50 protein-coding genes, 2 tRNA genes, 1 pseudogene, 1 riboswitch and 1 other annotated feature (1 of these 55 running past the window's edge) are annotated in these 57,671 nt (G+C 36.3%); of the genes and pseudogenes, 45 read left to right on the forward strand and 8 right to left on the reverse strand.

Translation table 11 applies throughout. The features are described from left to right. Positions 1-135 precede the first annotated feature (135 nt). From polA to I2490_RS01570, 6 genes are all read left to right on the forward strand, one after another. Positions 136-2,841 carry a DNA polymerase I gene (gene polA, locus I2490_RS01545; protein ID WP_206458033.1) on the forward strand — a complete coding sequence of 902 codons (2,706 nt, stop codon included), beginning with the start codon at positions 136-138 and terminating at the stop codon, positions 2,839-2,841. 19 nt (positions 2,842-2,860) lie between these two features. Beyond that, positions 2,861-3,448 carry a dephospho-CoA kinase gene (gene coaE, locus I2490_RS01550; RefSeq protein WP_206458034.1) on the forward strand — a complete coding sequence of 196 codons (588 nt, stop codon included), beginning with the start codon at positions 2,861-2,863 and terminating at the stop codon, positions 3,446-3,448. Between the two features lie 33 nt (positions 3,449-3,481). Further along, positions 3,482-5,083: an ABC transporter substrate-binding protein gene (locus tag I2490_RS01555; protein ID WP_206458035.1), complete on the forward strand. Its 1,602-nt coding sequence runs from the start codon at positions 3,482-3,484 to the stop codon at positions 5,081-5,083. 60 nt (positions 5,084-5,143) lie between these two features. Then, positions 5,144-5,228: transfer RNA gene (locus tag I2490_RS01560), tRNA-Leu, on the forward strand. A 61-nt stretch (positions 5,229-5,289) separates the two neighbouring features. Continuing rightward, positions 5,290-5,496, forward strand: a riboswitch (cobalamin riboswitch). Between the two features lie 196 nt (positions 5,497-5,692). Beyond that, positions 5,693-5,989, forward strand: coding sequence for a hypothetical protein (locus I2490_RS01565; RefSeq protein ID WP_206458036.1), 297 nt, complete (start codon positions 5,693-5,695; stop codon positions 5,987-5,989). A 280-nt stretch (positions 5,990-6,269) separates the two neighbouring features. After that, positions 6,270-7,136 (forward strand): uroporphyrinogen decarboxylase family protein, encoded by an 867-nt coding sequence (locus I2490_RS01570; RefSeq protein ID WP_206458037.1) that lies wholly within the window; start codon positions 6,270-6,272, stop codon positions 7,134-7,136. A 147-nt stretch (positions 7,137-7,283) separates the two neighbouring features. Here the strand turns inward: I2490_RS01570 and I2490_RS01575 are convergent, their stop codons facing one another. After that, entirely contained in the window at positions 7,284-7,682 is a 399-nt protein-coding gene (locus I2490_RS01575; RefSeq protein ID WP_206458038.1) for a pyridoxamine 5'-phosphate oxidase family protein, read from the reverse strand. A 116-nt stretch (positions 7,683-7,798) separates the two neighbouring features. On the opposite strand from I2490_RS01575, the gene I2490_RS01580 reads away from it, so the two are divergent. The 3 genes from I2490_RS01580 to I2490_RS01590 all read left to right on the forward strand — a co-directional run bounded on the left by I2490_RS01580 (position 7,799) and on the right by I2490_RS01590 (position 10,463). Next, entirely contained in the window at positions 7,799-8,131 is a 333-nt protein-coding gene (locus I2490_RS01580) for a winged helix-turn-helix transcriptional regulator (protein WP_206458039.1), read from the forward strand. A gap of 145 nt (positions 8,132-8,276) precedes the next feature. Beyond that, a complete protein-coding gene (locus I2490_RS01585) occupies positions 8,277-9,245 on the forward strand; it encodes a DMT family transporter (RefSeq protein ID WP_245157046.1) in 969 nt (322 codons plus the stop codon). Between the two features lie 75 nt (positions 9,246-9,320). Continuing rightward, a complete protein-coding gene (locus I2490_RS01590) occupies positions 9,321-10,463 on the forward strand; it encodes an MFS transporter (protein WP_206458040.1) in 1,143 nt (380 codons plus the stop codon). On the opposite strand, the gene I2490_RS01595 is transcribed toward I2490_RS01590, so the two are convergent. After that, a complete protein-coding gene (locus I2490_RS01595) occupies positions 10,454-10,900 on the reverse strand; it encodes a staygreen family protein (protein WP_206458041.1) in 447 nt (148 codons plus the stop codon). The genes I2490_RS01590 and I2490_RS01595 overlap by 10 nt on opposite strands. Positions 10,901-11,073: 173 nt before the next feature. Between I2490_RS01595 and I2490_RS01600 the strand changes: the two genes are divergently transcribed. The 10 genes from I2490_RS01600 (at position 11,074) to I2490_RS01650 (ending at position 19,606) form a co-directional block, all read left to right on the forward strand. Then, complete coding sequence (locus I2490_RS01600) at positions 11,074-11,373, forward strand: ArsR/SmtB family transcription factor (RefSeq protein WP_206458042.1); 300 nt, start codon at positions 11,074-11,076, stop codon at positions 11,371-11,373. A gap of 139 nt (positions 11,374-11,512) precedes the next feature. Beyond that, on the forward strand, positions 11,513-12,526 hold the full coding sequence (locus I2490_RS01605) for a permease (RefSeq protein WP_206458043.1): 1,014 nt from the start codon (positions 11,513-11,515) through the stop codon (positions 12,524-12,526). A 68-nt stretch (positions 12,527-12,594) separates the two neighbouring features. After that, on the forward strand, positions 12,595-12,939 hold the full coding sequence (locus I2490_RS01610) for a thioredoxin family protein (protein ID WP_206458044.1): 345 nt from the start codon (positions 12,595-12,597) through the stop codon (positions 12,937-12,939). After that, the gene (locus I2490_RS01615; RefSeq protein WP_206458045.1) at positions 12,940-13,344 is read left to right on the forward strand and encodes an arsenate reductase ArsC; all 405 of its coding nucleotides are present in this window, start codon (positions 12,940-12,942) and stop codon (positions 13,342-13,344) included. 193 nt (positions 13,345-13,537) lie between these two features. Beyond that, positions 13,538-15,160 carry a bifunctional diguanylate cyclase/phosphodiesterase gene (locus I2490_RS01620; RefSeq protein WP_206458046.1) on the forward strand — a complete coding sequence of 541 codons (1,623 nt, stop codon included), beginning with the start codon at positions 13,538-13,540 and terminating at the stop codon, positions 15,158-15,160. Between the two features lie 129 nt (positions 15,161-15,289). Then, positions 15,290-17,269: a methyl-accepting chemotaxis protein gene (locus I2490_RS01625; protein WP_206458047.1), complete on the forward strand. Its 1,980-nt coding sequence runs from the start codon at positions 15,290-15,292 to the stop codon at positions 17,267-17,269. A 219-nt stretch (positions 17,270-17,488) separates the two neighbouring features. Beyond that, complete coding sequence (locus I2490_RS01630; protein ID WP_206458048.1) at positions 17,489-17,701, forward strand: cold-shock protein; 213 nt, start codon at positions 17,489-17,491, stop codon at positions 17,699-17,701. Positions 17,702-17,897: 196 nt separating this feature from the next. Next, positions 17,898-18,803 carry a rhodanese-like domain-containing protein gene (locus tag I2490_RS16515; RefSeq protein WP_245157047.1) on the forward strand — a complete coding sequence of 302 codons (906 nt, stop codon included), beginning with the start codon at positions 17,898-17,900 and terminating at the stop codon, positions 18,801-18,803. A 24-nt stretch (positions 18,804-18,827) separates the two neighbouring features. After that, on the forward strand, positions 18,828-19,148 hold the full coding sequence (locus tag I2490_RS01645) for a hypothetical protein (RefSeq protein WP_206458049.1): 321 nt from the start codon (positions 18,828-18,830) through the stop codon (positions 19,146-19,148). A gap of 17 nt (positions 19,149-19,165) precedes the next feature. Next, complete coding sequence (locus I2490_RS01650) at positions 19,166-19,606, forward strand: acyl-CoA thioesterase (protein WP_245157048.1); 441 nt, start codon at positions 19,166-19,168, stop codon at positions 19,604-19,606. A gap of 124 nt (positions 19,607-19,730) precedes the next feature. Here the strand turns inward: I2490_RS01650 and leuB are convergent, their stop codons facing one another. The 4 genes from leuB to I2490_RS01670 are packed head-to-tail and all read right to left on the reverse strand — an operon-like array spanning position 19,731 to position 24,287. After that, entirely contained in the window at positions 19,731-20,801 is a 1,071-nt protein-coding gene (leuB, locus tag I2490_RS01655) for a 3-isopropylmalate dehydrogenase (protein ID WP_206458050.1), read from the reverse strand. A gap of 45 nt (positions 20,802-20,846) precedes the next feature. Continuing rightward, the gene (gene leuD, locus I2490_RS01660) at positions 20,847-21,335 is read right to left on the reverse strand and encodes a 3-isopropylmalate dehydratase small subunit (RefSeq protein ID WP_206458051.1); all 489 of its coding nucleotides are present in this window, start codon (positions 21,333-21,335) and stop codon (positions 20,847-20,849) included. Next, on the reverse strand, positions 21,335-22,597 hold the full coding sequence (gene leuC / locus I2490_RS01665; RefSeq protein WP_206458052.1) for a 3-isopropylmalate dehydratase large subunit: 1,263 nt from the start codon (positions 22,595-22,597) through the stop codon (positions 21,335-21,337). Before leuC ends, leuD begins: the two co-directional genes overlap by 1 nt. A 25-nt stretch (positions 22,598-22,622) precedes the next feature. Continuing rightward, entirely contained in the window at positions 22,623-24,287 is a 1,665-nt protein-coding gene (locus I2490_RS01670; protein ID WP_206458053.1) for a 2-isopropylmalate synthase, read from the reverse strand. An 80-nt stretch (positions 24,288-24,367) separates the two neighbouring features. Further along, positions 24,368-24,619, reverse strand: a binding site (T-box leader). 317 nt (positions 24,620-24,936) lie between these two features. Here I2490_RS01670 and ilvB point away from each other — a divergent pair. The 7 genes from ilvB to I2490_RS01705 all read left to right on the forward strand — a co-directional run bounded on the left by ilvB (position 24,937) and on the right by I2490_RS01705 (position 35,865). After that, entirely contained in the window at positions 24,937-26,601 is a 1,665-nt protein-coding gene (ilvB, locus tag I2490_RS01675; RefSeq protein ID WP_206458054.1) for a biosynthetic-type acetolactate synthase large subunit, read from the forward strand. A gap of 21 nt (positions 26,602-26,622) precedes the next feature. Beyond that, entirely contained in the window at positions 26,623-27,123 is a 501-nt protein-coding gene (gene ilvN, locus I2490_RS01680; protein ID WP_245157049.1) for an acetolactate synthase small subunit, read from the forward strand. Positions 27,124-27,198: 75 nt separating this feature from the next. Beyond that, a complete protein-coding gene (gene ilvC, locus I2490_RS01685; protein ID WP_206458055.1) occupies positions 27,199-28,194 on the forward strand; it encodes a ketol-acid reductoisomerase in 996 nt (331 codons plus the stop codon). 12 nt (positions 28,195-28,206) lie between these two features. Next, positions 28,207-29,871 (forward strand): dihydroxy-acid dehydratase, encoded by a 1,665-nt coding sequence (gene ilvD, locus I2490_RS01690; protein ID WP_206458056.1) that lies wholly within the window; start codon positions 28,207-28,209, stop codon positions 29,869-29,871. Between the two features lie 19 nt (positions 29,872-29,890). Beyond that, positions 29,891-31,099 (forward strand): threonine ammonia-lyase, encoded by a 1,209-nt coding sequence (gene ilvA / locus I2490_RS01695; RefSeq protein ID WP_206458057.1) that lies wholly within the window; start codon positions 29,891-29,893, stop codon positions 31,097-31,099. 56 nt (positions 31,100-31,155) lie between these two features. Next, entirely contained in the window at positions 31,156-32,235 is a 1,080-nt protein-coding gene (locus tag I2490_RS01700) for a branched-chain amino acid aminotransferase (protein WP_334300392.1), read from the forward strand. A 180-nt stretch (positions 32,236-32,415) separates the two neighbouring features. Continuing rightward, positions 32,416-35,865, forward strand: coding sequence for a pyruvate carboxylase (locus tag I2490_RS01705; RefSeq protein WP_206458059.1), 3,450 nt, complete (start codon positions 32,416-32,418; stop codon positions 35,863-35,865). 161 nt (positions 35,866-36,026) lie between these two features. Here I2490_RS01705 and I2490_RS01710 read toward each other — a convergent pair. Further along, positions 36,027-37,390 (reverse strand): annotated as a pseudogene (locus I2490_RS01710) (IS1182 family transposase). Positions 37,391-37,580: 190 nt separating this feature from the next. Between I2490_RS01710 and I2490_RS01715 the strand changes: the two are divergent. Then, a complete protein-coding gene (locus I2490_RS01715; RefSeq protein ID WP_206458060.1) occupies positions 37,581-38,207 on the forward strand; it encodes a thiamine diphosphokinase in 627 nt (208 codons plus the stop codon). A 93-nt stretch (positions 38,208-38,300) separates the two neighbouring features. Here I2490_RS01715 and I2490_RS01720 read toward each other — a convergent pair. Beyond that, positions 38,301-38,387 (reverse strand) — tRNA-Leu (locus I2490_RS01720). A 122-nt stretch (positions 38,388-38,509) separates the two neighbouring features. Here I2490_RS01720 and yajC point away from each other — a divergent pair. The 18 genes from yajC to mltG all read left to right on the forward strand — a co-directional run. After that, positions 38,510-38,935 (forward strand): preprotein translocase subunit YajC, encoded by a 426-nt coding sequence (yajC, locus tag I2490_RS16805; protein ID WP_206458061.1) that lies wholly within the window; start codon positions 38,510-38,512, stop codon positions 38,933-38,935. A gap of 142 nt (positions 38,936-39,077) precedes the next feature. Then, complete coding sequence (locus I2490_RS01730; RefSeq protein ID WP_206458062.1) at positions 39,078-39,461, forward strand: TIGR04086 family membrane protein; 384 nt, start codon at positions 39,078-39,080, stop codon at positions 39,459-39,461. A 140-nt stretch (positions 39,462-39,601) separates the two neighbouring features. After that, positions 39,602-40,882, forward strand: a complete 1,281-nt coding sequence (gene secD / locus I2490_RS01735; protein ID WP_206458063.1) for a protein translocase subunit SecD — start codon at positions 39,602-39,604, stop codon at positions 40,880-40,882. Then, positions 40,883-41,785 carry a protein translocase subunit SecF gene (gene secF, locus I2490_RS01740; protein WP_206458064.1) on the forward strand — a complete coding sequence of 301 codons (903 nt, stop codon included), beginning with the start codon at positions 40,883-40,885 and terminating at the stop codon, positions 41,783-41,785. Positions 41,786-41,796: 11 nt separating this feature from the next. Then, positions 41,797-43,965: a RelA/SpoT family protein gene (locus tag I2490_RS01745; RefSeq protein ID WP_206458065.1), complete on the forward strand. Its 2,169-nt coding sequence runs from the start codon at positions 41,797-41,799 to the stop codon at positions 43,963-43,965. A gap of 96 nt (positions 43,966-44,061) precedes the next feature. After that, entirely contained in the window at positions 44,062-44,511 is a 450-nt protein-coding gene (gene dtd, locus I2490_RS01750) for a D-aminoacyl-tRNA deacylase (RefSeq protein WP_206458066.1), read from the forward strand. An 11-nt stretch (positions 44,512-44,522) separates the two neighbouring features. Beyond that, complete coding sequence (locus tag I2490_RS01755) at positions 44,523-45,143, forward strand: MBL fold metallo-hydrolase (protein WP_206458067.1); 621 nt, start codon at positions 44,523-44,525, stop codon at positions 45,141-45,143. Continuing rightward, positions 45,136-46,557, forward strand: coding sequence for a coproporphyrinogen dehydrogenase HemZ (gene hemZ / locus I2490_RS01760; protein ID WP_206458068.1), 1,422 nt, complete (start codon positions 45,136-45,138; stop codon positions 46,555-46,557). Before I2490_RS01755 ends, hemZ begins: the two co-directional genes overlap by 8 nt. Next, positions 46,557-47,810, forward strand: coding sequence for a histidine--tRNA ligase (hisS, locus tag I2490_RS01765; protein ID WP_206458069.1), 1,254 nt, complete (start codon positions 46,557-46,559; stop codon positions 47,808-47,810). Before hemZ ends, hisS begins: the two co-directional genes overlap by 1 nt. A 37-nt stretch (positions 47,811-47,847) precedes the next feature. Beyond that, positions 47,848-49,623, forward strand: a complete 1,776-nt coding sequence (aspS, locus tag I2490_RS01770) for an aspartate--tRNA ligase (protein ID WP_206458070.1) — start codon at positions 47,848-47,850, stop codon at positions 49,621-49,623. A gap of 25 nt (positions 49,624-49,648) precedes the next feature. Beyond that, positions 49,649-50,311, forward strand: coding sequence for a nicotinate-nucleotide adenylyltransferase (gene nadD / locus I2490_RS01775; protein ID WP_206458071.1), 663 nt, complete (start codon positions 49,649-49,651; stop codon positions 50,309-50,311). Positions 50,312-50,323: 12 nt separating this feature from the next. Then, positions 50,324-51,187 carry a bis(5'-nucleosyl)-tetraphosphatase (symmetrical) YqeK gene (yqeK, locus tag I2490_RS16525; RefSeq protein WP_245157050.1) on the forward strand — a complete coding sequence of 288 codons (864 nt, stop codon included), beginning with the start codon at positions 50,324-50,326 and terminating at the stop codon, positions 51,185-51,187. Between the two features lie 13 nt (positions 51,188-51,200). Further along, positions 51,201-53,672 (forward strand): leucine--tRNA ligase, encoded by a 2,472-nt coding sequence (gene leuS / locus I2490_RS01790; protein ID WP_206458072.1) that lies wholly within the window; start codon positions 51,201-51,203, stop codon positions 53,670-53,672. Positions 53,673-53,708: 36 nt separating this feature from the next. Continuing rightward, the gene (locus I2490_RS01795; RefSeq protein WP_245157051.1) at positions 53,709-55,388 is read left to right on the forward strand and encodes a ribonuclease J; all 1,680 of its coding nucleotides are present in this window, start codon (positions 53,709-53,711) and stop codon (positions 55,386-55,388) included. Between the two features lie 9 nt (positions 55,389-55,397). Continuing rightward, positions 55,398-55,730 carry a YlbF family regulator gene (locus I2490_RS01800; protein WP_206458074.1) on the forward strand — a complete coding sequence of 111 codons (333 nt, stop codon included), beginning with the start codon at positions 55,398-55,400 and terminating at the stop codon, positions 55,728-55,730. Beyond that, entirely contained in the window at positions 55,720-56,811 is a 1,092-nt protein-coding gene (locus I2490_RS01805; protein ID WP_206458075.1) for an aminopeptidase P family protein, read from the forward strand. Before I2490_RS01800 ends, I2490_RS01805 begins: the two co-directional genes overlap by 11 nt. 40 nt (positions 56,812-56,851) lie before the next feature. Then, on the forward strand, positions 56,852-57,412 hold the full coding sequence (efp, locus tag I2490_RS01810; protein ID WP_206458076.1) for an elongation factor P: 561 nt from the start codon (positions 56,852-56,854) through the stop codon (positions 57,410-57,412). Positions 57,413-57,491: 79 nt separating this feature from the next. Continuing rightward, positions 57,492-57,671: the beginning of an endolytic transglycosylase MltG gene (mltG, locus tag I2490_RS01815; RefSeq protein ID WP_206458077.1), read on the forward strand. It continues 876 nt past the right edge of the window; 180 of the gene's 1,056 nt are visible here — the first part of the coding sequence; its start codon is at positions 57,492-57,494; the stop codon falls past the right edge of the window.

A 57,671-nucleotide genomic window follows, 5' to 3' on the forward strand; every position in this document is an offset into this window, starting at 1 on the left:
GTTGGAAGAGCAACTCTCTAATACAACGTATGTTTTGCAAAATTATGAAACAATCGAAGAGGATTCCATTGTCTTTCATGTAAATGTTTTGGTGAATGAAAATGGAGAAAATGTGAATGAAGTAAGGAGTATTGTATGGAAACCAACAAAATTATAATTATTGATGGAAACAGTTTGATTAATCGAGCTTATTATGCCATACAAAAACCTATGATGACGAAAGATGGACTGTATACCCATGCGGTGTACGGTTTTCTTAATATGTTAAGTAAAGTGGTAAAAGAGCAAACTCCAGAGTACATGCTGGTAACTTTTGACCGAAAGGCACCAACCTTTCGTCATCTAGAATATGAAGCATATAAGGCAGGAAGAAAAAAGATGCCAATGGAGCTGGCAATGCAATTGCCGCTTTTGAAAGAAGTATTGGAAGCAATGAACATAAAAATGCTTGAAATTGATGGATTTGAAGCAGATGATATCATTGGAACGGCCGCCAAAAAGGCTGAAAAAGAGGGGATGTTTCCTCTGATTGTCTCCGGAGATCGCGATGAACTTCAATTGGCTTCCGAGATGACAAAGGTTATGATTACGAAAAAAGGGATTTCTGAATTTGAGTTATACGATAAGCAAGCGATGATCGATAAATATGGATTTACACCAGAGCAATTTATTGATTATAAAGGGCTTATGGGGGACCAATCAGATAACATACCAGGTCTTCCGGGAGTCGGGGAAAAGACTGCACAAAAACTAGTTTTACAGTTTGGCAGTGTAGAAAATCTTTTAATGCATACTGAAGAAATCAGTAATGCGAAGCTGCGGACAAAGGTAGAAGAAAATGCACAGCTTGCAATGATGAGTAAGCGACTGGCTACCATCTGTACTGAAGTACCCATTGAAATTAATTTTTCTGAGTGCTTTCTACAGGAACCAGATTATACAAAGTTACTGGAACTTTATCAGAAGCTTGAATTTAAAAGTTTAATAAAAAAGCTTTCACAGGAAGGAATTATGATTAATACTTCGAAGGAGGATTCTTTTGCTTGTGATGCGGCTCCGATTTTAATAGAGGTAAAATCATTACAAACAATTACAAAGCCTGAGGAAATGGAAGTACTTAATAAAGCAATTTCCGAGGAAACAACCGTGTATTTAAAGGCTTTTACGGATAACAATCATAAAGGAAAACCAATCATTTATGGAATTTCTCTTTTAGTTGGGGATACTTCTTATTATCTTTGTACAGAGAAAAATGGTGTCTGGGAAGCATTTGTTCAATTATTGAATGCTAATGTTGTTAAATTTTCCGGTCATCAGCTGCAAACAGAGTATTTTGCTTTTTTGTCGAATGGACTTTCGCCAAATTGTTTACACACTGCTTTTGATAGTGCAATTGGACAGTATTTACTTGATCCAACCAGGAGTAAATATGAATTAAAAACACTATTGTTTGATTATACACAGCATGAAATTCCTGATGAGAAAGAGTTTTTAGCAGGAAGTCGTCAGATAGATCTTTTTTCGAATGAATCAAAACAGTATGAGGAATACGGTGCAAAATGGTGTACGGCGGTTGCTTGTTTGGAACCTTTACTAAAAGAAAGACTTTCCACTGATGGGCTAGAAGATGTATTTTATGAAATTGAGTTGCCTTTGATTACTGTTTTAGCTTCGATGGAAAGTCAAGGTGTAGCGGTTCATAAGGATACTTTGATGGAAACCGGTACGAATATTACAAGACAAATTCAGGAACTCACAGATAAAATTCATGAATTAGCAGGTGAATCATTTAACATCAATTCCCCAAAGCAATTGGGAATTATATTGTTTGAAAAGCTTAATTTAAGTGGCGCAAAGAAGACAAAGACAGGTTATGCTACTGGCGCGGGTATTTTGGAACGTTTATTGGATGAGCATCCTATTATTCCTCTGATTTTAGAATATCGTATGCTCACCAAACTAAACAGTACTTATATCGAAGGACTTTTACCTTTGGTGGATTCCGAAGGGAAGATTCATGCGCATTTTCAGCAGACAGTAACAGCTACTGGAAGAATTAGTTGTACAGAGCCAAATTTACAAAACATTCCGATTCGACAGGAATTGGGAAGAAAACTAAGAAAAGCATTCGTACCTGAAAGTGATGAATTTACTTTAGTTGGTGCTGATTACTCACAAATTGAGCTGCGTGTTTTGGCTCATATGTCAGAAGATCCATCTTTGATTGAAGCTTTTAATAACGGAGATGATATTCATAAAATTACCGCAGCAAAGGTTTTTGGAGTGGCTGAAGAAGATGTGACCAGCTTACAAAGAAGCGATGCAAAGGCGGTTAATTTTGGTGTTATCTATGGAATGAGCGGGTTTGGTCTTTCTTCTAACTTAAACATTAGCAGAAAGGAAGCGGAAAAATACATCCAAGAATATTTTAAAAAGTACACCAGAGTAAAAATGTATATGGATGAACAAGTAGCATCTTGTAAAGAAAACGGTTACGTAACAACCATTAAAAATCGACGAAGAAGCATTCCGGAAATCAATGCCAGCAATTATATGGTACGTCAAGCCGGAGAACGTTTAGCAATGAATTCGCCAATTCAGGGAAGTGCTGCCGATATTATTAAAATTGCAATGATTAAGGTGCACAAAGAGCTGATAAAAAACCAAATGAAATCCAGCTTAATCCTTCAAGTGCATGACGAATTAATACTACAGGCGCATAAAGATGAGCTTGATCAGGTTAAGAAATTATTAGTAGAAAATATGGAACAAGCAGTAGAATTACATGTAGTATTATCTGTAGATTTAAATACAGGAGATAACTGGTATGATTTAAAATAGAGATTGGGGTAGATTTAAAATGAAAGTGATTGGTCTAACAGGAGGAATTGGTTCCGGAAAATCAACCGTTTCAAGATACTTAAGAGAAAAAGGAATTGTTGTGTTGGATGCAGATGAAATTGCAAGAGAAATTGTACTTCCTGGAAGTGATACGTTAAACGAGCTTACGGATTTCTTCGGAAAAGAAATCTTACTGGAGGATGGATCTTTAAATCGTAAGAAGCTGGGTTCCATTGTTTTTTCTGACTCCGTAAAAAAATTAAAATTAGATCGAATCATGCATGGTAAAATCATTGAACAAATTCAGAAAAGCTTACAAAAAGAAAGAGAGCAGGGAGTACCTTATGTTATGATTGATGCTCCTTTGTTATTGGAAACCGGTATGGATAAAATTGTGGATCAGGTATGGCTTGTAGAAATGAAGGATGAACTTCGAATTGATCGTGTTATGAAACGTGATAAGTTATCGGAAGAAGAAGTAAAAGCACGTATTTTACAACAAATGAATGCGGAAGAAAAAAGGAAAAAATCACATGTCATAATTGATAATTCTTCAAATTTAGCAAACTTATACGCCAAAGTGGATCAATTACTTTTAAATTTATAAATCATTAAGTATGAATAATTATTGGAGAGCGAAATGTTTAAAAAACGACTTTTACTTATTTTAGCCATTCTGCTGGGATGCACTGGTATTTCCGGTTGCAGTAAAGCAGTTCCTTTTTTATCTGGTTCTGATGAAGAACAACCTCAAGTAATCACATCCAATGAAATTAAAATTCCCATTCAAAAAATACGATCATTAAACCCACTCAATACAGTGGATGAAGATGCTTATTACATGCATAAATTGATTTATGAAGGCTTATTCACTTTGGATGAAACGCTGCAGGCTGTACCGCTTTTAGCTTCCTCTTATGAATATAATCAAGAAAAGGCATCTGTAACGATTAATCTTAAGAATGGGGTAAAGTGGCATGATGGTACTAGTTTAACTGCTGACGATGTAAAATATAGCATTGATACGTATTTATCCGTATTATATTCAAATTCATTTTTGTATAAAGACTATATTAATAAAATAAAGTCAGTATCGGCTAAGGGAAATAAAACTGTTGTAATTACATTTAAATCAGCAAAGGATATGGCAATTGAAAATTTAACGTTTCCAATCATGCCAAAAACTTCTTCTAAAAAGGATAAAAATATACGAACTGCAACAAACGACTTTAAACCAATTGGAACTGGTCGCTATAAAATTAAAAATATCAATGGCGTTCAAGAAATTGCTTTAGAAGGCTTTTATGATTATCATGATGGGAAGGTTCCAAGCAATCAACTGATTTTTAAAACCATTCCAAATCAAATGGATGCTATTAATTTGTTTGAAATACAGGACTTGTCCATTGCATTCTCCAAAGAAATTAATCGAGATACTTTGTTGAATAACAGTGATGTCAATTTGATTTCTTTTCCTTCCAACGAGTTAGAATTGGTTGGTTTTAATATGAATAAAAAAGCATTGAAAGACCGAAGAGTACGAAAAGCAATTGCGTACACCATTGACTCGGAAGAAATTATGGAAACTGGGTACTTTCGCAGCGGTGTATTAAATGATTCACTTTATTATCCAGGTTATTTGGGAAGCAATGGAAAAGAAAGTTTGCTTAAAGTCAATTATGATAAAGCAAAACAACTTCTGGGAAAAGCAGGTTATATTGATCGAGATGGAGACGGGATTTTCGAGAATTCAGAAAATGAAGAGCTTACCATTCAAATTCTGGTAAATGGGAACAACGATTCAAGGAAGGTTGCAGCGCAAATCATAAAGTCTGGATTGGAAAAATTACCAATTCATGTGCAAATTGAAGAGAAAAATTGGGAAGCGTATCAATCTGCCTTAGCAAATAAGGACTATGATATCTATATTGGAGGTTATCGGATTTCAGATAATTATGATATGCGTTTTCTGCTGCATTCTCAGTATTCCAATCCAATCGGATATTCAAATAATAAATTAGATACTTTGCTCGATAAGATGCAATCCGGTATTACAGAGGAGCAGCGTAAAGCTACTTTTTCTGAGATTAAAGAAATTTTGAATGAAGAAATACCGTATTATTGTCTTTTTTATAAAACCTATGGGGCGAATGCATCTCTTAGTTTAAAAGGGAAGATTTCACCTACGTTTTTTGATTTGTATCGTGGCTGTTCTGATTGGAGATGTGAGTTTACTCGTTAAAAAAAACTTTACATCAATGATTTGATATGTTAGAATTAATATCGTGATGAAACACGATATGCGGTCGTGGCGGAATCGGCAGACGCGCACGGTTGAGGGCCGTGTGGGTAACACCGTAAGGGTTCAAGTCCCTTCGACCGCACCAAAATATGCCACTGATTGAAAATCGGTGGCTATCAATTTATAGTAATATAATTTTATAAATAAAGTAATTATGTATTTTATGTTCCATTAGCAGAAATACTGCTGATGGCTAAGATGGAACTCCGGTTAAAATCCGGGACGGTACCGCCGCTGTAAGCGAGGAGTCTGAGCCGTAGCCATAAAAATGGCAGCCACTGAGGAAACTTGGGAAGGTCGGCAAAAGATAATGATACGCAAGTCAGAAGACATACATAAATTTTACACGTATCTCGTTAAAGAGGTTATGGCAATTTTTTGTGCGTGTTGCATATATTTATTAATCCAGTTAAATACGGAACTGTGACTATAAAGTCACAGTTTTTTTATTATGTTAGGAAATATCGTTTGGGATATTGACGAAATAATATATTACCTAGGATGGCATTAGCTACTTTTTATTTATCAAACAGAATGGGGGATAAAAGGATGAACATTAATTGGTTTAAAAATCAGGATAACATTGTATATGCGGAGCTAGACAAGGTTGTTCCCTTACTCTCAAAGGAAACAGGAATATTCGATTTAGAGAAGAAAATTAAGAGTTTTCAAGACAATCCTACCACTGAGGATACAACACTCCGAGGAACGAAGCGAGTTTCCTTGAAGCTTTTCATTCCTAATTTGATATTTGATGAAAAGTTGGAAATGGGGGATAATGTATGGGTATTTATGGGTGAAACTAGGGAATGCTATTGCCTTTATACGCCATGGGAAACTGTATAAACTTAAATAATTAGTTAAATTCCTGCTCAATTTAAAATAGTAAAAAAGATGGATGCCATGTAATTTTATTGCTTGGCATCCATCTTTTTTAAAGAGTTTTTTATAAAAATACCCGAATATTGTGGTAATTTTTTTTTAAGGGTATATAATTAACTTAAAATAGCTATTGAGTAATAGATCATCACTAAGCGTATATGATCTTTGATTGCTCTGTAATTTAGTTGTTAAATGAATTTAGCAAATACAGCATATGTAAAATGATTAGAAAGAGGAGGATTTGATGATGGCTAAATTAATTGATTTTAAATGTCAGTATGCAGATTTTAGGGGGGTTACGCCTGAGTATGCAGCGTCTTTAGGGCTAAAACTGCCGGATTTGTATTTGAATGCGGAAGATATGGTTAAGCTGGCACTGAAAATCAAAGAGGATAATAACAGCAGTTTTTGTAAACTACCGCTGGATACGTGCGTCCAAGCTGAAAACCTTGGTGGAAAGATAAAGTATGATGATTCACCGCTTGGTCCGAGAAAAGATATTGATATTTTAAATGATACGGAAGAAGTCTTAAACCTTCCTGCAATCGATCCATCAAAAGGTAGAATGGCAGAGCTTTTAAAAGCTTGTCAAATGCTGATAGAACAAGGTGAGACCGTTGCCTTAGAAATCAGAGGTATCTTTGATATGCTTAACTCTCTCATGGACATTCAGAAAGTATTTATGACATGTGCAATGAAACAGGATGTAATGAAAAAAGTATGCGATAGAATCAGAAGTGATGTGGTTACTTACTTTCTTGCAGCCGAAAAAATTGGATGCAATTTGTTTTTCTACTCCGATTCTTCGGGCGGAGTTAATATAATAGGACCTAGATTTGGGAAGAAGATGGTAGAATGGTTTACTTATCCACTCATGAAAGAACTATCTGAGGTGCTTTCAGAAAAAACAATCGTACATATGTGTCCAAAAGTTTCATTTATGCTTGTAGGCAGTGGAAAAGCAAAATGGAAAGCGGAAGAAATTCCAGAAGAAACAGATTATTTATCTGCTTATAAAAACAATCCAAATGTAAGATTCACAGGACAAAGATGTAATAAAGAATTAAACCAAACAACAAAAAATAAAATTTACCATTTAATTATAGAATAAACAGATTACTTCTAAATGTTTGTTTTCTATATAGATGATGGGATATTTATATATTACTTAAAAACTGATCGATAAAAAAGCATATAAAAACCGCCATGAATATGAGAAATCAAATCGCATATATTCATATGGCGGTTTTTTATGTATTTACAACTTTATTTCTTCAAAGTTCCCTTTCATATCAGCAATCTCTGCGACTGCATTTTTTAGATAGACCATACCTAATTTTTGACCGGTCGTATCATTATAAATTTGTTTTAATAGAGGCATGGTCTCAAAAGCTTTCATTTGAGCTTCCGAAGAATCATCAATGCAAGCTTCTCCATGAATACGAATCCATTCTTGATCTTTAGAGCAAGTGCAAATTTCAACATTTGGAGTTTTTAATATTTGCTGAAATGTTTTCTTGTGCGTTCCGATTCCAAAGTAAAGCTTTCCATTGTATAGCATGCTAAATCCGAAAGGTCGAACTTTTGGACGTCCTTCATCCACCGTAGCAAAATAAAAAACTGGATTTTCTTTTAGAAATTGAATTACTTTTTCCATTTTGGTCTTCTTTTTGTCTTTACTCATTTAATTTTATTTAGTAAAATTATTTTACCGTACTAAGTTATAACCTACAAGTACGCAAAAAAATATCACTAAGTAAGGAGAATAAGAGTATGACAGAAAAGAAAGAGTGTTGTCCCTGCTCTGATATTTGTCCATTGGAAGATGCAATGAGAATCATCGGAGGTAAATGGAAAGTGCAAATTCTATGTTCATTATATCGGGATGGTTCTACAAGATTTAATGAATTAAAACGAAAAATGAAAGGTATTTCCAATACGATGCTCGCAAATGCTTTAAAAGAATTGGAGCAAGATGGATTAGTAAAGAGAGAGCAGTTTATGGAAATACCTCCGCATGTCGAATATACTGCCACCCCAAAATGTGATGGACTGATTCCTATTTTAATCCAGTTGGCTCAATGGAGCATGAATATAAAATCATAATTTTACTAGTGATTATGAATATTGTATTACACACTAAATTTTCCATTATATGGTTGTGTTTTATATTCTTTATGATACACTGTCTATAGAAAGAAAATAGTGTATATTTTGATAATTTATGCAGTGATAGGAAAGAGTATAAGATATGGAAAAAATGGAAAAGAAGAAAGTTATTATAGGAATCATATGTGTCTTAATCTGTGAATTATTATTTGGTTTCAGCAATATTTTTACTAAAAGAATTACTAACTTAATATCTCCTGTTACTTTATTAAGCTGGCGTTTTATTCTTGCATTTATAGTACTTAATCTTTGCGTCTGCTTACGTATCATTAAACTTAATATAAAAGGGAAATCAATAAAACCGCTATTAATGATTGCAATTTTTCAGCCAATCTTATATTTTATTGGAGAAACATTTGGCATTCAATTTACAACGGCTTCAGAAAGCGGAACCTTTATTGCGTGTATACCGATTGTAACATTAATATGCTCTGCTTTAATTCTAAAAGAGAAGCCGAATAAATGGCAAATAATAGGGATTAGTATTACTGCCATAGGAATTATGTGTATTGTACTTATAAAAGGTATGGAAGCTTCGTTTCATCCGATTGGTTATTTTATGTTATTTCTTGGTGTACTTTCCTATAGCCTATATGCTGTCTTTTCCCAAAAAGCGGCTGATTTTACTGATATAGATAAAACGTATGTTATGATTGCTTTAGGAGCGGTTTTTTTCACTTTAATAGCTTTAATTGAAAATGGAAGAGCTGGAACTATAAACGATTTTATACTGCTTCCAATTACGAACATCGATTTTTTAGTAGCAATTCTTTATTTGGGAATCGGTTCTTCTGTTCTTGCTTTTTTATTGTACAATATTGCTATATCTCATATGGGAACAAATAAAACAGCATCCTTTGCAGGAATCTCTACTATTGTAGCGATTCTAGCCGGAGTTATCATTTTAAATGAACCATTTTCCTTTGGACAACTAATTGGAACTGTTTTAGTTATCGGTGGTGTATATATCGCAAATATTAATGTTGATAAATGTATAAATAGTATAGATTCTACAAATGAGGATATTTTAGAGAATGAAGAAATTATTTGATATTTGAAGTGAATATATGATAATAGATAGCCATGCTAAAATATCATAGGTTCATTTTTATGAAAGGATTGATACATGCAAAATATTATGTATTTAGGGCTTGTTAGTTTCTTTTCTGACATCAGTGCGGAGATGGTTTATCCTTTAATACCCCTTTATCTTGTATCCTCTTTTGGTGCCACTCCTGTTATAGTAGGTATCATTGAAGGAATTGCGGAAAGCATGGCGAGTCTTTTAAAAGTTTTTAGCGGATATTTTACAGACAAATATCAAAAGAAAAAACCGATTGCCTTTTGTGGTTATGCTATGGGGCTTTTTTATAAATTGGCTCTTTTGTTTGCTGCTTCATGGGTTGGAATCTTGCTTGCACGTATCATTGATCGAATCGGGAAGGGGATTCGTACTGCACCACGGGATGTCCTTCTTAGTGAAAGCGCTGATAAAAACAGTATGGGACAAGCCTTTGGCATTCATAAAGCACTTGATATGGCAGGTTCCGCATTGGGTATTTTGATTGCTTACTTGCTGCTTGTAAATGCACAAGGAAATTTTAATTATAAAAAGTTATTTCTTATTTCCATTGTTCCAATGATAATAGGGTTAATTGCATTGCTTCTTGTTAAGGAAAAAACCGAGTCAACGCAGACAAAATTGAGAGAACCGTTTTGGAATGGAATGAAAAAACTTGATGGAAAATTAAAGCTATATTTATTGATTGTATTTATTTTTACTCTAGGAAATTCTTCGAATACATTTCTTTTATTGCGAGCAAAGAGTATTGGATTTAGTGATACAAATGTTGTATTGCTTTATCTGGTCTATAATTTTTCAGCGGCAATTCTATCCTTTCCATTTGGAAAATTATCCGATAAAGTTGGAAGAAAAAATGTATTGGTCGCTGGATATATTGTTTTCGCCAGTGTATATTTTGGATTTGCTTTTGCAACGAATGCCACTACACTAGTCATTTCTTTTATTTTTTATGGATTTTATACCGCATTAATTTCTGGTACGGAACGGGCAATGATTGCAGAGATTTCACCGCCTGCTTTAAAAGGGACAATGCTGGGTTTGCATGCAACTCTTGTAGGAGTTGCGCTCTTGCCTGCAAGTATAATTGCGGGGGCGTTATGGAATGTTTTTGGTGCAGTGGCACCGTTTTCTTTTGGAGCAAGCCTTTCTCTTTTTGCTGCTCTTTTATTAATCCGTTACCTATAGTTTCCAATCGCTCCAAAGTCATAGGTTTTATCATATGCGGGATTGCTTGAAATAAAGTGAATAAGTACTGGAGCATTATCAAGATATGGATATTGATCAAATAAAAAACGATCTGCTTGACGCAATGCTTGCAAAGCAATTGGCATCTGATTGTAGAAAGTAGTATATCTAATTTTTGGATTACCGATTACTCCTTTTCCATCAACTATGACATATCCCATTAGAGCAATATCGTTTTTATCCTGTTCCCACGAAACCCTTACTTCATCTCGCATTCTCGTTATTTGGTCTTCTGCATATTCTTCTGAGATGAATACAAATAATTCCGCAGTGATATCGGAATGGGTAATTGTATATCTTCGCTGCATAACCGGTTCATAAGGAGTCATGGTATCCCGATATTGGACGAATACTTTTTGAGGGTTCAGTTTTTTCATTTTTACACCTTCTTTCTAAGTTTAATTATCATTTTATTGTATGCGAAATAAATTAGAGTGTTCATTCTGAGCGTTTGTTCAAATATATCGTATTTTCATATTGACAAATTTCGATTTATTTGGTAACTTATTTATGAAAGAGTAATACAATGTAATGGAGGTGAGGAGACACTATGTATCAAGAAAATGCAAAGGTATTTAAAGCATTTTGTGATGAAAATCGTTTAATGATTTTGGAGTTGTTGCAAAGTGGTGAAAAATGTGCCTGTAAATTATTGGAGGATCTTCATATTAGTCAGTCCACACTTTCACATCATATGAGGATTCTATGTGATTCTGGGGTTGTAACCGGACGAAAAGAAGGTAAGTGGATTCATTATTCTATCAATCAGGAAGGTAGAGAATATGCAAAAGAATTGTTAGAAAAGCTTACTGAATTAGATTCTTCAGCTAAAAAGGTTTGTTGCAAATAATTACAAAGATTAAATGTAATTAATATAACTGAATTTTGATTAAAAAGCTATCCATAATGATAGCTTTAAAAAAGCAGTATATATCGATAATTTTAGTTATATCAATCTATAAAATTTATTAATAGTAAGGAGATTTATTATGCAAATAATAAAGATGATTTGGCTTTTTTTTCAGAACCAAATATTAGCAATGAAATGGTTAAATACATTAATTGGAAATGTACTTACATCACTGGGATTTGATCTATCAGAACGGATAGGAGGTAGTGTACAGTTTTTTATTTATGACACCATTAAAATTTTTATTTTACTATCCGTATTGATTTTTATTATTTCCTATATCCAAAGTTATTTTCCTCCTGAAAGAACAAAAAAGATATTAGGACAATTTTATGGCATTCGCGCAAATATATTAGCCGCCTTGCTTGGAACGGTAACACCATTTTGTTCCTGCTCGTCCATTCCACTGTTCATTGGATTTTCTAGCGCAGGATTGCCTGTTGGTGTAACGTTTTCCTTTTTAATTTCATCCCCTTTGGTTGATTTAGGATCCTTGATTTTACTTATGAGTATTTTTGGAGCAAAAATTGCAGTTGCCTATGTTATTGTAGGATTAATCTTAGCTGTTATTGGTGGTACCTTGATTGAAAAGATGGGAATGGAAAAACATGTAGAAAGCTTTATTAAATCTGCGTCCTGCGTCGATTTAGAATCTCCCGAGCTTACAAAAAAAGAACGTGTTATTTATGCGAAAGAACAAGTGCAAGCAACCGTAAAAAAGGTATTTTGGTACGTAATTATTGGTGTAGGAATTGGTGCTATTATTCATAATTGGATTCCAGCCGAAATAATACAGTCCATTTTAGGCGAAAAGAATCCATTTTCTGTTCTTCTTGCTACCGTTGTTGGAATTCCGATGTATGCAGATATTTTTGGTACCATCCCGATTGCGGAAGCTCTGTTTGCAAAAGGAGTTGGAATTGGAACCATTCTATCCTTTATGATGGGGGTAACCGCGTTATCTTTACCATCTATGATTATGCTTCGAAAAGCAGTTAAGCCAAAGCTTCTTTTCGTGTTCTTTTCAATTGTATCAATAGGAATCGTAGTAATTGGTTATCTGTTCAATGCGTTTTCATTCTTATTTGTTTAACAAAGTAAAAGGAATAAATGGATAAATAAGAATGCTTAACTATATAATAATATAAGGAGGTCAAAAGTATGGCATTGTTTGGTTTTAGTAAAAAGAAAGAGGAAAAAGGATGTTGCTGTAATCATTGTGGAGAGGAGCAAAAAACAACGGTTGAGATTAAAAAAGAAGAAGATCTTTCCATAAAAGTGCTTGGATCTGGCTGCGCAAAGTGCAATCAGCTGGAAGAAAATACTAAGGAAGCATTAAAGCAGCTTGAAATGGATGTTGAAATAGAACATGTTACAGACTTTTCAAAAATTGCAGCTTATGGAGTTATGAGTACTCCTGCACTTGTAGTGAATGGTCAGGTAGTATCTTATGGTAAAATATTAAAACAAGATGAAGTAATTGAAATATTAAAAAAGGTGAAATAAATGAAAGTCGCATTTATTTGTGTGCATAATTCTTGCAGAAGTCAAATTGCAGAAGCACTTGGAAAGCACTTGGCTTCGGATGTTTTTGAAAGTTTTTCGGCAGGAACAGAAACAAAAGATAGTATCAATCTGGATGCGGTTCGAATGATGAAACAAATTTATGGAATAGATATGACAAAAACACAACATCCTAAACTGTTATCTGAAATTCCATCCATTGATATTGTAGTAACAATGGGCTGTAATGTTAAATGTCCATTTTTACCGTGTAAGCATCGCGAAGATTGGGGTCTTAATGATCCTACCGGTAAAAGTGATGAGATTTTTGAAGATGTGATTCGAAATATTGAAGAAAAAGTACTCGATTTAAAGAATAGAGTTTCAAAAATGCTTATAGAAAAATAGAATTTCAAACAGTATAAAGAATTATCATAAAAATAGCTTGAAAATAACCTGCAAACAAATTTCAATAAAAGCAGGTTATTTTTTAATATTTAAAATTAAATAATTATTAATATTAAATATAAGAATAGATTATAATGATAGAAGCTGTTATAATAAAAACGTCATATAAAATATTTTTAATAAGGTTGAAAAAATGTCAAAAATTTTTATTTATAATTATATAAATTTTAGAAAAAGAATGGTTAAGATTCTTTTCATTGTGTTGTTGATTTTTTTTACGGATGAAACTGTATATTTAACTGGAGGAACACAATCAGCATTTACTCATTTTATGTATATTCCAATATTGATGGCAGCTTTCTGGGGAGACATTAAATTTGCTTCAATTACGGCTCTTATTTGCGGAATTAGCTTAGGTCCGTTTATGTATCGAAATGTTATCGATGAGGTTATGCAAGAACCAAAGGAATGGATTTTTCGTTTAATAATTTTTACACTGATTGGAATCATTATGAGTTTTTTATTTGAGCGTATAAAACAATATAAAATAAAAGAAATTGATAAAGCTTTTTTTAATGAAAAAATCGGATTAGCAAATGCAAATAAATTAAAAATTGATTTAGCAAAACGTATAAAAAGGAAAGAATGTTTTTCTTTGGTTGCCTTTCAAATTGCGAATATGGATCACATCAATCGTTCCATTGATTATAGAATAGGAGAAGCATCATTGGAAAAAGCAATTCATATGTTTTCTGATTCTTCCAGTTCTCATGAGATCTATTATATATATAATAATGAATTTGCAGTTGTTCTGCCGAAATACAATGTAGAAGATACATATATTAAAGCTCTTAAATTTTTAGAAGAATTTAGAGAGCCAGTTTCCATCAAAGGATTTAAGATTGAAATAGTAATGAAAGCTGGGATTGTTCACTGTCCTTCACATAGCTCAAATTCCGATGAATTGTTTAAAAAAATGGAACTAGCTTTGGATCAAGCTTCCAATTCACTCGATCTTTGTGTTTATGATGCAAAACTTGAAAAAAGAAACAAAGAAAAGTATGAAATACAAATGTCTCTTCATGATGCAATTAATAACAAACAGTTTTATCTTGTGTATCAGCCTAAAATTAGTTTAAATGAAAATAAGGTAATTGGTGTAGAGGCACTATTAAGATGGAAGCACCCGCAGAAAGGCTTTATTGATCCTGAGCAGTTTATTTCCATTGCAGAAAATATAGGAATCATAAACGATATTACAAAATGGGTCATTGAAAACACGGTACAACAATTAAGTCAATGGCAACAGAAAGGTTTTTACATAAATGCTGCTATTAATTTTTCTACAAAAGATGTAAAGACTGATGAATTGGTAGAATTTATGAAGAAGTGCATAAAAGAAAATAGGGTAAATCCTGAAAAGATTGAACTTGAAATAACGGAACGAGGTGCTATAAAAAATCTGGACTTTGTGAAATCCTTGTTAAATAATGCAAGGAAGTTTGGTTTTAAAATTTCTATCGATGATTTTGGGACAGGCTATAACTCATTATTTAATTTAATAAAGTTACCAGTGGATCATTTGAAAATTGATAAGTTTTTTATAGATCGAATCAATGATTTAGATGGTCAAATTGCAGTAAAAAACATTATAAATATGGCACACAAATTAGACATTAAAGTGGTTGCCGAGGGGGTAGAAAATCAAAAACAATTGGAATGGCTGAAACAACATGAGTGTGATTACATACAAGGATATTATTACAGTAAGCCTTTATTACCAGATGAATTAATAAAGTACGTTAAAACTTTTTAGCAGCTATATATTGAATGTTTATAGTAGTTAGCAAGAATCTATTGGAATGAATATATTATCATGGACTCTAATAATAAACGAAGTAAAAACAGGTAAATTGGGAATGATTCGTTTTAGGAGGGATATGATATGAAAACCCTAAAAAGCAGGTTGCTTGTGATTACTATTTCATTGGTAGCAATCACCTCGCTTGTTATGGGGGGAGTTTCCATTTGGTTGAATTATAGCAGTACAAACTCCACGTTAAAAGAGACTATCGGAGAATTGGCAGAGCAGGGTGCTGAATCAATATCCAGTCAATTACTTGTTGATAAAGGGATTGCTTATGAAACAGGTAGTATAGCTCGTCTTACTGATATAGAATCAACGCTTGCGTTGAAAAAAGAGTTGATAAATCAAAAAGTGAGAACGTATCGGTTTGAAAGTGGAAATCTTTTAGATCGAAATGGAATAAGTCAATTTGATGGTATCGATTATAGCGATCGAGCTTATTTTAAAGCAGCAATGCTGGGCAATGCAAATGTATCAGAACCATTGCTAAATAAAGTGACTGGTAACCTGAATATTATAATTGCAGCTCCGGTATGGCAGGATGGCATTCCCGATTCGGCGGTTGTTGGTGTCATTTGTTTTACGCGCAATGGAGATTTTTTAAGTCAAATAGTAAACAAAATAAAAATCAGTGAAAATAGCGGTGCATTTATTGTTGATGCAAATAAAACGATGATTGCACATCCAAACCATGATTATGTTGTAAATGGAAAAGTCGTAACGCAAGATGAGAAAATGGATTCATCAGAAATTCTAGCTTATGAACCTATTCCGCAAACAAATGGTTGGACCTTTGCAGTAAATGCAAAGAAGAGTGATTTTATGAAGAAATTGTACAGTGGTATAGTTATAACCATTATCACGCTTCTAATTGGAATTCTACTTGCTTTCATTCTTGCAAGAAAAACAGCAAATAGGATTGTAAATCCGATTATTTCCTGTGTAAAACGTTTGGAATTATTAGCGGATGAAGGGGATTTAAAATCACCGGTGCCCGTTATAAATGCAAAAGATGAAACGGCAATTCTTGCGGCTGCAACAGAGAAACTGATAACAAATACAAGAATCATTATAAATGATGCCGATTATTTGTTGGGTGAGATGGCAAATGGGAATTTTGCAGTTCAATCTCAAAAAAGAGAGGTCTATATTGGAGACTTCGAAAATTTATTAATTTCAATGCGTAAAATCAATTACCAATTAAGTGATACTTTATCACAAATTAATCAAGGTGCGGATCAAGTATCAGTAGGTGCAGATCAAGTATCGAACAGCGCACAGGCACTTTCACAAGGTGCAACAGAGCAAGCAAGTTCCGTAGAAGAATTAGCTTCGACTATTAATGAGATTTCCAACAACGTAGCTTTAAATGCGAATCATGCAAAGGAAGCAAATGCAAAAGCAAATTCGCTTGGGGAAGAAGCCGAAGAAAGCAATCATAGGATGCAGAAAATGCTTGAGGCTATGTCTGAAATCAGTAATAGTTCCAATGAGATTGGTAAGATTATTAAAACAATTGAGGACATTGCATTTCAAACGAACATTCTTGCATTAAATGCAGCGGTAGAAGCTGCACGTGCAGGGGAAGCGGGAAAAGGATTTGCAGTTGTTGCTGATGAGGTAAGAAACCTTGCATCAAAAAGTGCAGAAGCATCAAAAAATACTTCCACTCTTATTGAAAATTCTTTAAAATTGGTGGAGGATGGAAACCGAATTGCAGATGAAACAGCAAACTCTATGCAAACGGTTATGAATGAGATTAAGGAGGTTGCACTTACCATTGATCAGATATCTAATGCTTCTTTAGAACAAGCGGATTCTATCCAAGAGGTAACGCAAGGTGTGGATCAAATTTCTGCAGTCATTCAAACAAACTCTGCAACTGCAGAGGAAAGCGCAGCCGCGAGTGAAGAGTTATCCGGGCAGGCGCAGATGCTTAAGAATCTAGTTGGCAGTTTTCGATTGAGAAATGATGATTCTGAAGATAGAAATTTTCACAGTTTATCAATTGAAAGTCAATCAGTTGAATTAAATCACAATTATGATAAAAAGTATTAAAGAAGATTAATATTTTATAAAAAAGGCTTCTTGTATCAGAAATGAAAAGGAGAAGCCTTTTATGATTGACAAATATTTATAATGATTGTATAATCAAGAGGTATACTAAATGTTCGATTGAGTTCACATGTTTTTGTAAGTCATTTGCTCGTTTAATGGTTTACAAAGATATGTGAACTTTTTTAATATTTGGTTGCAATATTTTTAGGAGGTACTCATATGCATAATGGTACAGTAAAATGGTTTAATGCAGAAAAAGGATTTGGATTTATTTCAAATGATGATGGAAGTGATGATGTATTCGTACATTTCTCTGCTATTGTAGCTGACGGTTTTAAATCTCTTTCTGAAGGTCAGAAAGTAACTTTTGACACAGAAACCGATTCCAGAGACAGCAGTAAAATTAGAGCCGTTAACGTTCGTTTGGCTTAATTGATTAGCAGATTCGAAATAAGTAACGCTCATCAAAAAGAACATTCAATGAAATAATTTCTTGATTGTTCTTTTTTCATGCTTAATGTTTGTCTTTAATAATATTGACAAATGTAAGAATAACGTATAATATGTCAAAAAAAAGCCAATGTAATATCGCAACAGAAAATTAATGTAAGATAAGAGGAGCTTTTATATGAAATATTTAAAACGGATTTTAGGAATTTTACTGATATTTTCTATGTTATTTTTTTCTGCTTGCGGAAAAACAGAGGAGCAAGAAATAAAGAGTGAATATAACCTTATTACAACAGAAGAAGCATATCAGAGAATGAATGAAAATATAAATGCAGTTATTTTAGATGTACGTACACAAGAAGAATATAACGCAGGTCATATCAGTGGAGCTATTTTAGTGCCAAATGAGACGATTAAGGATAATAAGCCCGATAAACTTCCTGATTTAGATGAAGAAATTTTAATATATTGCAGAAGCGGAAACCGAAGTCAACAAGCTGCCGAAAAGCTATTAAAAATTGGATATACGAATGTATATGATTTTGGTGGAATTCAGGATTGGACATATGGGATTGTGACGGGTGAAGAAGAACCTGCAAAAGAGAAAAAAGAACCAAGTATGAGTTGGTTTAAAACGACTGATTTAGAGGGGAATGCGGTAACGCAAGATATTTTTTCAGAATACGATTTAACTATGATTAATGTATGGGGAACCTATTGTAGTCCATGCTTAAAAGAAATGCCGGATTTAGGTAATATCAGCAGAGAATATAACGAAACTGGTTTTCAAATTATTGGTATTTCAATTGACATGTTTGCTGCTGATGGCAGCTTCTCAGACGATAAAATAAAAACAGCAAAGGAAATCATTGATACTACAGATGCTACTTACACGCATTTACTTCCTTCAAATGATTTAATTAAAGCAAAACTAAGAGAAATTGATGTTATTCCATATACATTTTTTGTAGACAGCAAAGGTGAAATTGTTGGGAAACCGTACGTTGGTTCTAAAACAGAAGAAAAATGGAAAAAGATAATAGAAGAACAATTAGAAGCGATAAAAAATGAAAGCAATCAATAAGTAGTATTTAAGGAGTAAATATTTATGATATGTAAACATTGCGGTGGACAGCTTAAAGATGGGAGCAAATATTGTGGCTTTTGTCATGCTGAAGTCAATGCACCGATCTCTGAGGAGGAAGCAAAGAAAAAACACATAGAAGATTGTTTAGGTATAACTGATCAAGAACAGAAAAGTCCTACTTGGTGGGAAGAAGGCTGCGGTAATGATGAAAATGGTGGCTGTGGACATGGCTTAACTGGTAATGATAAAGATTTAAAATATGCCTTTACGATTGTAGGTCTTGTTGTAGGTGTTATTATTATAACACTTACGGTAAAAACCTTAGGTGGCTTGTTTTTATAATATAAGGGGGCATAGAATTGAAAATATTACCATTGATAAGACTTGCAAATTATTATGAAACAGATCGAATGGGAATCATTCATCATTCGAATTATATTCGATGGTTTGAGGAAGCCAGAGTTGATTACTTAGGTAAGATTGGTATGCCATATTCAGAGGTTGAAGAAATGGGTGTAATGATGCCCGTATTAGAAGTATCCTGTGAATACAAATCACCGGTACACTTTAATGATACTGTGGTCATTCTATCTAAGATCAAAGAGTTTAAAGGAGCAAAGATTACAATTTCTTATGAAGTCTATGATCAGAAAACAAGAGAATTAAGAACGAAAGGGGAAACAAAGCATTGCTTTGTTCACGCTGACACCTTCCAGCCTTTACGACTTCGTACCGATTATCCTGAAATGAATGAACGTATCATGGAACTGGTAGGTATTGATATCGTAGACTGGGAATAGAATCATAGGGACTTTACATAGTAGATCATAAAATATAGAATATAAAAAAAGACTTATATGAAAAACAGAACTCGAATGAGTTCTGTTTTTCATTGATAATTTTAGAGCTTCACAGTTTCATATATTATAAATATTTAATAATGAGATCTCCCATTTCTGAGCAGGATACTTTTGTTTTTCCAAAACTCATAATATCTGTAGTACGATAGCCTTCATTTAATACCGTATGGACCGCTTTTTCAATGGCTTCACTTTCTTCTGCCATATCAAAGGAATATTTCATCATCATAGCGGCAGATAGAATCGTACCAATTGGATTTGCAATGTTTTGACCAGCAATATCCGGTGCAGACCCATGAATTGGTTCATACATACCTCGAGTTCCATCTCCTAAGCTTGATGAAGGAATCATACCAATGGAGCCTGTTATCATGCTGGCTTCGTCGGAAAGAATGTCACCAAACATATTTTCCGTAACGATGACGTCAAACTGGGAAGGGCATTTTACAATTTGCATTGCAGCGTTGTCGACCAACATATTGTTATAGTTAACATCAGGGTAATCCTTAGCTACCTGCTCCATAATCTTTCTCCATAGTCTGGAGGTATCCAAAACGTTTGCTTTGTCTACCGATATCACATTTTTTCCACGCTTCCTTGCTGTTTCAAATGCTATTTTAGCGATACGTTTGATTTCATGTTCACTGTAACTCATTTCATCACGTGCGATAAGTTCGTCGTTCTCAGTAATTGTACTCCGTTTTCCAAAATAAACGCCGCCAATCAATTCACGTACAACTACAAAATCAATTCCTTCAGATACGATGCTCTCTTTAAGCGGAGAAGCATCAGCTAACTGAGGAAACAGCTTTGCCGGACGAAGATTTGCATAAAGACCCATTTCACTCCGAATGGTAAGAAGTGCTTTCTCCGGACGGATAGAAGGGTCTACATGATCCCATTTGGGTCCGCCGACAGCACCTAAAAGCACACTATCGCAATTTAGACATTTTTCTAAGCTTTCTTTTGGAAGGGAAGTACCGTATTGGTCAATGGCATTTCCGCCCGCAGCAATTTCTTGAAAGATAAATTCATGATGATATCTTTTCCCGATAGTATTGATTACTTTCATCGCTTCGGTTACTATTTCCGGTCCGATACCGTCTCCTTTAATGATTGTAATTATTTTTTTCATAAGCTACTCTCCAAATTCGTTTTCATTTAAAAATTATATTTTGATTCACTTTGATTGATGGATGGAATTTAATAGTCCATTGCATTGAATGATTTCCTTAATAAAGTCAGGAAATGGTTCTGCTTGGTATGTTTTATTTGTTGTAAGATTTGTAATTACTCCGGTATCAAAATTAACCGATACTTCATCACCGTCTTTGATGTCGTTACTTGCTTCTTCACATTCAAGAATAGCCAAACCGATATTAATAGCATTTCGATAGAAAATACGAGCAAAGGTTTTTGCTATGACACAGGAAATGCCAGATTCTTTGATTGCAATCGGCGCATGTTCTCTGGAAGAACCACAACCAAAGTTGAAACCTGCTACCATTATGTCATCATTCTTTACTTTTTTTGTGAAATCTGCATCAATGTCTTCCATACAGTGAGAGGCTAATTCCTTATGATTTGCTGTATTTAAGTGGCGAGCAGGGATAATTACATCTGTATCTACATTGTCGCCGTATTTATGTGTAAAGCCTTTTGCATTCATTATTTTACCTCCTTAGTACCACTGATTTTTCCGGTGATAGCAGAAGCAGCTGCTACAGCCGGACTTGCCAAGTAAACTTCTGAAGTTTTGTGTCCCATACGCCCTACGAAGTTTCGATTTGTTGTTGCTACGCAACGTTCATTCTCTGCAAGAATTCCCATATAGCCACCGAGACAAGGACCGCAGGTTGGGGTAGAGACAATACAGCCTGCATCAATGAAGATTTCCAAATATCCTAATTTCATTGCTTCCTTATAAATAGTTTGCGTAGCTGGGATAATGATTGTTCTAACGTCTTTATGAACGTGTTTTCCTTTTAATACATTTGCAGCAATAGCCATATCAGATAAACGACCATTTGTACATGATCCGATTACGACTTGATCAATTTTAATCTCACCAACTTCATCTATGGTTTTTGTATTATCCGGCAGGTGAGGGAAGGAAACCGTTTGTTTTATCTCATTTAAATTGATTTCAATGGTTTGTTCATATATTGCATCTTCATCTGCTTCGTAGATGGTATATGGACGATTTACTCTTCCGTCCATATACGCGGTCGTGATTTCATCGACCGCAAAGATGCCGTTTTTTGCACCGGCTTCGATTGCCATATTTGCCATACAAAGGCGATCGTCTATCGTTAAACTCTTTAATCCTTCACCAATAAATTCCATAGATTTATATAGAGCACCATCTACACCAATTTTTCCTATGATGTGAAGAATGACATCCTTTCCGCTGACATCTTCTGAAAGCTGCCCCTGTAGTACAAATCGAATGGCTTCCGGAACTTTAAACCAAGCCTGGCCAGTAGCCATACCTGCTGCCATATCCGTACTTCCCACACCAGTAGAAAAGGCACCTAGTGCACCATAAGTACAAGTATGAGAATCAGCACCGATGATAAGTTCCCCGGCAGCAACCAATCCCTTTTCAGGAAGGAGGGCATGTTCAATACCCATTTCACCAACATCATAATAGTTTTCAATACCGAATTGTTTTGCAAAGGTACGGCACTGTTTACACTGCTGCGCAGCCTTGATATCTTTATTCGGTGCAAAGTGATCCATAACCATAGAGATTTTTTTTGTGTCAAAGACTTTGTTAAACCCTGACTTTTCAAATTCATTGATGGCAACAGGAGAGGTGATATCATTACCTAAAACCATATCTAAATTAGCACGGATTAGTTGGCCGGCTTTTACGGACGGTAATCCAGCATGTGCTGCTAATATTTTTTGTGTCATTGTCATTCCCATAGTGATGACTCCTTTCTGTTATCTCTTATTTTAAGGTTCGATTGATGGCACTAACCATAGCGTTTACGGAAGCAGAAATGATATCCGGATGAATTCCGGTTCCCCATGTTACATTTCCTTTGGAATCTTCAACGCCTACATATGTGCACGCTCTAGAGTTAGAACCATTTTCCAGTGCATGTTCATTATAGGAAATGATGTTATAGTCAAGATCCAAGTGGCTCAGTTTCAATGCATTACTTACTGCATCCAAACGGCCGTTTCCGTTTGCGGTAAAGGAGAAGGATTCCTCATCGATGGTAACCCAAATGGTAGCAGTAATCCCGTCTTTTTGTTCAAATTTAACCTTGGTAATATCTATCGGAGTAAAGTAGTTTACATATTCGTTAGTAAAGATATCGTGAATTTCCTGCGGTGAAAGTTCTTTATGGTTTTCATCGGAAACTTGTTTAATTTGATATCCAAAGCTTTCTCTCATTGCATCCGGCAATTTGTAGCCAAAGTTTTGTTCTAGAAGGTACCCGATACCGCCTTTACCGGATTGACTGTTGATACGAATGACATCTGTTTCGTATTCACGCCCCACATCACTTGGATCGATCGGTAGATAAGGAACGTTCCAAATCCGTTGTTTTTTCTTATCTCGATACTTCATACCTTTTGCAATAGCATCCTGATGAGATCCGGAAAATGCAGCAAAAACAAGTTTTCCGCTATATGGCTGTCTTTCATGAACACGCATCCGTGTAACCGATTCATATAAATTTACGACGGATGGCATATCACTGAAATTGAGGTTTGGATCAACGCCTTGAGAATAAAGGTTCATAGCCAACGTTACTATATCAACATTACCAGTACGTTCACCGTTTCCAAACAATGTACCTTCAATTCGATCGCCTCCTGCAAGGAGTCCAAGCTCTGCATCTGCGACTCCGGTACCGCGGTCATTATGTGGATGAAGAGAAATAATTAAATTTTCTCTGTCATGCAAAGCGCTGCACATGTATTCGATTTGGCTTGCATATACGTGAGGCATCGACATAGATACGGTAGCCGGAAGGTTAATGATGACTTTTTTTTCTGGCGTAGGCTTCCAAATATCAATGACTCGATTGCATATTTCTGCCGCAAATTCTATTTCCGTCCCGGTAAAGCTTTCCGGTGAATATTGAAATTGAAATTCCGTTTCAGGCTGCGCCGCTGCATACTTATTAAACAAATTTGCACCAAATTCTGCAATTTCAATGATTTGCTCCTTTGATTTTTTAAAAACCTGTTCTCTCTGTGCAACGGAAGTGGAATTGTATAAGTGTACAATTGCTTTTTTCACGCCTTTCAATGCACGAAATGTTTTCCGAATAATATGTTCTCGTGATTGTGTCAGCACTTGTACCGTTACATCATCCGGAATGTGATTGTCTTCAATAAGAGTTCGTAAAAACTCATACTCCGTTTCCGATGCAGCCGGAAAACCAACTTCAATTTCTTTAAACCCGATGGAAACGAGAAAATCGAAAAACTTCAATTTTTCTTCCAAACTCATCGGAACAATCAAGGCTTGGTTTCCATCCCGTAAATCCACACTACACCAAATAGGTGCTTTTTCAATGTGATCTTTTTTCATCCAATGCATTTCGCAAGATGGTGGCATAAAATAGCCAATTTGATACTTATCAAAATTTTTCATAACTTCTTCTCCATTTCTTTTATTTTTTCATTTCTAATTTCTTAAGGGTAAAAAAAAACTTCGCCTCATGCACATTTTGTGCAAGAGACGAAGGCTAATTATAAAGCATCCGTGGTACCACTCTTATTGGTATAAAAATACCCACTCTCTCGTATCGGCAGAACTGCGAATACGTTCTCATATGTAACGGTGAGAAACCCGGTCGCGCCTAAGAAATCTTTCAGCTGACTGCTCAAGGGTGAGTTCATTTATAGAAAATGTATTATCTCGCACCAACCGATAACTCTCTGATATCATTTTATCTACAACTTTGTCCCTGTCATAGCATTTCATTTATAAAGTTTTCAATATCATACTGTATAATTATAGATGTGTCAACATTAATTTTAGAATTTTTTATTTCAATTTTCTTTTCAAATCGTATAATTTGTTATATACTAACAAATATTTATGTTTTTCTTTGATGTTTTGATTAAAAAAAATAAATTTGACTATTTTTATATATTTTATTTTATTTTTTTAAAAATCGTTTGACAGAGTAAAACGTATCCGTTAAAATAGGTGCAATAACCATCTAGAAAACAGATGGTTTTCAAACTATACAGCAAAAGATAGCCAAAGACGGGAAATTGAAAGGCGGTGAAGAAATATGAATTTGACAGGCGCAGAAATATTAACAGAAGTTTTAATTGAACAGGGAGTCGATACTATTTTCGGTTATCCCGGAGGCGCAGTTCTAAACATATATGATACCCTCTATGACTACCAAGATCGAATTACACACATTTTAACAGCCCACGAGCAGGGAGCATCCCATGCAGCAGACGGTTATGCCAGAGTAACGGGCAAGACAGGTGTTGTTTTGGCAACGAGTGGACCGGGAGCAACCAATTTAGTAACCGGTATTGCAACTGCATATATGGATAGCATTCCTATGGTAGCTATTACAGGAAATGTCAGTACTTCGTTATTGGGAAGAGATTCATTTCAGGAAATTTATATTACCGGAATAACAATGCCAATTACAAAGCATAATTTTTTGGTAAGAGATGTAAAGGAATTAGCAGATACTATTCGTGAAGCATTTCGAATCGCAAATACTGGAAGAAAAGGTCCGGTACTTATTGATATTCCGAAGGATATCACTGCAGCAAAATGTGAGTTTATAAGAAAAGAATGCATCAATGTACAAAAACATACTGAAATAGACTTGGATAAGATTGAAAAAGCGGCAGAAATTATCAATGCAGCACAACGTCCGGTCGTCTATTTTGGAGGCGGCGTCAGCTTAGGAGAAGCGTCGGAAGAATTAAAAGCTTTTTTAAATAAAGCCGGAATTCCTGCGGTTCACACAATGATGGGTGCTGGGGTGTTATGTCATGATGATATGCATAATTTAGGTCTAATTGGAATGCATGGAAAAAGCAGTACCAATAACGTGATTGGGGATGCCGATGTAGTTGTGGCAATCGGAGCACGATTTAGTGACCGAGTTGCTTTGAATCCAAAGTATTTTGCACAAAAAGCAACAATTATTCAAATCGACATTGACCAAAGTGAAATCAATAAAAATGTATATGTTGATTATAGTATTGTAGGGGATGTTAAACAAGTGCTTAACGGAATCCTTCCTTATATAGAAGAAAATCAGCATCTGGAATGGATGAAAAAAATTCATGTGTGGCAGGATAGAGACTATCAGCCAACCGACAGTGACAGTACATTGAAGCCACACCAAATTATTCGGATTCTTTGTGAAACGACCGAAAAAGATACGGTTTACGTCACCGATGTTGGGCAGCATCAAATGTGGGCTGCACAATACCTCGAACATGTTGCGCCTAGATCCTTTCTTACTAGTGGAGGACTTGGAACCATGGGATTTGGTTATGGAGCTGCGATAGGTGCGAAGCTGGCAGTAGGCAATTCCAGAAGAGTCATTCATATTACAGGTGATGGATCTTTTCATATGAATCTGAACGAAGCATGTACTGCAAAAAGCTATGAGTTACCGATTATTACTATTATAATGAATAATTCCGTTTTAGGTATGGTACGTCAATGGCAGACTGCTTTCTATAAAAAGAAATATTCTCATACAGATCCGCAAAGGCAGACTGATTTTATTAAAGTAGCAGAAGGATTTGGTGTGAAAGGATACCGTACAACCAATCCAAAAGAATTTACAGAGGCATTAAAAGAGGCGCTAACGCAAAAGGGTCCTGTTTGGATTGAATGTTTAATGGAAAAAGATGAAAAAGTATTACCTATGATTCCGGCCGGCGGAACGATTGACGATATGATTATGGATTAACTAGGAAAGTGAGGGATCGTGATGTCAATGCAAAAAAAAGTGGTAAGCGTACTTGTGGATAATCATCCCGGTGTACTGACCCGCGTAACCAGTTTATTTGGACGTCGTGGATATAACATTGATTCTTTAACGGTGTCTGTTACTAACATTCCAGATATTTCACGTATCACCCTAGTAATTACAGGTGATGAACATATGTTAGAGCAGATGATTGCGCAAACTTCTAAATTAGTGGAAGTAAGAAATATTTTTGCATTAAATATGGACGCAAGCTTAGTTCGAGAACTATTGCTGGTAAAAGTTGCTGCGGATGAAACCAACCGCGGTAGCATTACTTCAATTGCAAATGTATTTAAAGCAAAAATTATTGATTTATCAGTGGGAAGTATGGTTTTAGAGCTTACCGGTGAACAAAATAAACTTGATGGATTTTTAACGGTATTGGGTGAGTATGAAGTTCTGGAGGTTTGCAGAACCGGAATTACTGCCTTGAGCAGAGGACCTGTAAATTACCACATATAACATCAAATCGTTAAAATCATGATAAATGTATTACGTATTGTTTAAAGATAAAAGCATGAAAAAGGAGAGAACGAAATGATTACAAAGTATTATGACGCAGATTGCAATTTGAGCTTGTTAGACGGAAAAACCGTTGCCATTATTGGTTATGGAAGTCAGGGTCATGCCCATGCACAAAATTTAAAAGAGAGCGGAGTTAATGTTGTAGTTGGTCTTAGAAAAGGTTCTGCAAGCTGGGCAAAAGCAGAAGAAGCTGGCCTTAAGGTTATGGAAGTAGAAGAAGCTGCAGAAAAGGGAAACTTGGTAATGATGCTTGTTCCCGATGAATTTGCCGCAGATATATATAAGGCACAGGTTTCTAAGCATATGAAGGAAGGCGATGTGCTTATGTTTGCACATGGCTTTAACATTCATTACAATCAAATTATTCCTGAGGATTACATTGATGTCATTATGGTTGCGCCAAAGGGACCTGGACATACGGTTCGCAGCCAATATCTTGAAGGCAGAGGCGTACCTAGCTTAATTGCGGTTTATCAGGACAAGTCCGGCAATGCAAAGGATTATGCGCTTGCATATGCTTCTGGAATCGGAGCAGGTCGTGCAGGTATTTTGGAAACTACGTTTAAAGAAGAAACGGAAACCGATTTGTTTGGTGAACAGGCAGTTCTTTGCGGTGGCGTTACTGAATTGATGAAGGCTGGTTTTGATACTTTGGTAGAAGCTGGATATGAGCCGGAGATGGCTTATTTTGAATGTATCCATGAAATGAAACTGATTGTTGATCTTATCAATAGCGGTGGATTTGCAATGATGCGTTACTCTATTTCAAATACTGCGGAATATGGTGATTACAGAACAGGTACTCGCTTAGTTACAGAGGAAACAAGAAAAGAAATGAAGAAGGTTCTCCATGAAATTCAGAACGGAGAATTTGCAAGTGAATTCATTCAAGAATTTAAGAGCGGCGGACAGGCAAAATTCCTTGCAACACGTCGTATGGAATCACAGCATCCATTAGAAAAAGTTGGAGCAGAGCTCAGAAAGATGATGAGCTGGTTGAAAAAATAAGGAGAGAATTCTATGGCATTACGTAGTGCAAATGTAACACAGGGCATAGAACGAGCTCCCAATCGAAGCTTATTTTATGCAATGGGTTATACAAAAGAAGAATTGGATCGTCCTTTAATTGGAGTGGTTTCCGCGCACAGTGAAATTGTGCCGGGCCACTTTCATTTAGATAAAATCACAGAGGCAGTTAAAGCGGGTGTGCGAATGGCAGGGGGAACACCGATTGTCGTTCCTGCCATCGGTGTCTGCGATGGAATTGCAATGGGACATCTTGGAATGAAATACAGTCTTGCCAGTCGTGAGTTAATTGCAGACAGCGTAGAAACTATGGCTATGGCACATTGTTTTGATGGTTTGGTTTTGGTTCCGAATTGTGACAAGATAGTACCCGGCATGATTATGGCTGCGGTTAGACTTAACATACCTGCAGTTGTATGTTCCGGCGGCCCAATGATGGCAGGGCTTGTTGATGGAAGAGAAACAAGCTTATCTCAAATGTTTGAAGCCGTTGGTGCTAGAAAAGCAAGCTTAATTGATGATGAAAAATTGATGGAGTTTGAAAATAATACTTGTCCCGGATGTGGTTCTTGTGCCGGTATGTATACGGCAAATAGTATGAACTGCTTGGCAGAAGCCGTTGGAATTGCGCTTCCTGGAAATGGCACGATTCCGGCAGTTCACAGTGGTCGTATGCAGCTCGCAAAACATGCTGGTATGGCCATTATGAATTTAGTGGAAAAGGACATCAAAGCAAGAGATATCATCAATGAAAAATCCCTTAAAAATGCACTTGCTTGTGATATGGCACTGGGATGTTCCTCAAATAGTGTATTGCATCTTTTAGCAATTGCAAATGAAGCAGGTGTCCCTTTGGACTTAAATTTATTTAACGAAATAAGCAGTAAGGTACCAAATCTTTGTCATTTGGCTCCGGCTGGTGAAACACATATGCAGGATTTAAACCGTGCAGGAGGGATTCCGGCAGTACAGGCAGAACTTGTTAAAGGTGGTTACTTGGATGATAGTGTAATTACAGCTACCGGAAAAAGCATTCAACAAAACATTAAAGGTGCCTTTATTAAAGATACCAACGCCATTCGTCCAATCGATAATCCTTACAGCAAAACAGGTGGCATCGCTATTCTTTGGGGTAACATTGCTAAAGATGGTTGTGTTGTAAAGCAAAGTGCTGTTGCAGAAGAAATGCTAGTTCATACCGGACCAGCAAGGGTCTTTAACAGTGAAGAAGAAGCCATTGATGCAATCTATAATGGTAAGATTGTATCGGGAGATGTCGTGGTCATTCGATATGAAGGACCAAAAGGCGGTCCCGGTATGCGAGAAATGCTAAATCCAACCAGTGCTTTAGCCGGAATGAAGTTGGATAAAACCGTTGCGTTAATTACTGACGGTAGATTTAGTGGAGCAAGCAGGGGCGCATCCATTGGACATGTTAGTCCTGAAGCAGCGAGCGGTGGAGAAATTGGTTTGCTTCAAGAAAATGATTTGATTGAAATTAATATACTGGAATCCAAAATAAATGCAAAGGTAACTGAAGAAGAATTTGAAAAGCGAAGAGCGCATTATGTTCAACCAGAACCCAATATTAAGTCTGGTTGGCTCGCACGCTACGCTAGGATGGTTTCTTCCGCAAACACTGGAGCTGTTATGAAATAAGACTGGAGGAACTAGACCTATGCTAACTTTGGATAAAATATACCACGCTGCTTTTGTTTTAAAAAGTGTAGCGCGTAAAACGGATTTAATTGCAGCTTCCGCTCTTTCTTGTAAAGAGTGTGAGCTTTATTTAAAAACAGAAAACTTACAAGTTACAGGAAGCTTTAAGCTGCGAGGAGCTTATTATAAAATCAGCCAATTAAATGAAGAAGAAAAGGCAAAAGGCATCATTGCCTGCAGTGCAGGTAATCATGCTCAAGGAGTTGCGTTGGCTGGAGCAAAAAATAAGATTCCAAGTATCATTTGTATGCCGGATGGCGCTCCAATCAGTAAAGTAGAGGCAACCAAAAGTTATGGAGCTGAGGTCTGTCTTGTAAAAGGCACTTATGATGATGCACATACAAAAGCTGTCGAATTGCAAGAAGAGAAAGGTTATACCTTTATTCATCCTTTTGATGATCCGGATGTGATTGCTGGACAAGGAACCATTGGACTCGAAATTTTAGACCAGCTTCCTGATGTAGATGCCGTTATCGTACCGATTGGTGGCGGAGGGTTAATCAGTGGTGTTGCTTATACAATTAAGCATCTAAAATCAGAGTGTAAAGTATACGGTGTTCAAGCTGCAGGTGCACCAAGTATGTACGAGTCAATTCAAAAGAACGAAAAAATTACATTGAATTCAGTAGATACGTTTGCAGATGGGATTGCAGTAAAACATCCCGGAGATTTAACTTACGATATTATTTCTCAATATGTAGATGAGATTGTAACGGTAAATGACGATGAAATTGCTGCTGCTATTTTAGCTTTGATTGAAAAACAAAAGCTGATTGCAGAAGGCGCAGGAGCCGTTTCGGTAGCGGCCGCATTGTTTAATAAAATTGATCTTACAGGTAAAAAGGTTGTAAGTTTGGTAAGTGGGGGAAACATTGATGTTAGTATTCTCAGCCGTGTCATTACCAGAGGTTTGGTGAGGAACGGAAGAAACAGTACTCTTACTATCGCACTCATTGATAAACCGGGACAGCTTCAAGGTGTTAGTGAAATTATTAGTCGCTGCGGCGGTAATGTGGTTAGTGTACACCATGACCGTGGAGATCAAAATATGGCAATCAATAGCTGTTTCCTAAAGGTTGGAATGGAAACAAGAGATCATGAACAGGTAGCAGAAATCAAAAAAGCGCTTACGGATGCAGGTTTTAAATTAGTAAGTGAACGAGTCTAACGGAATTTAGTTTTGTATTTAAATTTCGATTATGTATAGATTTGTCAGGAAAGGATGTGACAACATTGGAAAATATAATAATAGAATTAACTAAGAATCCTAAAACAAGACCGATTGATGAGAATGCGTTGGATTTTGGAAGCGTTTTTTCGGACCATATGTTTATTATGGAATATGCACAAGGAAAAGGCTGGCATTCTCCTCGAATCGTTCCTTATGGACCAATTCCTCTCGAACCGGCCGCAATGTGTCTGCATTATGGACAAGAAGTTTTTGAAGGAATGAAAGCCTATCGTGCAGAAGATGGAACCATAAACTTATTTCGACCGGATGAAAATTTTAAACGTTTGAACTTATCCAATGATCGTCTGTGTATCCCGGAAGTAGATGTTGATTTTTGCATTGAAGCAACAAAAAAACTAGTGGAAGTTGATAAGGATTGGGTGCCAAGTGCTCCAAATACATCTCTTTACTTAAGACCTTTTATTTTCTGTCATGAACCAAATTTAGGGGTTAAAGCAGGTGATCAGTATCTATTTGTTATCATTGCATCCCCATCGGGACCATACTATAAAGAAGGTTTAAATCCTGTAAAAATCTATGTTGAAAACACGTATGTCCGTACAGTAAAAGGCGGTACGGGTATGGCGAAAACTGGTGGGAATTATGCGTCTAGCTTAAAAGCAGGCGTCGAAGCTCACGACCAAGGCTACAGTCAAGTATTATGGTTGGATGGAATTGAAAACCAATACATTGAAGAGGTTGGAGCTATGAATATTTTCTTCCGTATTGGAGATGAAGTCATCACACCGGAACTTTCCGGAAGCATTTTAGGCGGGATCACTCGTAAGAGTGTTGTTGCTTTGCTTCAAAAGGATGGATATAAGGTAAGTGAACGTCGAATCAGTATTTCTGAAGTAGAAGAAGCTCATAAAAATGGGCAACTGAAAGAAGTGTTTGGAACGGGTACTGCAGCCGTTATCAGTCCGGTAGGAATCTTAAAATATAACGATAACGTGATGGAAATCAACAATCAAGAAATTGGTGAATTAAGTCAATATCTTTATGATACATTAACTGGTATTCAGTGGGGTAAAACAGCCGGACCGGAAGGTTGGGTAGTAAAGGTTTGCTAGAAAAATATTTGTCATTTTCGTAAAAGAAAGAATATTATAAAGTTAAGGCCTACTTTTATTAGTAGGCCTTGCATTTTTTGGTGCGTTTTGATACAATATATAGATATATTATTTTTTTTGATGGAATAAAAATTCAACTTTTAAAGAGGAATTTTAAAATAAAAATAGAAAGGGGAAGTCATGAAAAAATTTAAACGTATTTTAGTTGCAAATCGTGGTGAAATTGCAATCAGAGTATTTAGAGCATGTAGAGATCTTGGCATCCGTTCGGTTGCCATTTATTCGGAAGAAGATAAAAACTCCTTATTCCGTACAAAAGCAGATGAGTCCTATCAGGTAGGAAAAGGAAAATCACCCGTTGAAGCTTATTTGGGAATGAGTGAAATCATTGAATTAGCAAAATCAAAAGGTGTAGATGCCATTCATCCTGGTTACGGTTTTCTTTCGGAAAACACAGAGTTTGCTCGCCTTTGTCAAGAAGAGGGCATTGAATTTATCGGTCCAACACATCAAATGATGGAGCGTTTGGGCGATAAGATTCAATCTAAGATTGTAGCACACGAGGTAGGGGTACCTACCATTCCTGGTGTTGATGAAGCTATCAAATCTGAAGAAGATGCACTGAAGTTTGCAGAATTCTGTGGTTATCCGGTTATGCTAAAGGCAGCCGCAGGCGGCGGCGGTCGTGGTATGCGTATTGTAAGAGATGAAAAGGATTTAATTCCGGAATTTAACAGTGCGCAAAGCGAAGCAAGAAAAGCATTTGGTATCGATGATATCTTTATTGAAAAATATGTAGAACGTCCAAAGCACATTGAAGTTCAAATTTTAGGTGATAAATTCGGTAATGCTGTGCACTTACATGAAAGAGATTGCTCCATTCAGAGACGTCATCAGAAAGTAGTAGAATTTACTCCGGCTCTTTGTATTACGGAAGAACAAAGACAAGCAATATGTAATGATGCATTAAAAATAGCACGTGCTGTAAATTATCAAAGCGCAGGTACTGTTGAATTTTTATTGGATAAAGATGGGAAACATTATTTCATTGAAATGAATCCTCGTATTCAAGTAGAACATACGGTTACAGAGATGGTAACCAACATTGATATCGTACAGGCTCAAATTCTCATAGCACAGGGACATAAACTAGACTCTGAGGAAATCGGCATCAAATCTCAAAACGATATCAAACCAAGGGGCTTCTCAATCCAATGTCGTGTAACAACTGAAGATCCTACAAATCAATTCGCTCCAGATACCGGAATCATTGATGTATATCGTACGGGATCAGGATTTGGTATTCGACTCGACGGCGGCAACGGTTTTACCGGAGCAACGATTACCCCTTATTATGACAGCTTACTTGTTAAAATTACATCTTTAGGGAGAACATGGAAAGACGCTGTCAATAAATCCAGCCGTGCGCTTGATGAATTAAAAATCAAAGGTGTTAAAACAAATATTACCTTCCTCATGAATGTTCTTCATAGTAAAGAATTCATTGAAGGAACTTGTGATACAGGTTTTATAGGAGATCATCCTGAATTATTAAATATTAAAGCCAGTCAAGATAAAGAATTAAAGGTACTTCGATTCCTCGGCAATAAAAGCATTAATGAGACTAAAGGCAACAAGCCTCAATTTGATGTACCACATGTTCCTAAATTTGATTCAAGTCAATTGGAAGGATTATCCGGAACAAAACAAATTTTGGATAAAGAAGGACCAGAGAAACTTTCTCAGTGGGTATTGGATCAAAAACGTTTGCTGCTCACAGATACAACAATGCGTGACGCACAGCAATCTCTGATGGCAACACGAGTAAGAACGATTGATATGACTAAAATTGCTCCTGCTGTTTCCTATTATGGAAAAGACTTGTTCTCTTTAGAAATGTGGGGCGGTGCGACCTTTGACGTTGCTTATCGTTTCTTAAATGAAGACCCATGGGAACGTCTTGCGCTTCTTCGTGAAAAGATTCCTAATGTATTGCTTCAAATGTTAATACGAGGAGCAAATGCGGTTGGATATAAAAACTATCCGGACAATGTCGTTCGTAAATTTGTACAGGAAGCTGCAAAGGCAGGAATTGACGTATTCCGTGTATTTGACTCATTAAATTGGATTCAAGGTATGGAAGTAGCTATGGATGAAGTTCGTAACCAAGGTAAGGTTGTCGAAGCTTGCGTTTGCTACACTGGAGATATCTTGGACGAAAAGAGAGACAAATACAGCTTAAACTATTATCTTAAGATGGCAAAAGAATTAGAAAAACGTGGGGCAAACATACTTGCGATCAAAGATATGTCCAGCTTACTCAAGCCAATGGCAGCGCATAAGCTGATTACGGCATTGAAAAATGAACTATCTATCCCTGTACATTTGCATACGCATGATACAAGTGGTAATGGTGGAGCAACAATACTAATGGCAGCTATGGCAGGCGTAGATATTGTTGATACAGCGTTTAATGCTTTCGCGGGACTTACCAGTCAGCCGGCATTGAATTCCATTGTAGCTGCTCTTGAAAATACAGAACGTGCAACGGGACTGCCTTTAGATGGCATGCAGGAAATCTCGAACTATTGGAATTCTGTACGACCGGTTTACAGCCAATTTGAATCGGAATTAAAGGGTGGTACCGCTGAAATCTATAAATATGAAATGCCTGGAGGACAATACTCCAACCTACGTTCACAAGTACAGAGCTTTGGTTTGGAACATCGTTTCCAAGACGTAAAGGAGATGTACAAGATTGTAAACGAAATGCTCGGAGACATTGTTAAAGTAACTCCTTCTTCAAAAGCAGTTGGAGACATGGCAATCTTTATGGTGCAAAATGATCTAACAGAAGAAAACATTTACGATAAAGCAAAGGACATGGACTTCCCGGATTCTATCGTATCTTATTTCGAAGGTATGATGGGTCAGCCGGAAGGTGGCTTCCCAGAAAAACTTCAAAAACTAGTATTAAAGGATCGTACCGCAATTACAAATCGACCTGGAGAATTACTTCCGGATGAAGATTTTGATATGATTCTTGCCCATTTAAAAGAAAAATTCGGTATCGATGCAACGGACAAAGATGTATTAAGCTATGCATTGTATCCAAAAGTATTTGAAGATTTCCTAAACAACCAGAAAAAAGAAGGAAGCTTTAAATACATGGGAAGTGATATTTTCTTCCATGGCTTGGAAGAAGGCGAAACTTGCGAAGTTAAGATTGAAGAAGGAAAAGTTCTTGTTATAAAGCTTTTAGAAATTAAAAATGCAGATGCGGACGGAAACCGTGAAGTGGTATTCCAAGTTAATGGTATCACTCGATCGGTTGTTATCAAAGATAAAGAAGCAAATACAAAAGCAAGTAAACAATCCATTTTAATTGCAGATAGTGACGATGATCATGAAATCGGTGCGAATATCCCTGGCAACATTATCAAACTGTTGGTGAAAGAAGGGGATGAAGTGAAAGCCGGACAGCCGATTGCGGTAATTGAAGCAATGAAGATGGAAACCAACATCATTGCCATCATTGATGGAGTAATCGACAAAATATATGTAAAAGAAGGACAGCAAGTGGTGTCCGGTGAGTTGATTGCAAAAATGAAAAAAGAAAAAGCAGAATAATAAATAACTGTTACTTTAAAATGATAAAATGCAAGTCCAATAGGACTTGCATCAGACTGTAGACAAAATACCTTGCTAAATTTATATTCTTATAATTTCTGCAAGGTATTTTCTATTTTTTCTATAAAGCTTTTAAAAAAAGAAAAAATAAAAGGATATCTCTATGCCATTTGATTCCTTCTTTCAGATTTATGAATCCATGTTGCTAGTTTTTTTAGATTCATGGACGCAAAAAGAAGATTCAGTTCCATTTCTATCTTCTGAATCCCTCGATATTGTGTATAACGCATATTATGTTTTTCTTTTGCATCGGCAAAGACTCGCTCAATGGTTTGACTCCGTAGTTTGTAAAGATCTCGATACTTTGGAGTATGACGAATGTCCTCACATTGCTCTATGTAGTTTTCCCATATATGACGTGTGACTACTTTTACATGGTCTTTACTTGCTGTGCATTCTGATAAGGAAGGGCAACTCTTGCAAATTTCTCCTTTACTCTTATATTCCCGATACCCTTCTCTATTTGTTGTAGTATAGTTTAACACTTGGTTTTCTGGGCATACAAAGCAATCATAGTATTCATCATAAGCATATTCGTGTTTTTTAAAATAACCATTTTTTGTCATAGGTCGTTTGTATGGTAGGATAGGAATTCGTTTATCTTTGAGTATTTCTCTAGCAATTGCAGGTGTTTTATATCCGGAATCCATTACAATATTTTTTACACCTTTATATCTTTTTACTTTTTCATAAATCTTTGGGAATGCAACTGAGTCATGTACATTTCCTGGATTTGTATGAAAAGCAAGTATGTAATTGTTTCGATCGCAAGCTACATTTGCAGCATAAGCAAATACTACCTTATGCTTTCCTTTATGAAATACGCCGCAATCCGGATCTACGGTACTTTTCTTGATTACTTTTGTCTTTTCTTTGGCTTCCGTTTTTTTTTACAAGCTTGTTTTCCTCGTTCAATGCGATCTTCGTTAATTTCTTTCATTAGTTCTTTTTCATAGTATTTAACGGATTCCAAAACGGTTTCTTTTTCACTGTTATGGTTATTTGCACTTGCTTTAATATGTGTACCGTCAATGAAAATGCTTTCTGAATTAATGAATTCATATTCCATGATTTCAGCAATGACTCTTTGAAAGATTTGTTCGAATAAGTCAGTATTTTGAAACCGACGAGAGTAGTTTTTACCAAAGGTAGAAAAGTGAGGAATTTCTTCCTCTAAACTATAACCAAGATACCATCGATAAGCTACATTCGTTTGAATTTCTTTAATGGTCTGTCTCATGGATCGAATACCAAAGGTATATTGAATGAGGGTAATTTTAATTAAGACAACAGGATCGATGCTTTCTTTTCCCACATCAGAATACAAATCTTTTACAAGGTCATAAATGAAAGAGAGATTAATCGCAGTATCTATCTTACGAATAATATGATCTTGTGGAACAAGAGAATTCAAGGTTACCATTTGAAATTGATCACGACCTAATAAATCTTTCTTACCCATCATAAAGCAAATACCTCCATGTATTTATACATATATTTTACCATAAATACAATAAAATGTATTACATTATGTAAAAAAAACTGTAGGCAAAGATAGAGATATCCTTGTCTACAGTCTGATGCAAGTCCAATAGGACTTGCATTTTTATTTTCGGAAAGGTAGAATGGAGAAAATAAATCTGTGGAGGGCATCCATGAAAAGATGTATCATCATAACCGCATATCTCAAAAAATCCATTCGACAATCTTTGCGTCTTCATGACGATGATTTTATTATTTGCGCTGACGGTGGCTATGAATTGGCGAAAAAAGAAGGAATCGTACCCCATATCGTCATTGGTGATTTTGATTCCGGAAATGCACCGGAAAAAGATTCAGAAACCGTCATTCATGTACCGGTTGAAAAAGATGACACGGATACTCTTTTGTGTTTAAAATATGGAATTGAAAAGGGATTTCATGTTTTTGGCATCGTAGGTGGAATTGGAGGGCGTTTGGATCACACGATAGCGAATTTACAAGCACTTTCCTATGGCTGTGATTTAGGAAAATACGTCGTACTTTTAAATGGAAATAACGTTGTTACGATGCTTAATCCCGGTACCATTCAAATTCAGAAAAGAAAAGGATATAAGCTTTCTTTGTTTTCGTATACAGAGTATTGTAAAAATGTAACCATAAAAGGAGTGAAGTATCCTTTAACGAATGCTTTGCTTGATCATAGCTTTCCAATTGGTGTAAGTAATGAAATTCTTGAAGAAGAAGCAACCCTTTCTTTTGATAAAGGAAAACTTCTGGTTATGTTTAGTAGGGACAACTAAGATACTGGTTGTGAATATAAAATTAAGTTATTAAAATAGTATAAGAACATATAGAAAAAGACACAGTATTTATTAAATACTGTGTCTTTTATTTGGTGCCGGCGATCGGGGTCGAACCGATACGGTGTTGCCACCACGGGATTTTGAGTCCCGCACGTCTGCCAATTCCATCACGCCGGCGCAACATAATTATAATAGCATAACTAAAAAGAGAAATCAAGTATTAAATGTATAAAAAAACCTTTTCTTTTTGTGCAATATAATATATAATTTTGATTGTAGGTTGAAAAGGAGGATTCGTTATGAACAATGCACTTGCAGCGCAATTTATTCCTTTAGTGCTTTTGATTGTCGTTATGTATTTCTTATTGATCCGTCCGCAAAAGAAGAAGGAAAAACAAGTAGCGGACATGCGTAATAGCATCAAAGTCGGAGATGACATTGTGACCATTGGCGGTATTTATGGTAAGGTTGTCAAAGTAAAGGATGAAAGGCTTACCATTCAGGTTGGCGCAGACAAAACAAAATTTGAAATTACGAGATGGGCTGTTTCTAAAATAGAAAATGAAGCTCCAAAATCTAAGGCAAAGCTTGCTGAAGAAGAAGTGGAAGGAACGACGAAAAAAGCACTTCCAAAGAAGCTGAAAAAGCTTGGTACAGAAAAAGATTCTGTAGAACCAAGTGTGGAGCCGGAATTGAGCGAAAAAGAATCAGAAGAAAATAAATAATCGAAACGTAATTTAACATTGAAAAACAAGGCTTTGTCCTTGTTTTTTTTTGAATAAAAATCTAACGGGAGACGTATGCTGTAGTGCGAGAACTTTTATAGCAGTCGCGGTAAATTAGCCGCGATGCAGAAATGGAGGCAATATGAAAGGTATAGCATTACAAAACTACATTACAAGAGGTATGAAGGCCTTTATCTTTTCCTTCCTATTGTTTTTTGTTTTGTTTACACTTCTTGCAGTATTGTTAATGTTTACAGCACTGCCGGAAAAAGGGATGCCATATTATATTTTGGCAATCTGTGGGATAACTTGCTTTTTTATTGGACTGCAATCAGGAATTGTGTTCAAAAAGAGAGGGCTTATTTTTGGAGCATTGTTTGCCGGTGTTTTACTTTTAAGCATTCTACTCCTTAGTTTTGTTCTATCCGGAATGGAAAACTCAATTTTTCTTTTACGCCTGCGATATGTGCCATGTATTGTTCTTGGAAGTCTAGGCGGGATGGTTGGTGTAAATCTTAAAATTTAAAGGAAAAGTGGCATTTCAAGTCATGTTTTACTTGTAGAAGTTACAAAAAAGTAGTAAAATATTCTGTAGCATTCAAATAATTTGAAGCTTATCGAGCGGAAAACTTCGCAAAAAATACGTAAGAGAAGGTGAATAAAAGAATGAAAAAAACATTAGCAATCGTCCTGGCGATTCTCATAGCCGGATGTTGGTTTGTTACCTTTATGGGTATCGGATCATTTGCGCCTATTAAAGACCAGCTAAAATTGGGTTTAGACTTAAAGGGCGGTGTTTCCGTAGTCATGGAGGCGCAAACAGATGCGACCGGTTCCGAGTTAAAAACATTGATGCAGCAAACACAGGCCATCATTGAAAAAAGAGTGAATCAGATGGGATTGTCAGAACCGGTTGTAACCATAGAAGGAGAAAAACGTATCCGTGTGGAGTTGCCAGGTGCAGATGATGCTGATCAAGCAATCAAACAAATTGGTAAAACTGCACAATTACAGTTTATTATGGCAGACGGTACGGTTGTATTAGATGGCAGCCAAGTAAAAGATGCCGGAGTTGCAAAAAATCAAGGAAAAAACGACATATCACTTGACACAGGTTATGTGGTTACATTGGAATTTAACGCAGAAGGTTCCAAAGCCTTTAAAGCGGCAACCGAACGAATTGTAAATAATCAAGTAACTTCAACCGTTCCAGGAATGGAAGCAAATCAAATTATGATTCTTTTGGATGGACAAGTGCTTTCCAATCCAAAGGTAACACAAATTATTTCTGGACAAGCAGAAATTTCAGGTAATTTCACAAATGAAGCAGCTGCGAACTTAGCCGTTTTGATTCGTGGCGGTGCATTACCAGTCGGACTGGAAGAAGTTGATACGACTACAGTAGGTCCAACTTTAGGAATTGATTCCCTAAAAGGCAGTGTACTTGCAGGAATGATTGGTGTTGCATTGATCATAGTATTTATGATTGCCATGTATCGTGTTATGGGACTGGCGGCAGACATAGCACTGCTTTTATATATATTAATTGTTCTTTGGGTAATGGCAGCTTTCAACGCTGTACTGACTTTACCTGGTATTGCAGGTATGATTTTAGGTGTTGGTATGGCAGTTGACGCAAATGTTATTATCTTCTCCAGAATTCGAGAAGAAGTTAAAAACGGAAAGAGCATTCGCGTTGCTGCGCACGAAGGATTTAAGCGAGCAATGTCTACGGTAATTGATTCACAAGTTACAACTATGATTGCTGCAGTCGTTTTATACCAGTTGGGTTCCGGCCCGGTTCGGGGATTTGCCATGACTCTAATGATCAGTATTGTGGGCAGTATTTTTACCGCTGTTGTTATTACACAGCTTTACCTTTCCATTTTCGCTGAGAGTAAGACCTTTGGAAATAATAAATTTTTTGGTATAAAGGAGGTGCAATAAATGTTTGAATTTAAAAGAGAGTTCTCCTTTATTAAATATAGAAAGATTATTTATATCATTTCCCTTGTATTAATTATAGGCGGAATTGGGACAGGTTTAATTCGAGGCTTTAATTATGGAATTGATTTTACCGGCGGTACTCGTATTCAATTCGATATGGGACGTGAAGTTGCGATTGATGATGTGAAAGCCGTATTAAAGGAAAATAAGATTCAAGCTGATGTACAGCATGCGGGAGAAGACAACGATCAGATTGTTTTAAAAACCGTACAAGCATTAGATAATGCTGCTCGAACAAAGTTCTATGAAGATATGTATAAAACCTTTGATTTAGATAAAAGCAGTGTAGTAAATGCACAGTTGATTGGTCCATCGGTTGGAGAATTACTAAAGAAAAATGCAGTGAAAGCTGTTTTGATTGCTGCAGTGTGTATGTTAATTTACATTATCATTCGTTTTGAATGGAAATTTGGTGTGGCATCAATCGTTGCACTGCTGCACGATGTTTTAATGTTAATTGCGTTTTATGGATTTTTCCATGTGAGTATCAACAATCCATTTATTGCAGGTATGTTGATTGTCGTTGGATATTCCATCAATGATACCATCGTAGTATTTGATCGTATTCGTGAAAATTTAAAATATATGAAGAAAAAGAAGTTAGAAGAATTAATTGATAAGAGTATCAATCAAACTTTAGTTCGTTCCTTAATGACATCCATCACGACCATATTAGTTATCATTCCGCTTTATATTTTATGCGGAGATACTATTCGTGAATTTGCATTACCTTTGATGGTAGGTATTACGGCAGGTGCGTATTCCTCCATTGCAATTGCAAGTCCTTTCTACTATGATCTAAGCAAATTAACAGAAAAGAAATCGAAATATAAAGGAAAGTAAGGGATTTTCTTATGATGGAGCAATTCTTAAACTATCTGCTGAATGTAAACCCAAATTATGATTTAGATATCATAGAACGAGCTTACAAAATCGCAGAAAAGCAGCATGAAGGCCAATTCCGGAAATCAGGCGAACCATACCTGATTCATCCGGTTGAAGTGGCTAAAATATTGGCAGATTTAGGCATGGACGAAAGTACAATTGTTGCAGGTCTGCTTCATGATGCCGTCGAAGACACTCCATACACACAAGAAGATTTAAAAAGAGATTTTGGTGAGGAGGTTGCTTTGCTTGTGGATGGAGTAACCAAATTAGGTTCTCTTGTTTATGAAAGCAAAGAAGAAAGACAGGCTGAAAATCTTCGTAAAATGTTTTTAGCTATGTCAAAGGACATTCGTGTGCTGATTATTAAGCTGGCGGATCGTCTGCACAATCTCCGAACCATCAATTATATGACCGAAGATAAAATCATTGAAAAATGTAAAGAAACCCTTGAAATTTATGCACCGCTTGCAAGTCGTTTGGGTATATACACGATAAAATTTGAAGTGGAAGACATTGCATTAAAAATGTTAGAACCGGAAGCTTATTATAAGCTGGTTACAGAAGTTAAGATTAAAAAACAACAGCGGGAAGAAAATATCAATCACGTAATGGATGAAATTCGTCAATGTTTGGATGGGTTGAACATTTCTTATGAAATTACCGGAAGATCAAAGCATTTTTACAGTATATATCGTAAAATGAAATATCAACATAAACAGTTGGATGAAATTTTTGATTTAACAGCCGTTCGAATTATTGTAGATACTATAAAGGACTGCTATGCAGTTTTGGGTATTGTTCATACTATGTGGAAGCCTCTTCCGGGTCGTTTCAAGGATTACATTGCGATGCCAAAACCAAATCGCTATCAATCCTTGCATACAACCGTTTTAGGAGATAACGGAGAACCGTTTGAAATTCAAATTCGAACAAAAGAAATGCATAAGATTGCCGAATACGGTATTGCTGCACACTGGAAATATAAAGAAAGTATTTCACAAGAGAAAGAAGAAGTAAAGCTGGCATGGCTTCGTCAAACGTTAGAATGGCAAAAAGACTTAAACGATCCAAAAGAATTTATGGAGACTTTAAAGGTGGATTTGTTTTCAAATCAGGTTTTCGTTTTTACTCCAAAGGGAGATATTATAGAACTTCCGGCAGGTTCAACACCACTTGATTTTGCATTTAAAATTCACTCGGCAGTTGGTGCAAAATGCATTGGAGCTAAAGTAAACGGTAAAATGGTTCCCATTGACTATACGTTATCCAATGGACAAATTGTTGACATTGTAACTTCTTCAAACAGTAAAGGTCCAAGCATCGATTGGTTAAAAATTGCAAAGAGCAATACTGCAAGAAATAAGATTCGTGCTTGGTTAAAGAAAGAAAACAAGTCAGAAACCTCCGACAAAGGAAAAGAAATGTTGGAGAAATACGCAAAGCGTAAGGGATATGACCTGCAGCAAATTTTAAAAAATCAATATATCAATAAAGCTGCAAAAGCTTTAAACTATTCAAATACAGAAGATTTATATACAGCAATTAGTTATGGTGGTGTCATTCTCAGTAAGGTTATGGTAATGCTGGAGGGGTATTATCATGAAGAAAAACAAGCTGAGTTAAAGAAAAAAGAAAAAGAACAAGCTAAGCTGGAAACAAAAAGAAAACAACGCAAGATAAACCCAACAGGCGTTACGGTTGAAGGTATGGATAATCTTTTGATCCGTTTTTCAAAATGTTGTAATCCAGTTCCGGGTGATGAAATTGTCGGTTTTATCACAAAAGGACGTGGTATTTCTGTGCATCGTAAGGATTGTATCAATATTTTAACTTTACCGGAAGACGAACGAAAGCGCTTTATTCATGTTGAATGGGATCGTGACAAAAAAGATTTGTCATACGATGTGGATATTAGTATTTTATCGGAAGATAGAAAGGGATTGTTTTCCGATCTTTCTCGTGTCTGCGAGGATATGGATGTTCACATTACCGGAGTAAATGCGAAGAGTGCAAGGGATCGAATTGTCAATATTACAATGACGCTATCCATTTCAAATACCAACCAAATGGAGAAGGTATTACGTTCGCTGCGTTCCGTACAGGGTGTTGCGGATGTATATCGTACAATCACTTAGAAATAAACGATAAGAGTTTTCAATGATCCAATTCTTATCGATAGAAAATAAATATAAATAATCATAAAATGCTGATTAAAGTAAGAGGAGGAGTTTGTGAGAGCAGTTGTACAAAGAGTTCTGCGGTCAAGCGTTACAGTTGATGATAAAGTTACCGGCTCCATTGAAAAAGGACTGATGGTTCTTCTCGGTGTAGAAGATGACGATGAAATGACTGATGTAACATATATGGCTGATAAGATTACGGGACTTCGTATCTTTGAAGATGAAGAAGAAAAAATGAATTTATCCATCAAGGACGTAGGAGGGGATATCTTAGCGGTATCTCAATTTACGCTTTTTGGAGATTGTAGAAAAGGAAAGCGACCAAGTTTTATTAAAGCGGCCCGTCCGGAAAAGGCAAACAGCCTTTACCGCGCCTTCATCGACGCATGTAAAGGATATGGGGTGCATGTTGAAGAAGGCGTTTTTCAAGCGGACATGCTGGTCCGCATAGAAAATGACGGACCGGTAACGGTTCTTTTAGACAGTAAAAAACTATTTTAAAGGAGAAAGGTATGATTGTAAAAGGATATTACAGCGGTGCATTGCAAGTAAACTCTTACCTTGTCTATGATGAGGAAACAAAAAAAGGTTTTATCGTAGATCCAGGTGGTGTCAATGCTGGTTTGCTTCAGAAGGTTGAAGAAGAAGACATAGACATTTTATATATTGTGTTAACACATGGTCATGGAGATCACATTGGCGGTGTTGGTGTTCATCAACAAGCATTTCCGAAAGCAAAGCTTGTTGCCAGCAAGAAAGAAGAAGATTTCTTAAAGGACCCGTCTTTAAATTTTTCAAAAGAAACCTGTGGTGTAAGCCTTTCTCTTGAAGCTGATTTATATGTAGAAGAGAAAGATACCTTAAATGTTGGCAATTTGGTGCTTCATTTTATTGAAACACCGGGACATACTCCGGGTGGAATGTGTATTTTGGTAGAGGATTGTCTATTTAGCGGAGATACTCTCTTCGCACAATCCATTGGAAGAACGGATTTTCCTATGGGTTCTTTCCCACACCTAATTGAATCTATAAAAACAAAGCTATTTTTACTTCCGGAAGACACAAAAGTATATCCGGGACATATGGGAAGTACAACCATTGGTTACGAAAAGAGGCATAATCCATTTGTATAAAATTGACTGCAATGAAATAAAAAATAAATATGAGCTGGAAGAACTGGTGAAAATGTTTCTTAAACCAAATGATTATGTTTTATTTAACAATGAAACTGTACAGAATTCTTTAGAGGAAAAAAACTCAAACGAATCAGTTTGGAAAGAAATACAGATTCCGGATGGAATAACAGATAAGAATGAAGGAAAGCGCTATCTCTTTGAAAAATTAAGTGCAGAAACAGGAATGCATCCGGATTGGGGAATTTTAACCGGTGTAAGACCTGGAAAATTAGCTGGAGAATACTTAAAAAAAGGTAAGAACTTTCAAGAGATTCGAACACTTTTCAAAAATTTTTACTATGTGTCCGATGAAAAAATAGACTTATTGATTGATTTATGCGAAAACCAAAAACGTGTTTTTGCTAATTGTGAAAAAAAAGATGTGGGTATCTATATTGGTATTCCTTTTTGCCCAACTCGGTGTGTCTATTGTTCCTTTACTTCAAATCAAGCAACCGAGGAGAAAATAAACTGGTATTTGGATGCTTTATTGAAAGAGATTGCTTACGTTGGAAAACGTATGAAGGAAAGCGGAATCTTTGCAGAATCCATTTATATCGGAGGGGGTACACCAACTACCTTATCGACAGAAGGACTTAAAAAATTGCTTTTTATTGTTTCAATGCATTTTGACTTATCTCATTTAAAAGAGTTTACCGTTGAAGCAGGGCGCCCCGATACCATTACTAAGGAAAAACTGCAAGTCATTTCCGACTTTCATGTGGATCGCATCAGCATCAATCCGCAATCTATGAAACCAAGAACCTTAGAGTTGATTGGGCGTTCGCATACTCCAGAGCAAATTGTGGATGCATTCGCTATGGCGAAGGATATTGGAATCGAGCACATAAATGCAGACTTAATTGCAGGACTTCCCGAAGAAGAGCCAGAGGATTTTGAAGAGAGTTTACGTCAAATCATAAAGCTTGCGCCACAAAACATCACCGTCCACACGTTGGCAGTTAAGCGAGCATCCAGATTGATTGATATGGATGCAGAATATCACTATCATCAGGGCGAGCGTGTCCGAAAAATGTTAGACATTTCAAAACAATTAATGGAAGATAACGGATATGTTCCTTATTATATGTATCGACAGAAGCATATGAGCGGAAATTTTGAGAATGTTGGATATGCAAAACCAAATACAGAAAGTATTTATAACATTCGCATCATGGAGGAAAATCAAACCATCATAGCTTTGGGAGCCGGTGGAATTAGTAAAGTGTATTTTCCAGATGAAAATCGCTTGGAACGTGTGCCGAATGTTTCAAATTATGAAATCTATGTAGAACGCTTGGATGAAATGCTCGAACGTAAAGAAAAGGGTATTTTTATTCCTTTAAAAGCAGAAGAAAACGGAGGTATTTAATGATTACAAACATTCCTAAGGGAACGAAGGACGTGTTGCCTTCTCAAGTATATAAATGGCAGTATGTAGAACGTACATTCAGAGAACTTTGCAGTAAATACCATTTTAAAGAAATTCGTACGCCAATTTTTGAACATACGGAATTGTTTAAACGAAGCGTTGGGGATACGACTGATATCGTAGAAAAGCAAATGTATTCTTTTGATGATTACGGCGGAAGAAATTTAACACTCAAACCGGAAGGTACGTCACCGGTTGTAAGAGCATTTGTAGAAAATAAATTATTTGCGGAAGTACAGCCTTCCAAATACTATTATGTAACTCCGTGCTTTCGCTATGAAAAGCCGCAGTCCGGCCGCCTGCGTGAATTCCATCAGTTAGGAATTGAAACCTTTGGTGCGGCAAATATGATGGCTGATGCCGAAGTCATTGCACTGGCAATGGATTTCTTAGACGAACTGGGTATCAAGGATTTGGAGCTTCGCATCAACAGCATCGGTTGTCCAAATTGTCGTCAAAAATACAGAGAAGCATTGCAGGCATTCCTAAAACCAAACTATGACGCTTTTTGTGATACCTGTAAAAGTCGTTATGACCGTAATCCGATGCGTATTTTGGATTGTAAATCTCCGGTTTGTCAAGAATTAGTCCAGGGTGCCCCAAAGATGCTGGATTATCTTTGTGATGAATGTGCTGACGCTTTTTCTGAAGTACAGAGCAATTTAACAGCGATGGAAATTCCTTACCTTGTGGATCCGGGTATTGTACGTGGTTTGGATTACTATACAAAAACCGCATTTGAAATTGTATCCAATTCGATTGGGGCACAGGGTACGGTTTGCGGAGGCGGACGTTACGATCACCTTGTAGAGCAAATCGGCGGACCAGAAACACCGGGTGTTGGATTTGGACTTGGGATTGAACGTTTACTATTAGTCATGGAGGCAGCAGGCATCTCTTTTCCGGAAGAAGAGACTACCGATGTATTTATTGCAGTAATGGGAGAACGCGGTAAAAACTTTGGATTAAAGTTAATGCATGATCTGAGAAAAGAAGGAATTATGGCTGCAATGGATGTTGTTGGACGAAACTTAAAAGGTCAATTCAAGTATGCCGATCGTTTGCATGCGAAATATACCATTGTCATCGGAGATAATGAGCTTGATAAGGGAATAGTATCGCTTAAAAACATGAAAACCTCAGAACAGAAAGAAATTGCCATTGATGCAATTCGAAACGAAATAAATTTTTAGAATTCAGTTTATACTAAAATAGAGGAGATACAAAAACATGGCAAATTTATTTAAAAGAACGCATATGTGCGGTACACTTACACTTGCAAATGTACAGGAAGAAATCGTTTTAAACGGATGGATCCAAAAAAGAAGAAATCTGGGAGGACTGATTTTTTGCGATTTAAGAGATAAAACCGGCATTGTTCAGATTGTATTTAATGATGATATTCCGAAGGAACTCTTTGAAAAAGCAGACAAGCTTCGCAGTGAATTTGTAGTAGGAATTAAGGGAACGGTAAAAGAAAGAGAATCGAAAAATAAAGATCTGTCAACCGGAGATATCGAAGTATTTGCTAGTGATTTGATGATCTACTCCGAATCAGAGACACCACCAATTTATGTAAAAGATGATGATAAGGTATCTGAAGATTTACGTTTAAAATATAGATATTTGGATCTTAGAAAACTAAAAATGCAGCGTAATTTATCCTTTCGTCATAAGGTAACAAAAATAGCTCGTGATTTCTTTGATGAAGATGGGTTCACAGAAGTGGAAACTCCAATATTAATTAACTCCACTCCGGAAGGTGCCAGAGATTATATTGTACCGAGCAGAGTAAACCAAGGAAAATTTTATGCACTGCCTCAGTCTCCACAGCTATTTAAGCAGCTTTTGATGGTTTCCGGAACCGATCGTTATTTTCAGATTGCTAAATGCTTCCGTGATGAAGATTTGAGAGCGGATCGTCAGCCTGAATTTACACAGATTGACTTAGAAATGTCCTTTGTCGATGCAAATGATGTCATTTCTACGCAGGAACGCTTTATGAAGAAATTGTTTAAGGAATTGATGAATTTGGAGATTAATACACCATTTCCAAGACTCACTTATGAGGAAGCAATGACTCGATTTGGAAGTGATAAGCCGGACACTCGCTTTGGATTTGAATTAAAATACTTAAACGAAACAGTGAAAGACTGTGATTTCCAAGTGTTTAAAAATGCACTTTCCTCCGGCGGCGATGTTCGTGGTATCAATATCAATGGGTATTCTGACCGTTTCAGCAGAAAGGATTTAGACAAGCTTCAGGATGCAGCGAAAGCTTACGGAGCAAAAGGTGTAGCGTGGATTCGAGTTGGTGAGTCTGAACATACATCTTCCATCGGTAAATTCTTTACACCGGAACAAATGAATGCAATGATTCAGATTTTTGAAGGAAAACCAAATGATTTGATTTTAATTGTAGCTGATAAACCGTCCGTCGTATTTGACAGCTTAGGATTCCTTAGAAGAGAGATTGCAGGAAGACTCGGTTTATTAAATGATAAAGAATATAATTTCCTTTGGGTTGTGGATTTCCCAATGTATGAATACAACGAAGAATTGGGACGTTACCAGGCAATGCATCATCCGTTTACAGCACCGAAAGCAGAAGACATTCCTTTGATGGACACAGATCCATCCAAAGTAAAAGCAGAAGCTTACGATATCATCATGAACGGTGTTGAATTAGGTGGTGGAAGCATTCGTATCCATGATCGTACGTTACAAGCAAAGATTTTTGAAATATTAGGATTGTCTGAAGAAGAAGCAAATAGTAAGTTTGGTTTCTTATTGGAAGCGTTCAAATATGGTGTTCCGCCTCATGGTGGTTTGGCTTACGGACTGGATAGACTGGTTATGCTTCTTACAGGATCACAGAGTATTCGTGAAGTTATGGCATTCCCAAAAAATCAAGCAGCACAATGCATGCTTAGTGACGCACCATCTGTGATTGAACAAAGCCAGCTTGATGAATTAGCAATTCAAATCGTAGCAGAGCAGGAATAAAGCAACCAAAATTTAGGGGTGCAGAATGAATAAAATTGGTATCTTTGGAGGAAGTTTTGATCCCATTCATTATGGGCATCTATTATTAGCAGAACAGGCACGTAGTCTATTTAACTTGAATCGTGTGATATTTGTTCCTGCGAAAATTTCTCCATTCAAATTAAATACAGTGCCGACAAGAGGAGAAGACCGTTACGTTATGGTTTTAAAGGCCATTGAAGAGAACCCTTACTTTTTTGCTTCTGATTATGAATTGAAAAAAGAAACCGTATCCTATACCATTGAAACACTCCGTGCGCTAAAAGAAGAGTGGGGTAGTGAAACAGAATTATACTTTATCACAGGGACGGATGCATTTTTGGGTATTGAGGATTGGGCACACGCAAAGGAACTCTTAACAGAATTTTCATTTTTAGTTGGAAATCGCCCTGGGTATCAGGATGAAGCATTGGAACGCATGTTAGTTGAAGTACGAAATCGTTACGGAACTAAGGTGGAAAAAGTAGAAATGCCAAAGGTGGATATTTCCTCAACTGATATTAAAGATCGTTTTTATCATGGAAAATCTGTAAAGTATTTGCTTCCCGACTCCGTTGCCGAGTATGCAATCAAAAATCGATTGTATGGTATCAATTGGGATAGCACACTTCCGGCTTCCGCGCAATCCCTTGTCAATGGAAAAGATTAGTGGTACAATGGAATGTATACAAAAAATGGGATAAAAAAAGAAATCACTTCTTATATTCAAGCGAATTTGAAGGAAAAACGACTTGCTCATACATTTGGTGTCGTTGAGGAAGCAAAAAAATTGGCAAAAAAATATGGAGTGAATCCAATAAAAGCAGAATTGGGTGCATTGTTTCATGATGCGTTTCGAGAAAGAGGGAACCTCATTCACGGTAATATTGCTGCAGACGTCATGAAAGACACTTATCAAATTAAAGATGAAGATCTTTGTAATGCCGTACGCTTTCATACGACTGGAAGAGCAGGGATGTCTTTATTGGAAAAGATTTTATATATGGCAGATGCCATTGAACCAAATCGAAGCTATCCCGGAGTGGATGAGCTTCGAATCTTGGCATATAAAGATTTAGATGCAGCTTGTCTGCAAGCATTTAGGAATACCATAAGGTATGTGACCGAAAATGGTTTGGATTTGGATTATAATACGTTAGAAGCATATAAAGATATAAAAAAAGGAGATTATATGGAAAATAAAGAGATTGCACTGTCTGCAGCCGCTGTGTTGGATCAAAAAAAAGCGATTGACATCGTGGTAATGGATATCAAAGAAAAGTCTTCTTTTGCAGACTTTTTTGTAATTGCATCCGCAAATTCAGAAAGACAACTTTCTACATTAGCTGACGAAGTAGAGGACCAGTTTGCAAAGGATGGTATTTTAGCAAAACATATTGAAGGAAGAGGAAATAGTGGTTGGATTTTAATGGATTTCGGAGATGTTATTGTTAATTTATTTTCATTAGAACAAAGAGAACGATATAATATTGAAAAAGTTTGGGGCGACTGTGAAATTATTCCGTTTGATGCTACGGAAAATTAGGAGGTAGTTAAAGATGCAACAACAATATGATTTTAATATCATCGAAAAGAAATGGCAGGATACTTGGCAAAAAGAAAATGCATTTCATACAACTGAGGATAAAACAAAAGAAAAGTTTTACCTTCTTGAAATGTTCCCATACCCTTCCGGAAAGCTTCACATGGGTCATGTGAGAAATTATTCCATCGGTGACGTTACTGCACGTTTTTTGACTATGAAAGGCTATAATGTACTTCATCCAATGGGTTGGGATTCTTTTGGACTTCCGGCAGAAAATGCTGCAATTAAACATGGCATTCATCCGGCAGTTTGGACAAAACAAAACATTGCAGAAATGAGAGAGCAATTAAAGCAATTAGGTTTTAGCTATGATTGGGAACGTGAAGTCGCTACGTGTACTCCGGAATACTATAAATGGATGCAATGGATTTTTATTCAATTTTATGAAAAAGGTTTGGCTTATAAGAAAAAAAATCCAGTAAATTGGTGTCCGTCTTGCCAAACAGTATTGGCGAATGAACAGGTTGTTGACGGGAAATGTGAACGTTGCACAACAATGGTTGGTAAAAAAGATTTAGATCAATGGTATTTAAAAATTACCGATTATGCTGATCGTCTTTTAAATGATTTGGATAAGTTGGATGGATGGCCAAATAAAGTAAAAACGATGCAGAAAAACTGGATTGGGAAAAGCGTCGGTGCAGAAGTTGATTTTTCCATTGATGGCTTTGAAAAGAGCTTACGTATTTTCACTACAAGAGTGGATACCTTATATGGAGTTACTTACATGGTATTGGCACCGGAGCATCCTTATGTAAAGGAATTGATTGCCGGTACAGAAAATGAAAAATCAGTTGAAGATTTCTTAGTTAAGCTGCAGCACTTAAGTGACATTGACCGTACTTCCACAACCTTAGAAAAAGAAGGAGTATTTATTGGTAAATATGCGATTAATCCATTGAATGGTAAAAAGATTCCAATTTATATCGCAAATTACGTTCTTATGGACTACGGAACCGGAGCAATTATGGCAGTACCTGCTCACGATCAGAGAGACTTTGATTTTGCAAAAAAATATGATTTGGAAATCATACCGGTGGTAGAATCCAAAGATCCTTCCATTGATATTTACAATTTACAAGAAGCTTTTGTTGCTGAAGGTAAATTAATCAATTCCGATCAATTTAACGGATTAGATAATATGCCGGCCCAGGAAAAAATCATTGCATATTTGGAAGAGAAAAAAATCGGAAATGAATCCATCAATTTCCGTCTTCGTGATTGGCTGATTTCAAGACAAAGATATTGGGGCTGTCCAATTCCTATGGTATATTGTGAGGAATGTGGATGGGTACCGGAAAAGCTTGAAAATCTTCCGGTTGAATTACCAACTGATATAGTTTTCTCCGGCAAAGGGGAATCTCCGCTTACCACAAGTCCGACTTTCGCTAAGGCAACATGTCCAAAATGCGGAAAACCGGCTAGAAGAGAAACGGATACCATGGATACCTTCTTGGATTCCTCCTGGTATTTCTTACGATATACAGATGCAAAAAATGAAAACGAAGTATTCGCAAAAGAAAATGCAGACTATTGGATGAGCGTGGATCAGTATATTGGTGGTGTAGAACATGCTATATTACATTTACTATATGCTCGTTTCTTTACAAAAGTACTCTATGACATTGGAAGGTCTCCGGTAGAAGAACCATTTGCTAATCTTTTAACACAAGGGATGGTATTAAAGGATGGCAGTAAAATGTCAAAATCCGTAGGAAATGTAGTTAGTCCAGAAGAAATCATCAATAAATATGGTGCAGATACGGCACGGTTATTTATTTTATTTGCCGCACCACCAGAAAAAGAACTGGAATGGTCGGATGCCGGTGTGGAAGGAAGCTATCGTTTCTTGAATCGTGTGTATCGTTTGGTATATGAAGCAGCAGAAATGACAAATGGAATTCCTGCACGCTTTACTTTAGAAACCAAAGAAGATAAAAATTTAGCATTTGTATTAAATAGTACGATTAAGAAAGTAACGGAAGACATAGGAACTCGTTTTAACTTTAACACAGCACTTAGCTCAATAATGGAATTAGTCAATGAAATGTATAAATATAAGGCTTTGGACGACATTAATCTAGGCTTGTTTAAGCATGCAATTGATTCCTTAATCTTACTACTAAATCCATTTGTTCCGCATATTTGTGAAGAAATGTGGAAGCATACAAATCATGAGGGCTTTGCTTATAATGCCGCTTGGCCAACCTATGATGAGACAGCATTGGTAAAGGATACGGTTGAGGTTGTCATTCAATTAAACGGTAAAGTCAAAGAAAGAATACAAATGCCGACGGGACTTGACAAAGAAGCTTTCACAAGTGCAGCGATGGACGTTGAAAAAGTAAAAGCACTTTTAGCTGAAAAAGAGGTTGTGAAAGTCATTGCCGTTCCGGGTAAATTATTGAACGTAGTTGTAAAATAATATGTGGAAAACACAAAAAAAGAAAGGATGTATTATTTGAGAATCAACAACAATAATAGGGGAGGAAACATCGTAAAATTGATTCCACTTGGCGGATTAAATGAGATCGGTAAAAACATTACCGTCCTGGAATCAAAGAATGATTTGATTATCATTGATTGTGGTTTGTCCTTTCCTGATGATGAAATGTACGGAATTGATATCGTGATACCTGATTTTAGTTATCTGATAAAAAACAGAGAAAAAATCAGAGGCATGGTATTGACACATGGTCATGAGGATCATATTGGGGCAATTCCTTATTTATTAAAGGAACTTAATTTGCCAATTTATGGAACAAGACTTACACTCGGACTTGTTGAAAATAAATTAAAAGAACACGGTCTTAGAGGAAATTTAAATGTTATTGCTGCGGGTGAAACCATAAAATTGGGCGACTTTAAAGTGGAAACCATACGAACGACACATTCTATTGCAGACGCCATTTGTCTTGCCATTGATACGCCAGCAGGAAAAGTATTTCATACAGGAGATTTTAAAATTGATTATACACCACTTGATGGTGAGCCAATTAATTTTCATCGGTTGGCAGAGATTGGAAATAAAGGTGTTTTGCTGATGTTGGCTGATAGTACAAATGCAGAACGAAAAGGGTATACTGCTTCAGAAAAAACGGTTGGTGTAACACTCGAAAACATTTTCCGCTCTTGTAATACAAGAATTCTAGTTGCAACCTTCTCTTCCAATGTACATCGTGTACAAAAGATTATTGATACGGCAGTAAAATTCAAGAGAAAGGTTGCGATTTCTGGAAGAAGTATGCTGAACGTCGTAAACATTTCGATTGAGCTTGGATATCTGAAGGTTCCGGATGGTATTTTAGTAGACATCAATAAAATCCGAAATATAAAGGATTCTGATTTAGTTATTATTACGACAGGGAGCCAAGGCGAGCCGATGTCGGCATTAGCAAGAATGGCTTCCAGTGATCACAAAGCCGTCCAAATTAAAAAAGGAGATGTCGTGGTTCTTTCTTCAAGTCCGGTTCCCGGAAATGAGAAAACCGTTTCGAATATTGTAAATAAGCTCTTTGAAAAAGGAGCAGAGGTTATTTATAATGACATTGCTGACATTCACGTTTCAGGTCATGCCTGTGCTGAAGAATTAAAACTGGTACATTCTCTTATCAAACCAAAGTTTTTCATGCCGGTTCATGGAGAGTACCGTCATTTGCGGCAGCATTCTTTGATTGCTGAAAACTTAGGAATGTCAAAGGACCATATTTTTATCTTAGAAAATGGACAAGTACTTTCCTTAAAGCGAAATAAAGTTGAAAAATGCAAAGAAGAAGTCCCATGTTCATCTGTAATGGTAGATGGTCTTGGTGTCGGTGACGTAGGAAACATTGTTCTTCGAGATCGAAAACTGTTATCAGAGGCGGGCTTAATTATCGTTGTTGCCGGTATTCAAAAGGGAACGGGTATGGTTACGTCAGGACCTGATATTATATCAAGAGGCTTTGTATATGTGAGAGAATCTGAAGATTTAATTGACTCCGCAAGAAAAGTTGTTCAAGCACGTTTAGAGCGATGTCAGGCTGATGGGATTCGAGATTGGGCTGCATTAAAAAATGCAGTTCGTGATGAATTACGAAACTTTATTTATCAAAGAACAAAGAGAAGCCCCGTTATTTTACCAATCTTTTTAGAAGTATAGGAGGTTATTATGAACCCTTACGATAAAGCACATGAATTAGCAAAAGCGTTGAAAGAATCACAGGAATATAAAAATTATATCGCTAAGAAAGAAGAAATTTCCCAAAATGCGGAACTCAGTGCTATGATTAATGATTTTCAAGATAAAAATATGAAAATGCAAACGCAACAAATGCTGACAGGCAATGCTGATCAAAACATTATGGAACAGGTTCAATCCTTATATCAAATTGTTATGGCGGATCCTTTGGCTGCAGAATATATGCAGGCAGAACTTGTTTTTACAAAATTAGTTTCTGATGTTTATGGCATTTTAGGAGAAGTGATTCGTATTGAAAAATAAATCAGAACAAGAAAAACGCATTTCTTACCGCATTGAAAAGGTAAGAGATGCGTTAACAGTACAACAATTGGATGGAATTTGGATTACAAAGAAAGAAAATCAAATCTATTTGTGCGATTTTCCTTCTTCCAATTGTTTTCTTCTTCTCACCAAAGATAAAAATTATTTGCTTACCGATTTTAGATATATTGAAGCAGCAAAAGACTCTTGTCCAATGTACGAAATTGTATTAATTAACAGTGAGTATTCTGAAATAGATTTTCTAAAAGAAATGCAGCTGTCTGTCATAGGATGTGAAGACGACACTTTAACAGTAAATAGTTATCGTAAACTAACAAATGAAGTACAACATACAAAGTGGCAAGATTGCAGTGGTTTAGTAGAACAAATCCGTCTAATAAAAGATGAATATGAATTGGATGCCATAAAGCGAGCTGCTGCTTTAACGGATGATTGTTTCTCTCATATGCTTTCTGTTTTAAAACCACATATGACAGAAAAAGAAGCCGCTTTGAAAATTGAATTTTTCTTTAAAAAAAATGGTGCGATGGGTCTTTCCTTTGATTCGATCTGTGTATCTGGTATAAGGAGTTCTTTACCGCATGGAGTACCAACGGACAAAAAACTGGAGGTCGGCGATTTCTTGACAATGGATTTCGGTTGTATCTTAGATGGTTACTGCTCGGATATGACAAGAACAGTTGCGATTGGTTCCGTGACACCGGAGCAAAGACAAATCTATAATTTAGTTTTACAAGCACAAAAAACGGCAATTGAAGGACTAAAAGCAGGGATGTCGTGTGTAGAGGGAGACTACTTAGCTAGACAAGTGATTATTGAAGCCGGTTATGGAGACTATTTTGGACATGGACTTGGTCATGGAGTCGGGTTGGAGATTCATGAAGCACCAACCTTAAGTCCCAGAGGCAAAGGATTTTTAAAGGAAAATATGACCGTTACCATTGAACCAGGAATCTATCTTCCACAAAAATTCGGGATTCGAATTGAAGACTTGGCAATCATCACATCTTTTGGTATAATAAACACGGTTCATTCAGAAAAAGAGCTAATTATTATCTAAATAGGATTGATTAGATATATCTACAATGGAGGAGTAAACAATGATTTATGCAAGCGATTTTAGAAAAGGCGTTACTTTTGATATTAATGGAGAGCCACATGTAGTTCTTGACTTTCAGCATGTAAAGCCCGGTAAAGGTGCAGCCTTTGTAAGAACCAAGTATAAGAATATTTTAACAGGTGCAACTAGAGAAGAAGCATTTAATCCAAATGATAAATTTCCGAAAGCACACATTGACACAAAACAAATGCAATATTTATACAACGATGGAGAGCTTTATTATTTCATGGATCAGGAAACCTTTGATCAGGTTCCAATCTCAGAAGAACAGGTTGAAGATGCAATCAAGTATCTAAGAGAAAATGATATGGCTACAATTAAGTTTTATAAGGGAAGCGCTTTCTTAGTAGAAGCACCGAACTTTGTAAACCTTAAGATAATAGAAACCGAACCAGGTGTGAAGGGCGATACCGCTACAAATGTAACAAAAGCAGCTGTTGTAGAAACCGGTGCAACCATTCAGGTTCCTATCTTTATCGAAGAGGGAGAATTGATCCAGATTGACACCAGAACTGGCGAATATTTAGGAAGAGCTAAATAAAAATAATAAAAATAATTTCGCAGAATGGTCGCATTCTGCGATAATTTTTTGTAAAGGGTCATACATAGGGAGATTATATATGGGAAAAAAATCAAAGAAAAAGGGGAAATCCAATCGATTTATAACAATTATACTAACCGTTGGAATCCTGTGCATGCTATCTTTAGCAACGGTGTTTGTTTATTTGGGACAAGTAGGAAAACCTATAGATCCAAGTGATGTAGAAACAATGTCGGTTCAAATACCTACTGGAACCGGT

The organism is Anaerovorax sp. IOR16, assembly GCF_017168145.1.
Classification (GTDB): domain Bacteria; phylum Bacillota; class Clostridia; order Peptostreptococcales; family Anaerovoracaceae; genus IOR16.

What these genes read in the sequence shown, in the direction of transcription:
- polA (WP_206458033.1), top strand. Translation starts at nt 136, where the DNA reads ATGGAAACCAACAAAATTATAATTATTGATGGAAACAGTTTGATTAAT.
- coaE (WP_206458034.1), top strand. Translation starts at nt 2,861, where the DNA reads ATGAAAGTGATTGGTCTAACAGGAGGAATTGGTTCCGGAAAATCAACC.
- I2490_RS01555 (WP_206458035.1), top strand. Translation starts at nt 3,482, where the DNA reads ATGTTTAAAAAACGACTTTTACTTATTTTAGCCATTCTGCTGGGATGC.
- I2490_RS01565 (WP_206458036.1), top strand. Translation starts at nt 5,693, where the DNA reads ATGAACATTAATTGGTTTAAAAATCAGGATAACATTGTATATGCGGAG.
- I2490_RS01570 (WP_206458037.1), top strand. Translation starts at nt 6,270, where the DNA reads ATGATGGCTAAATTAATTGATTTTAAATGTCAGTATGCAGATTTTAGG.
- I2490_RS01575 (WP_206458038.1), bottom strand. Translation starts at nt 7,682, where the DNA reads ATGGAAAAAGTAATTCAATTTCTAAAAGAAAATCCAGTTTTTTATTTT.
- I2490_RS01580 (WP_206458039.1), top strand. Translation starts at nt 7,799, where the DNA reads ATGACAGAAAAGAAAGAGTGTTGTCCCTGCTCTGATATTTGTCCATTG.
- I2490_RS01585 (WP_245157046.1), top strand. Translation starts at nt 8,277, where the DNA reads ATGGAAAAAATGGAAAAGAAGAAAGTTATTATAGGAATCATATGTGTC.
- I2490_RS01590 (WP_206458040.1), top strand. Translation starts at nt 9,321, where the DNA reads ATGCAAAATATTATGTATTTAGGGCTTGTTAGTTTCTTTTCTGACATC.
- I2490_RS01595 (WP_206458041.1), bottom strand. Translation starts at nt 10,900, where the DNA reads ATGAAAAAACTGAACCCTCAAAAAGTATTCGTCCAATATCGGGATACC.
- I2490_RS01600 (WP_206458042.1), top strand. Translation starts at nt 11,074, where the DNA reads ATGTATCAAGAAAATGCAAAGGTATTTAAAGCATTTTGTGATGAAAAT.
- I2490_RS01605 (WP_206458043.1), top strand. Translation starts at nt 11,513, where the DNA reads ATGCAAATAATAAAGATGATTTGGCTTTTTTTTCAGAACCAAATATTA.
- I2490_RS01610 (WP_206458044.1), top strand. Translation starts at nt 12,595, where the DNA reads ATGGCATTGTTTGGTTTTAGTAAAAAGAAAGAGGAAAAAGGATGTTGC.
- I2490_RS01615 (WP_206458045.1), top strand. Translation starts at nt 12,940, where the DNA reads ATGAAAGTCGCATTTATTTGTGTGCATAATTCTTGCAGAAGTCAAATT.
- I2490_RS01620 (WP_206458046.1), top strand. Translation starts at nt 13,538, where the DNA reads ATGTCAAAAATTTTTATTTATAATTATATAAATTTTAGAAAAAGAATG.
- I2490_RS01625 (WP_206458047.1), top strand. Translation starts at nt 15,290, where the DNA reads ATGAAAACCCTAAAAAGCAGGTTGCTTGTGATTACTATTTCATTGGTA.
- I2490_RS01630 (WP_206458048.1), top strand. Translation starts at nt 17,489, where the DNA reads ATGCATAATGGTACAGTAAAATGGTTTAATGCAGAAAAAGGATTTGGA.
- I2490_RS16515 (WP_245157047.1), top strand. Translation starts at nt 17,898, where the DNA reads ATGAAATATTTAAAACGGATTTTAGGAATTTTACTGATATTTTCTATG.
- I2490_RS01645 (WP_206458049.1), top strand. Translation starts at nt 18,828, where the DNA reads ATGATATGTAAACATTGCGGTGGACAGCTTAAAGATGGGAGCAAATAT.
- leuB (WP_206458050.1), bottom strand. Translation starts at nt 20,801, where the DNA reads ATGAAAAAAATAATTACAATCATTAAAGGAGACGGTATCGGACCGGAA.
- leuD (WP_206458051.1), bottom strand. Translation starts at nt 21,335, where the DNA reads ATGAATGCAAAAGGCTTTACACATAAATACGGCGACAATGTAGATACA.
- leuC (WP_206458052.1), bottom strand. Translation starts at nt 22,597, where the DNA reads ATGGGAATGACAATGACACAAAAAATATTAGCAGCACATGCTGGATTA.
- I2490_RS01670 (WP_206458053.1), bottom strand. Translation starts at nt 24,287, where the DNA reads ATGAAAAATTTTGATAAGTATCAAATTGGCTATTTTATGCCACCATCT.
- ilvB (WP_206458054.1), top strand. Translation starts at nt 24,937, where the DNA reads ATGAATTTGACAGGCGCAGAAATATTAACAGAAGTTTTAATTGAACAG.
- ilvN (WP_245157049.1), top strand. Translation starts at nt 26,623, where the DNA reads ATGTCAATGCAAAAAAAAGTGGTAAGCGTACTTGTGGATAATCATCCC.
- ilvC (WP_206458055.1), top strand. Translation starts at nt 27,199, where the DNA reads ATGATTACAAAGTATTATGACGCAGATTGCAATTTGAGCTTGTTAGAC.
- ilvD (WP_206458056.1), top strand. Translation starts at nt 28,207, where the DNA reads ATGGCATTACGTAGTGCAAATGTAACACAGGGCATAGAACGAGCTCCC.
- ilvA (WP_206458057.1), top strand. Translation starts at nt 29,891, where the DNA reads ATGCTAACTTTGGATAAAATATACCACGCTGCTTTTGTTTTAAAAAGT.
- I2490_RS01705 (WP_206458059.1), top strand. Translation starts at nt 32,416, where the DNA reads ATGAAAAAATTTAAACGTATTTTAGTTGCAAATCGTGGTGAAATTGCA.
- I2490_RS01715 (WP_206458060.1), top strand. Translation starts at nt 37,581, where the DNA reads ATGAAAAGATGTATCATCATAACCGCATATCTCAAAAAATCCATTCGA.
- yajC (WP_206458061.1), top strand. Translation starts at nt 38,510, where the DNA reads ATGAACAATGCACTTGCAGCGCAATTTATTCCTTTAGTGCTTTTGATT.
- I2490_RS01730 (WP_206458062.1), top strand. Translation starts at nt 39,078, where the DNA reads ATGAAAGGTATAGCATTACAAAACTACATTACAAGAGGTATGAAGGCC.
- secD (WP_206458063.1), top strand. Translation starts at nt 39,602, where the DNA reads ATGAAAAAAACATTAGCAATCGTCCTGGCGATTCTCATAGCCGGATGT.
- secF (WP_206458064.1), top strand. Translation starts at nt 40,883, where the DNA reads ATGTTTGAATTTAAAAGAGAGTTCTCCTTTATTAAATATAGAAAGATT.
- I2490_RS01745 (WP_206458065.1), top strand. Translation starts at nt 41,797, where the DNA reads ATGATGGAGCAATTCTTAAACTATCTGCTGAATGTAAACCCAAATTAT.
- I2490_RS01755 (WP_206458067.1), top strand. Translation starts at nt 44,523, where the DNA reads ATGATTGTAAAAGGATATTACAGCGGTGCATTGCAAGTAAACTCTTAC.
- hisS (WP_206458069.1), top strand. Translation starts at nt 46,557, where the DNA reads ATGATTACAAACATTCCTAAGGGAACGAAGGACGTGTTGCCTTCTCAA.
- aspS (WP_206458070.1), top strand. Translation starts at nt 47,848, where the DNA reads ATGGCAAATTTATTTAAAAGAACGCATATGTGCGGTACACTTACACTT.
- nadD (WP_206458071.1), top strand. Translation starts at nt 49,649, where the DNA reads ATGAATAAAATTGGTATCTTTGGAGGAAGTTTTGATCCCATTCATTAT.
- yqeK (WP_245157050.1), top strand. Translation starts at nt 50,324, where the DNA reads ATGTATACAAAAAATGGGATAAAAAAAGAAATCACTTCTTATATTCAA.
- leuS (WP_206458072.1), top strand. Translation starts at nt 51,201, where the DNA reads ATGCAACAACAATATGATTTTAATATCATCGAAAAGAAATGGCAGGAT.
- I2490_RS01800 (WP_206458074.1), top strand. Translation starts at nt 55,398, where the DNA reads ATGAACCCTTACGATAAAGCACATGAATTAGCAAAAGCGTTGAAAGAA.
- efp (WP_206458076.1), top strand. Translation starts at nt 56,852, where the DNA reads ATGATTTATGCAAGCGATTTTAGAAAAGGCGTTACTTTTGATATTAAT.